The following is a 54,728-nucleotide window of genomic DNA, read 5'->3' on the forward strand; positions in this document are numbered from 1 at the left end:
GGCCGATGCCGCCGCCCCAGACCGTGGTGATGCCGTTCGAAAGCGCGGCATAGACCTGCTGCGGCGAGATGTAGTGGACGTGCGTGTCCATGCCGCCGGCGGTCAGGATCAGGTGCTCGCCCGAGATCGCGTCGGTCGAGGCGCCGGTGACGAGGCCGGGCGTGACGCCGTCCATGGTCGAGGGATTGCCGGCCTTGCCGAGGCCGACGATGCGGCCGTTGCGGATGCCGACGTCGGCCTTGACGACGCCGAGCGTCGGCTCGAGCACGGTGACGTTGGTGATGACGAGGTCGAGGCAGCCGGCTTCCTGGGTCAGCTGGTTCTCGGAACCCATGCCGTCGCGAAGCGTCTTGCCGCCGCCATACTGCAGTTCGTCGCCATAGACGGCGCGCAGATCCTGCTCGATCTGGACATAGAGGTTCGTGTTGCCGAGGCGGATCTTGTCGCCCGTGGTCGGACCGTACAGGTCAGCATATTGCTGGCGAGATATCTGGGTCATGACGCCGTACCTTTGAAATCGGGATGGGAAGAACGAACGGTCACTTCGCGGGCTTGGCTGCCTGGGGCCGCGACTTGAAGCCGAGTTCTTCGGCCTTCGCGATCGAATGGTTCTTGTTAGGCGTGTAGTCGGGCGTCGGCCCGGATCCGGTCCAGCCATCGACCAGATTGTTGAAGCCGTAGACGAAGCGCTTGCCGCCATAGGGGACCAGCGTCACTTCCTTCTCGTCGCCGGGCTCGAAGCGCACCGCCGTGTTGGCAGGGATGTCGAGGCGCTGGCCGAAGGCGGCGGCGCGGTCGAACTCGAGATAGCGGTTTACTTCGAAGAAGTGGAAATGCGACCCGATCTGCACCGGGCGGTCGCCGGTATTGCGGACGGTGAGCGTGGTGCGCGGGCGACCGACATTGATCTCGATCGAGCCGGGCGCGACGACATAGCCGCCGGGCGCCGTGGGAGCCGGCTTCGCCGCAGCGGGAGTCTTCGAAGCAGCTGAAGTCTTCGCAGCGCTCGCCGGGGCGGCGGCTGCCGCGGCCTTCGGGGCGTCGGCGGGCGTGGTTGTCGATTTCTTGGCCATGGCAACCTCCTGAAACGATGTGACGGCCTGAAGGACGATCAGACGATGGGGCTGTGCAGGCTCACGAGGCGGCTGCCATCGGTGAAGACGGCCTCGACCTGGATCATGCCGAGCATGGCGGGAACTTCGTCCATCACGTCATCGACGGTGAGGACGTGGCGGGCGCCGTCCATGACTTCCTCGACGGTCTTGCCCTCGCGCGCGCCCTCGAGCACGTAGTGGCAGAGCACAGCGACCGTCTCGGGATGATTGAGCTTCAGGCCCTTGGCCTTCCGCTTGAGAGCGACGTCCGCCATCGTGTGAATGATGAGTTTGTCAAACTCTCGCGGTGTCAAATGCATCGTCGTCTCCAAACTTGTTGCAGCAAATCTACGCTGGCCGACTTCGAACTATGCTTGCGCATAGAGTGCTTCGGGCATGTGACAATCTATTGCAGGCAGGGGAGTTCGTGGAAGATCCGGGACGACACTGTCGCTCGAGCCGTCGAATCCTTGAATGTCCCCCGATCAATCCTCGCCACCCGCTTCGCATCGAGGATCGATACGATGTATCGTCGGTTCCAACAACCCGAAAGCAGGACGGACGCGCGCAATCCCCATGCTGGCCGCATCGCCCTGTATCAAGGCCATAGGAAGCAGATTACGTCACGAGATGACGCCTTCAACCCCCGGATACCTACTATAGAGATGACTATGGCGATGGATCAACCCGTTTGGCCGATCAGTTGCCAACCGGGAGTTGCCGTGATATTTTAACTGACGGCCATAGTCTTAAGTATAGATTATAGATAGCTCGTGTCTTTTGAGAATTGAGCCCGGGAACATCCTGCGTTGCACTTGCTCGAATTAACCTCGAAGGCAGTTTCCAGCATATGCAATGCGGGTAACAAGCAAGAGTTGCAGGCGGCTATTCATGAAGCCGTTCGCTCGCTCGGTTTCGACAGCTTCAATCTGGCTTTCGAAAAGAGCGCCAAGCGCGAATTCATGACGGAACCTACCCTGACCAACTGGTCCTATGATGATCTCGTTGCCTACGAGCGCGACGGGTGGTCGGACAAGGACCCTCTGCTCGACTACGCCGCGACCGGTACCGGTCCTCTCCTTTGGCAAAGGCCCGGCTGGAAGAGCCGCAAGGAGATGGGTTATTACGAATACTTAAAATTTAACGGCATTTTTGGTGGATTGACGATCCCGCTACAGGGAGACTCGGAAAAGCTGGGCGCGCTGACGCTTCTGTCCTTTGGCGACCGCCCGCATGACCCGGATGTGCTGCACGCCGCGTCGATCATCGCCATGGTGGCCAAGTCGCGCGCGGCCGCGATCGGTTTGATGTCCGGGCAGGCCTCCGGCGGCGGCATCAAGGTCCGGTCGCTTTCGACCCTGCAGCGCGAAATCCTCAAATGGGTCGCCAACGGGAAATCCAACACCGAAATCGCTTTGATCGTCGGGCAGTCCAAGCGCTCGGTCGACTATCACGTGATCGAGATCCTGAAGAAGCTGGAGGTCGGCTCCCGCGCCCAGGCCGCGGCGATCTACGGGTCGCTCTGAGGGCGCGGCCCATGATGGGCCCTCGCCCCAACCCTCTCCCGCAGGCGGGAGAGGGAGCGCGCCTGCGCCAGTCGTCGCGGGACTGAAGGTCGATGCAGCGCGCCGCCCAGAACCCTCGCCCGCTTGCGGGAGAGGGCAGGGTGAGGGGCTTGCTTGGACTTGTGCGGCGGCGTGGCGGGCGGGTTAGCCGCCTCAGCGGGATCGGCCGATGTCAGCCGTTTCCTTCCAGGTTGAGGGAATATCCGACCTGCACCGTTTCCTTGTGCAGCGCCCCCCGAATCATGTCTGGTCCGGTCCGGCGGCGAACCGCGGACGGAAATCCCGCTTCGACGCCCGGAGATCGCCTGGCCCTGGAGTCACGGCGCCCGCCGCCTGCGCCTGGGAACTGTCGAGAACGAATCACATGATGCAATGGCTGCTCGAGCTCCTGCGCTCTCATCCCGAGATCGCCGTCTTTTTCTGCCTCTCCATCGGCTTCTATCTTGGCAAATTGTCGTTCAAGGGCGTCGAGCTCGGCGCGGTGACCGGCACGCTCCTGACCGCGCTCGTCGTCGGCCAGCTCGACATCACCCTTTCCGAAGACGTGCGGGCGGTCTTCTTCCTGCTGTTCCTGTTCGCCATCGGCTACGGCGTCGGCCCGCAGTTCGTGCAGGGGATTGCCAAGAACGGCGTGCCGCAGGCGCTGTTCTCGGTCATCGTCTGCGGGCTGTGCCTGGGCGCGGCGTGGCTGGCGGGGCGGATCGCCGGCTATGACGTCGGCTCGACCGCCGGCCTGTTCGCTGGCGCCTCGACGATCTCGTCGGCGCTCGCCCTGTCCATCGATGCGATCGACAATCTCGGCCTTGCCAGCGGCGAGGCCTCGAAGCTGGTCAACGCCGTGCCGACGGCCTTCGCGATGACCTACATTTTCGGCACCATCGGCGCGACCATGATCATCTGCGTGGTCGGGCCCAAGCTGCTCGGCATCGATCTCGTCGCGGCGTGCCGGGCCTATGAGCGCAAGATGGGCGGGCACGGCCGGGGAGCTGACGGCGCGCGGGCCTGGCACCAGCACATCGCCCGGGCCTATCGCCTCGGGGCCGGCTCGGACTGGGTCGGCAAGACCGCGGCCGACATCGAGGCGGCGCACGGCCTGGCGCAGCTCTACATCGAGCGCGTCCGGCGCGACGGCCAGATCGTCGACGCCACCTCCGACATGATGCTTCTGGTCGGCGACGTGGTGGGCGTCGCCGGCAACCGCAACGTCGTGATGCAGGTTTCGGGACCCGAGCTGACCGAGGTCGAGGATAGCGAGCTTCTGAACGTCCCGATCGAAGGCACGGAAGTCCTGATCACCAACCGCAAGGTCGACGGCAAGACACTCGCGGAGCTCGCCGCCCTGCCCAGCACGCGCGGCATCTTCCTGCGCCGGATCCGGCGCGGCGCCACCGGCGTCGACATCCCGATCCTTCCCGCCACCACGCTGCATCGCGGCGACGTCGTCACCATCCTCGGCCGGCCGCAGGACGTCTCGACGGCGATCGCGGCCTTCGGGCGCGCCGACCGCAGTCCGGAGGAGACGGATGTTGCCCTCGTCGCCGCCGCCATCGTCATCGGCGCCGTGATCGGCTCGATCGTGCTCCGCCTCGGCTCCGTGCCGGTCACGCTGTCCTCGTCGGGCGGCGTGCTGCTCGCCGGCATCGCGCTCGGCTGGCTGCGCTCCGTGCATCCGACCTTCGGGCGCATTCCGCCGGCGGCCAACTGGCTGATGAACTCGCTCGGCCTCAACATGTTCATCGCCGGCGTCGGGCTGACCTCCGGCCCGAGCTTTGTCGCCGGCGTGCAGGAACTCGGCTTCAGCCTGTTCCTCTGGGGCATGGTGGTGACGACCGTGCCGCTCATCCTGGCGCTCTATATCGGCCGCTACCTGTTCCGCTTCGACGACGCGATCCTGCTCGGATGCGTCGCCGGCGCGCGCGCCTCGACCGCCTCGCTCGGCATGCTGACGGGCCGCGCCAGGAGCCAGACCCCGGCGCTCGGCTTCACGGTCACCTGCGCCGTGTCCAACACGCTGCTCACCATCGGCGGCATCCTGATCGTCCTGCTGGCGAAGTAGCGGATGTTTCTCGCCTCTCCCTGAGGGGAGGAGGGGGCCCTTCTTGGCAATCGGCAGTCGCGGCTCTTTCACCTCTCCCTGAGGGAGAGGTCGACGCACGAAGTGCGGCGGGTGAGGGTTTACGGCCGCACCGAATGGTCTCCGTCGGTGGGGCGCTTCATCCGGATGGTTCCCTAAACCCTCACCCGGAGCTTCGCTCCGACCTCTCCCTCAGGGAGAGGTGAAGGGGGCTTCCCATCAACGGCTCTTGCCTGCCGGTCTCTACCGATACGGCAGCGTCTCGGCCGCCTGCGGCGATGTCATGGCGCCGAGGACGAAGGCGAGGTTGGCGGCGGCGATCAGCGACGCGGCATGCGCGTCGGCGCGGGCCTGGCGGGCATCGAGCAGGCCGCTGTCGGCAACGGTCGCCGCCGTCACCGTGCCGAGGCCGTTGCGATAGGCGTCGAGCGCGGCGTCGTAGGTGATGGCCGCCGCATCGGTCAGCTTCGACGCGGCCTGGTAGGAGGCGAGCGCCGAGCGCAGCGTGTTGGAGGCGACGACCATCTCGCGCACCGCCTCCTCCTGCGTCTTGTGGAAGGTGGCGCGGGCGGCGGCGGCGCGGGATTCGGCCGCCTTCAGATTGGCGGCGCGCAGCCCCGCGTCGTAGAGCGGCATGGTCGCGCCGACCAGCACGCCGGCCCCGGTCGCCTGCTGCCCGATCGTCGGCAGTCCGGCCGCGTTGAAACCGTTCGTGCCCTGGCCGGCGACGCCCGCCATGTAGACCTTCGGCAGGAAATCCGCCTCCGCCACCTTGATGCCGGCCTGACCGGCCTTCATCGCGGCGTAGCTGGCGAGCACGTCCGGCCGGCGCGACAGCGCCTGCTGCACCATCTGGTCGGTCGAGACGTCGGCCGGCGGCGGCAGGCGGCGCTTGCCGGAATTGGCGATCTTGATCTGAAGGGTCGGCGAGATGCTCATCGCCGCGAGCAGCGCCTGGTAGGCGTCCTGCTGCAGCCCGGTCGAGCTCACCTGTCGCAGTTCGGACTGCGCCACCTGCTGGCGCGCCTGCGCGACCTCGACCGTCGTGCCGAGGCCGTTCTTCTCGCGCTGCACGGCCGCCTCGAGGATGGCGCGGCTGTTGCGCAGCGACTGGCCCGCCACTTCCGTGCGGGTCTGGGCGGCGCCGTACTGGTAGTAGGCGCGGGTGACGTTGAAGATCAGCAGCTGGTGCGCGCCGTTGAAATTGACGTTCGCCGCGGTCGACAGCTGCTTGGCCGCGTCGACGACCGCCTTGCGCTGGCCGAAGTCGAAGACCAGCCATTGCAGGGCGACGGCCGAGGTCGCGCCATCGACATTGGTGGTGATGTCCTTGCGTTCGCCGAGAATGTCGACCGGCGTCGTGACCTGCTGCCTGCCGCCGATGACATTGGCGGAGAGCGTCGGCAGGAAGGTCGATTCAGCGATGCCGACCGCGAGCGCCGCCTGGCGCGCCTGTTCCCAGGCGACGCGCGTCGTCGGATTGTTGCGGGCGGCGAGGTCGATCAGCTCGGGGAGCTGGTACACCTTGCCGGCGCGGACTTCGGGCGCTGCCGGTAGCTGGGTGATTTCCGGATTGCCGCTCACCGAGAAGTCGCGCTGGGTCTGCGTCTGGCGAGACTCGGCCGGCTGGGGCAGCAGGGCGGTTCCGGTCTTGCGGCCCTGTTGCCAGGGTTCGGTCGGCGAGTCCGGCGCGAGCTGCTCGGCATAGTTGGCGCAACCGGAAAGCAGCGCGATGAGGCTGGCCGTGACGGCGAGGCGAAAGCTCGCGCGGGCGGGTCGATGCGGTCGGGTCGGGCGCGCCATCATGCCTCATGCACCAAAGCATTCTCGATTCGGGATATGCGTTCCGCAGCCGTAGCACGACTTGCGGTAGTAGCGTCCAGGGTTCTACCCGCGTCATCCGGCGCGGGGGAGGTCGCGCTGGCGATCGCCTTGGAGAGCCGCGCCAGGCGCGCCGCTTCCTCGGGATCGCCCGCTTCGGCCAGCAGCAGGCTTGCCGGAAGCTGCTCCGCCTCGGCCATGACGATTTCGTAGCGGCGAAGATCGGCGTCGCTCGGCCGCAGCGAGGCCGGTTCGTAATGGGCGACCGCAAGATGGTCGGCGGCCTGCCGGAGATCGACCGTCGCGGCGGCCGCCTCGTTGACGAGGGCGCGGCGATCGCCGCGCGGCAGGGCGGCGAGGCGCGACAGCGTCGCCAGCGCGCTCGCGAGTTCCGCGCGCGCCGACACGGTGACGCCGACCGGCCAGATCCGCGTGAAGATCAGATAGACGAGCAGGTTGCCGACCAGGATACCGACGATGCGGTCGCGGGCCGAATCCATGTCGAGGCTGGGCTCGAAGCCCTGCAGCACGGTGAGCAGGAAGGCGAGGCCGATCTGCACGCCGCCATAGGAGATCCGTTCGCTGCCGGAGGAGACCCAGGCGGCCGGCAGCAGGGCCACGAACACCAGCACCATCAGGCCGCCGACGCTGGTGATGTTCGGAATGACGAACAGAATGGCGCCGATGCCCATGGCGGCGCCGATCAGGCAACCGATGATGCGCAGCGTGAGCTTGTGCACCGTCTCGCCGGTGGTGCCGAGCGAGGCGACGAAGCAGGTGATCATCGCGGTATGGATGCCCTGCCAGTCGATGCCGGCATAGACGATGTAGGCGATCATCGCCGCGAGCGTGGTCTTCAGCGCGAAACGCTGGTGGTTCGGGTTCGTGAGCGCGTCGGCGGCGAAGAACGGCTCCTGCGCCATGACGGGCCAGGTCTGGTTGGGCTCCGCCATTTCGGCGAGCGCCGACCAAGCCTCCCGGAGCGCCGGATCGTCGGTCGCCGGCGGCATTTCGTCGGGAGCGGGGATGTCGCCTTCGCTCCGGATCGCCGCGGCGACCTTCCGGCAATGCGCGGCAAGGCGGGCGCGCTCTTCCGCCGTCACGTCGGCGGGCAGGGCTGAAACGGCGAGCATCAGCGCGTAGCTTTGCTCGATCGCATGCGCCAGCCGGTTCGAGACGCGGTTGGGCACATAGTGCAGCACGCGGGTCAAAAGCGCGCGCTGGTCGTGGTCGGTATTGCCCTCGCGCAGGAGCTCGCGCAACCGGGCGAGGCTCGCCGCGTCGTGCTTTTCCGCATGGTCCGCCGCCGCCTCGACGCGGTCGCGCCAGGTCGTCCGCAGCAGGCGCGACGGCTTCCAGCCGAGCACGAGGTTGAAGCACAGCATCAGCGCCATCGGCATCGTCACCATCTGCCAGGCGTAGAGCAGACCGCGCGTCACGGCCTCGCCGAACGGCGCGGCGCTGACCAGCGACAGCGCGAAGGTGATGACGAGCGCCATGTCCGAGCCGAGGTCGCCGAGCTTGCTGACCGAGCCGAGATAGACGAAGGCGAAGGAGGCGAGCGCCATCACCGCCAGCCGCAGGAAGGGGATCTCGATCGTCCATCGCGTCAGTAGGAAGACCAGCGCGACGAAGACCGTGACGAGGATGGTGGCGCCGATGGCGAGCGCGATGTTGGTCGAGGCGTCCTGCTTCATCAGATAGATGATCAGGTAGCAGCCGATCGCCGGTTCCGGGATCTTGTAGATCATGGCGACGGCGGCGACGAGCGCACAGAGCAGCGCGACCCGCCATGTCATGCCGAAGCGACCCTCGAAGGGCCGGAGATCGGCGATGACCTGGTGGATCCGCAGCGACATCGGGTCAGCAGCGCTCGGCGCTGTGGATGGTGGCGAGCGCCGAGGCGCCGGCGCGCATCAGGTTTTCCGGCGGGTTGTCGAGCAGGATGCGGACCGGGAAGCGCTGCGAGATGCGCACCCAGTTCAGCGTCTTCGGCACATAGGGCAGGCTGCGCGGGATCGGCAGCACTTCGCCGGAGCTGACGCCCCAGCCGATGCCGACGACCCGGCCGCGGATCGGGATCGACTGGTTCGCCATGACATAGCTGGTGGCGCAGGCGCCGACCTCGATCCGTTTCAGCTCGGTTTCGCGGAAGGCGGCGGTGACGAACCACTGCTCGGTGTCGATCAGGGTGAAGACCGACTGGCCGGTGATGACGAATTCACCGGTCGAGACGTTCAGCCCGACGACGAGGCCGTCATGCGGCGAGCGAACCTCGGTATCGGCGAGGTTGCGCTCCGCGAGCGCGAGCGCGGCCTTGCGCGCCTGCACCAGCGCGTCGGCGCCGTCGGCGGTCGAGACCAGCGCCTCGGCGGCCTCGCGCTGCGCGATCGCCTGCTTCAGGCTGATCGCGGCATCGCGCTTGGCGGTCGCGGCGTCGTCGACTTGCTGCGCCGTGACATAGCCCTTGGGACGAAGCGCCGTCAGGCGATCCAGCGTCTGCGTCGCCAGCTCGAGATTGACCTGCGCGCGCGATGCCTGCTCCACGGCGATCGCAGCGTTGGAGGTCTCGGCGCGGATCGTCCGCTCCTGCGTCGAGAGCGCGGCCTCGGCGATGCCGAGATCGGCGGTCGCCTGTTCGACCGCCAGGCGATAGGGCACCGGGTCGATGGCGAACAGCATGTCGCCGCGCTTCACCCGCTCATTGTCCTTGACCGCGATCTGGATGATGCGGCCGGGCACGGTGGAGGAGATGTTGATCAGATTGGCCTGGACGACCGCGTCTTCCGACATCGGGTTCAGTTCGCCCTCTTGCAGGTACTTCCAGCCGAGCGCCACGGCACCGCCGACAATGGCGAGACCGATGACGCCGCCGAGCGCCTTGCCGAGGATGCCGGGCTTGCCCATGGTCAGCGTCCGAAGAAGAGGAGGGAGGTGGCGAAGGCGATACCGGCGGCGAGGCTGGTATAGACCAGCAGGCGCAGCGGCAGCCTGTCGTCGATGCCCGTCAGGACGAAGACGACCCGGATGAGGACGGCGCCGAGAATGCCTGCCACGGCGCAGGCGAGCCAGGCGGGGAAATAGGCGCCGAAAAGGGGGATGGAGGGAGCGCGCGTCTCGGCGCAGCCGCCCAGCACGATCGCGGCGAGAGGCGCCAGGCGAGCGCAGGACTTGAAACTCATGAGACGCCAGCTCCCGAATTCCGAGCGCGGCGGCTCGCAATTTTCATACGGTACGATTACCGTCCCGGCTGCCGCTCTGCAACCGGCGGATGTCCTCTTTGTAAGGCTGGCTTGGAAGTCTTCTGGCGGTATGGCGGGGATCGGGGCATCCCCGACGCGCCGGACACGGCGCCTGGCGGCATTTGGCCGCAAACCGGCGTCGGCGACGCCAGCGGAGCAGGCAGGACGCGCGGGAAGGGGAGCGCCGGAGAGAGGGTCGTTTCCGGCGCCCTCGCTGTCTGGCGAAGGCGCCGGCTTTGGCCTTACTGGCTTGGTGTCTTCGCGGGCTTCTTCATCTCCGCCAGGACCTGGTCGAGATTGTAGCTCGCCGGATCCTGCATCGGCGGAAACTCCCTGTAGGTCTCGAGTTCCTTCAGCCAGAGGATCTGGCCGATCGGCAGGATGTTCCAGTCATAGATATAGGCGGTGCTGGGCGCTGCGAGCGCGCCGCCCATGCCCAGGATCGTCTTGGTGTCGTCCAGCGCGGAGATCTCGAACGGATCGCGCGCGATGTTGACGATCTGCGTCCAGCCATAGGTGACGTCGCCGGCAAGGCCGCAGGTCGGGCAGGTGCCGGCCATCGTGTAGTAGAACTTCCAGTTCTTGTAGCGGACGGCCGAAGGCTTGGGGCCGGCATAGTAGAAGAACGTGTCGCGGGCCGACTTGCCCTTGCCTTCCAGATAGTCGCGCTGGTCGACGCCATCGAGTGTCGTCTTGACGATGCCCGGATAGGCGCCGGCCTCGATCTTTTTCTTCAGGGCGTCACCCTTCGCGCCGCCGGCGATATCGACCAGGGTCGGCAGCCAGTCGAGCGAGGCGAAGGTCTCGGTCAGCACGGTTCCCGGCTTGATGTGGCCGGGCCAGCGGACGAGCATCGGCGCGCGCATGCCGCCTTCCCAGGTCGTCAGCTTGCCGCCCTTGAAGGGGGTGGTGCCGCCGTCCGGATAGGTGATGACCTCGGCGCCATTGTCGGTGGTGAAGGCGACGATCGTGTTGTCGAGCGCGCCCATCTCTTCCAGCTTCTTGAGGACGACGCCGATATTGTCGTCGAGCTGCTTCATGCCGACTTCGTTGATGCCCCAGTCCTTGCCGCCCTTCTCGCCGAGCATGGCTTCGTATTTGGGCGACAGCACCGTGGTGATGTGCATGCGAGCCGGATTGTACCAGACGAAGAACGGCTTGCCGGTCTTCTTGGGATCATTGCGGTCGAGATAGTCGACGACCTTGCCCGAGATCTCCTCGTCGACAGTCTTTGACCGTTCCAGCGTCAGCGGGCCTTCGTCGCTGCAGGTCTGGTTCGCGGACGTGCCGTCCGACGACTTGCAGGCGATGACGGGGCGGGGTGGGGTCAGGCAGATGGTGGTCGCGGGATCGACGGCGCCGGGCACCTCCGACAGGCCGGGAATCGGCGTGTTCTTGCAGGGCGGCGCGACGCCCTGATCCGTGGGGGACTTGTTGATGTCCGGGAAGCTGACGCCCTGCATGGCGTCGAGATGGTAGAGATAGCCCCAGAATTCCTGGAAGCCATGCGCGGTCGGCAGCGCGTCGGTGTGGTCGCCGAGATGGTTCTTGCCGAACTCGCCGGTGTTGTAGCCGAGATCGTGCAGGAACTTGGCCAGCGCCGGCGTGCCGGGGCGCAGATAGCTCGGGCTTCCGGGCAGTTGCGGCGGGATCATGCCGGTGCGTAGCGGATGCATCCCGGTGAAGAAGGCGTTGCGGCCCGCCGTGCAGCTTTGCTCGGCGTAATAGGTCATGAACTTAGCGCCTTCATGGCCGATGCGGTCGATGTTGGGGGTCTCACCGAGCGCCAGCCCGCCATGGTAGATGCTCGGCTGCATCCAGCCGATGTCGTCGCCCATGATGAACAGAATGTTGGGCTTCTCCTGCGCCGAAGCCATTCCGGATGATAATGCCATCGACGTGAAGAAGCAGGCGCCTGCTAAATGAATGAGTTTTTTCATTGCAGCCTCCTCGATTCCTTATCGCGATTTTGTGATTATCCGTGTATTCAGGTGATTAAAATATCTAATTATTCTGCAGGATAGTAAGATTTACTTAGTATCGAGCAAATGTATCCTAGCACGACGAGGCGAAATCTGCATCGGTGAACGGTCTGGCCTGCAGGTTGGGCTGCCGGCCGAAACAGAATGGCCCGCCGGAGGGGCGGGCCATCTGGATTGCCGGGCGCGGGCCGATGAGGCGGCGACAGCCCCTATGCCGGCAGGCTCTGGATGAACTGCCACGCCGTCCGGCCCGAGCGCGAGCCGCGCTGCATCGCCCATTCGAGCGCATGGCGCTTCAGCTCCTCCGCCGCGTGCGGCAGCTCGAAGTACTCGGCATAGCCCAGCACCATGTCGAGATAGGCGTCCTGCGCCACGACGTGGAAGCCGAGCGACAGGCCGAAGCGATCCGACAGCGACACCTTCTCCTCCACCGCCTCGCCCGGATGGATCGCCGTCGCCTGCTCGTTCTCGATCATGTCGCGCGCCAGCAGGTGCCGGCGGTTGGAGGTGGCGTAGAGCAGGACATTGTCCGGACGCCCGGCAATGCCGCCGTCGAGGATCGCCTTCAGCGACTTGTAGGCGGCATCACCGGCATCGAACGACAGGTCGTCGCTGAACAGGATGAAGCGCCGGTCGCGGGCCGCTTCCAGCAGCGCCAGCAGATCCGGCAGGCTGCCGATATCCTCGCGCTGGATCTCGACCAGTGCGACCGGAATGGCATCCGGCCGCTCGTCGTTCACGGCGGCATGGATCGCCTTGACCAGCGACGACTTGCCGGTGCCGCGCGCGCCCCAGAGAAGCGCGTTGTTGGCCGGCCGGCCCCGCGCGAAGCGCCGCGTATTCTCGAACAGCGCGTCGCGCTGCCGCTCGACGCTCTTCAAAAGGCCGATCTCGATCCGCGCGATCCGCAGAACCGGTTTCAGCTGCTTCTCCTTCGCGATCCACAGATAGCCCTCCGCGACCTGCTCTAGGCCGGACGGCCGCGCCGGCGGCGACAGCCGCTCCAGGGCCTCGGCGATGCGCAGGAGGACGTCACGGTTGGTTGGTTCGGTCATGGTCTCGTTCTTCTCAGTCAGCGATCTTTGGCAGGACGGGAGCCGCGCCCCGCAGCGGGCGGCGGAAGATTTCGGCACAGGCGACGCCGGCGAGCGCCATGCCGCCGCCGATGACGTGGTAGGCGCGCACCGGCTCGCCGAGCAGCACGATGGCGCCGAGCGCGGTCAGGACCGGCAGCAGGTTCATGAACACGGCGCAGCGGTTCGGCCCGAGAATCTGGACGCCGCGGATCCACAGGAAGGGCAGCACGACGGAGGCGAGGCCGCCGGCATAGGCGATCAGCGGCAGCGTCTCCGCGTTCAGCGACCGCATCGCCGCCGGCGTGGCGAGGAAGGCCGGGAACATGATGGCAAGCGCCGAGAGCGCCTGCATGTAGGTGGATTGCCAGCCGGCGACCGGCAGGTTCCAGCGCTTCAGCAGGACGCCGTAGAGCGCGTAGACGAGCGCGGCGAGGAACATCAAGGGATCGCCGAGATGCACGCCGTTCCGCGCCAGCGCCGCCGGATCGCCGCCGCTCACCAGATAGAGCAGGCCCGCGAACGACAGCACGCCGCCGCCGACCATGCCGATCGTCGGCGTGTCGTTCAGCATGAAGGCGCTGAGCGCCACGGTGAGCAGCGGCGTGAGCGCCGTGAACACCGCCATGTTGGTCGCCGTCGTGGTCTCCGCCGCCAGGTAGGAGAGGCTCTGGAACAGGCACATCGCCAGGAAGCCGAGGATTGCCAGCTGGCCGAGATGCGGCCAGATCACGGCGCGGTTGCGCCAGGCCGGAACGGCGACGAACGGGCTCATCAGGATGACCGCGAAGAGGAGGCGGTAGAAGGTGATCGCCTCGGGGCCGATCGTGTGGGCGGAGAGGCGCGAGACGATGACGTTGCCGGACCAGAGGACGATGGCGACGAACGGATAGAGGTAGGCTGCTTTGCTTTTCATGGTGCGTGCCGTGATGTCGGGGCTGGGCACGCAAGCCCTAGAGCTTCACGTCAGGTCCGTATCGCTCTATGCTGACCCAAGATGTAGAGTTTGGGACATGACGGACGAGATCCTCTATCGCCATCTCGACTTCCACGACACGGCGCGCGCCATGGCGGCGATGGAGGTCAACTATCCGGACGGGGCCTCGACCGGGCTGCACGCCCATCCGCGCGGCCAGCTTCTCTATGCGATCGAGGGCGTGATGATCGTCCGCTCGGCCATCGGCTCCTGGGTGGTGCCGCCGAGCCGGGCGCTATGGCTCGCGGCCGGCCTCGAGCACGAGGTCGCGATGGCAGGCAGGGTCAAGATCCGCACCGTCTTCATCGATGCGACGCGGGTGGCCGACCTGCCGGGCGAGACCTGCGTGGTGGAGGTATCGCCGCTGCTCCGCGAGCTGATCGTCGCGGCGGTGAAGATCCCGGTCGATTATCCGGAAGGCGGCCGGGACGAACGGCTGATGCGGCTTCTGGTCGACGAATTGCAGGTGTCGGACGTGCTGCCGCTGCATCTCCCCGTCCCGCGCGATCCGCGCATCCAGCGGATCTGCGAGGCGCTGATCGAGGATCCCGGCGAGAACGCCACGGCCGACCAATGGGCGCGCCGGCTCGGCGTGACGGCCAAGACGGTGCACCGCCTGTTCGCGCGGGAGACCGGCATGCGCTTTGCGCAATGGCGCCAGCAGGCCCGTCTGCTGCATGCGCTCCGCCGCATCGCCAAGGGCGAGCGGATCATCGACGCCGCCTTCGACTGCGGCTACGCCAGCCAGAGCGCCTTCACGGCGATGTTCCGCAAGCATTTTGGCGTTCCGCCCTCGGCCTTCTATCGCTGAGGGCGGTCGTCCGGGGCGGGCGCGGATCAGCGGGTCGCGGCGATATGCTCGGCGGTCCGGAAGGCGAGGGCGAGGATGGTCAGCACCGGGTTGAAGCCGCCATTCGTCGGGTGCAGCGAGCCGTCGCAGACGAAGAGATTGTCGTGCCCCCAGACCCTGCCATAGACGTCGGTCACGGACTTTGCGGGATCCGTGCCCATCCGGCAGGTGCCGGCCTGGTGGTGGCCGCCGGAGAGGCTGACGACCGGCGGGTTACCCCATGTCTTGACGGCGCCGGCCGCCTTCAGCCACTCGGTCGCGCGGTGGTGCATGTAGGTCGCCGTCTTCATGGTCTCCGGATGCACGCCGCCGGAGAGCATCGCCACCGGCACGCCCCAGCGATCGCGTACATGCGGCGCGATGCGCACTCGCGCATCCGGCGACGGGATCTCGTGCACCGGGCCGATCACACGGATCGCCCGGTTATAATTGTCGCGCATAAAATCCTTGGCGGGCTGGCCCCAGCGCGGCAGGTCGGGCGGCAGGAACTGCTTGAAGAACAGGATCGGCGGCCGCACGAAATCGTCCGCCAGCATGCCGCCGCCGATCAGGCCCGGATTGTCGTGGCTGAAGCTGGTGGTGGCGATGGTGACGCCCGGCCCTCGCGAGCTGTGCATCGGCTGGTCGAACAGGCCGTAGGCGCCGGGATAATAGTGTCCCTGCAGGTTGCGGCCGACCAGGTCGTTGGCGTTGCCGAGGCCGTCCGGCTCCTGCGCCGTGGCCGAGTTCAGCATCAGGCGCGGCGTCTCGATCGCGCCGGCGGCCAGCACGATGGTCTTGCCCCTGGCGACATGCCGCTTGCCGGTCGCATCCGCGAATTCGACGCCGGTGACCTTGCCGCGATCGTCGGTCTCGACCTTGAGCACCATCGTGCCGGTGAGCAGCGTGCAGCGGCCCGTCGCGATGGCGCGCTTGATCGTCGTGTTCTGGGTGCCGTTCTTGCCGTCGCTCGGGCAGGTGAAGCCGACGCAGGTGCCGCAGCCCATGCAGGCGAGCCTGCCGTCGCGCGGCACGCTGTTGATGGCGACGGGAACCCGCGTGACGCCGATGCCGAGCTTTTCGGCGCCGCGCCGCAGCACGGGCGTCGCCGGGGTCTCGGGCAGCGGCGGCATCGGATAGTCGCGCGCGCGGACGCCCTCGTGCCGGTTGGTGTCGCCGGACCCGGATACGCCGATCTCCCATTCGGCCCGCTCGTAATAGGGTTCGAGGTCGTCGAAGGAGAGCGGCCAGTCGACCAGCGAGGAATCCTCCGGCACGCCGTAGAGGCTTGCCATGCGGAAATCGTCGCGATGGTAACGCCACGCCTGGGCGCCATAGACCAGCGTTCCGGCGCCGACCGCGGCGGCCAGGTTGTGGTAGAGCAGCTCATGCGGCCGCACGACCTTCTCGATGCCGTCGATATCGATGACGACGCGCGGATTGCCGTCGAGGTCCGGCCCGGTGTTGTGGCCGTAGAAGGACAGGCGGTGATTGCGGAGATGGTCGCGGTGACCGCTGTCCTCGTAGTCGCGGTTCAACCCGCGTTCGAGGAGCAGCACGGTCTTGCCGCTGTCGGCGAGAACGCCGGCCGCGACACCGCCGCCGGCGCCCGCACCGACGATCACGACGTCGAAATCGAGATCGCCCGGCACCGGGGCGGGCGGCTGGCCCTCCGTCGCCGCCGGGCCGTTCGGGCCTTCCGGCAATCCATGCTCGTAGCCGACCATGCGCCAGGACGCGGCGCCCGGATTGCCGCCATTGTCGGGATCGGCATAGACGCCCTCGGCGACGAGCTCGACCAGCAGCTGGAACCAGGGTTCCCGCTCATGCCCGCGCAGGATCGCCTCCTGCGCGGCGCTTTCGAGATCCGCGAAATCCGTCGGCAGATGCCCGAGACCGGCGGCGATGGCGGTTGCCTGATCCGGGAACTCGCGAAAATGCCGGTCGAGATAGGCGGGGGCGCCCAGCTCGAGGGCTCCCCCGTCCTGGTCCGCGGGCACGATGAGGGCCACGACAGCATGCAGCAGCGCGGTATTCATTTGAACTCAACTCCGAGAGGGACTAGCGGCCGGCCAAAGAGCCGCCGATGCCGCCAATGCTGAAGTAGCGATTGAGGACGGCGAACAGGATCACGGGCGGGGCGAGCATGATGACCGCGCAGGCCATCACCGGTCCCCAGTCCGTAAGGTTCTGCTGGAAGAAGGTCTGCAGTCCGATCGGCAGCGTGAAGGCGCGGTCCGAGCGCAGGAACACGGAAGCGACGATGTAGTCGTTCCAGGAATGCAGGAAGGTGAAGAGCGACGTCGACAGGATGCCGGGCAGGGAGTTCGGCAGGATGATCCGAACGAAGCCGCCGAACACCGACGCGCCGTCGATCCAGGCCGCCTCCTCGAGGGTGACGGGCAGGCTGTCGAAATAGGCCGTCATCATCCAGCAGCCGACCGCGATCGACGAGGCGACATAGACGATCGAGACGCCGGTAAGCGTATCCGCCAGGCCGATATTCGCGAACATGATGAAGAGCGGGATGATGAAGGCGACCGCCGGCAGGCTCTGCAGCACGAAGATGAAGAGCGAGAAGGCGGAAGTGGCCCGGCCCCGGCCGCGGGACAGCACATAGCCGGCCGGCGCCGCCACCGCGACGGCGGCGACCGTCGAGACGAGGCTGACGAGGACGCTGTTCGTCAGCCAGCGCAGCACGTCGGTCTGCGTCAGCACGTACCAGAAGGTGCCGAGCGTCGGTCCGGTCTGCTGCCAGGTCACGGGGGGCCGCAGCGCCAGCCAGAAGACGACCAGGATGGGGGAGAGCAGCACCACGGTGATCACCAGCGTGACGAGCGACCGCAGCCAGGGACGAGGGGTTCCGCTGACGGGGCGGACAGGGGAGGACACACTCATTGCAGGCTCGACTTTCGGATCTGGCGCAGCAGGATGATGGAGAGCGCGATCATCACCGCGGTCATGAGGAAGGCGATCGCAATGCCGGTGCCGGGCAGGAAGTCGAGGAAGGTCGTCTTGTAGGCGAGGACGATCAGGGACGTCGTCGCATCGAGCGGCCCGCCGCGCGTCAGCAGGTAGATCGTCGGGAAATCATTGACGCAGAACACCGCCATCAGGATCCAGCTGATGTAGGTCGAGCGTGCCGTGACCGGCAGGACGATGTGGCGGAACTGCTGCCACTTACCGGCGCCGTCGATCGCGGAGGCTTCGTAGATGTTGCTCTCGACGCTCTCCAGTGCCGCGGCGCACATCATCATCATGAACGGATAGCTGATCCAGACCTTGAACACGCAGACCGTGACCATGGCGAGGGTCGGGTTGCCGAGGAACATGACATTGCCCATGCCGAGCGCGCGGGCGATGTTGGGCAGGACGCTGTCGCGCGCGGCCAGCAGCCAGTTCCAGCTCATGGCAGTCACGACGATCGGCACGATCCACGGCAAGAGCAGGAGCACCTTGAAGGCGTCCTTGCCCGGGAAATTGGGCTTCAGCTGCAGCGCCAGCGCGAAGCCGAGCGCCCAGCTGCCGAACACGCCACAGGCCGTGAAGACCAGCGTGAACCAGGTCGCCCGCCAGAAGCTCTGGCCAGTTAGCACCTCGGTGAAGTTCTCCAGGCCCACGAAGGGGCCCGGAGCGATGAGGCTGCCGCCATGCACCGATTGGATGATCGCGAAGAACAACGGATAGGCGTTCACCACGACCATCAGTATCAGCGCCGGAAGCGCCAGCCCTGTCAGGGTCAGCCGGTGGCCGAGTTGCGGAATTTGTCTACGAGCAGTGGCACTCATGCCTCGGTCTCCGGCCGGATCTTCATTACGTCTTCATGACCTTGACGAGGCCCGCCTGGAGTTCCTCGAGCAACGCCTTGGAATTCTTCTCGCCCTGCAGGATCCGCTGCAGCATGTTGATCATGGCCGAGCCGCCATCGACGGCGTTGAGCGCGCCGAACGGGTATTTGGAGCGGGCGGCGATGGTCTTGCCGATCGGCTGCCATTCATTGATCGACCGGGCGAGGTTCGGATCGTTCTGGAACAGCGGCAGGTCGGTGATGCTCTTCTTCGTCGGCAGGTCGGAACACACGCCCTGCTCCCAGAACACGTGCAGATTGTCGAGATAGTGAGCCAGGAAAGCTTCCGACGACGGCTGCGACGGCGTGGTCTTGAACATCATCAGCGGGTTGACCCAGTAGGCCGCGCCCTTGTTGCCGCTGACGCTGGTCGGCGGCGAGGCGACCACCAGGTCCGCGGCGACGTCGGCCGGCATCTTGCCGGGCAGGCCGACCTGCTCGAAGCCCATGGCGATGTGGCCGCTGGCCCAGTCCGGCACGACATTGGCGGAATAGTCGTAGCCGATCGCATAGGGATCGATGATCTCCTTGGCGACGAGCTCATGCAGGAAGTCGATCGACTCGATATTGCGATCGATGACGCAGTCCGGCGCGCCATCCTCGTTGAACAGGCCGCCGCCATTGTTGAGCATCACCGACGCGATGTTGTGGAAGCCGAAGCCGGAGGTCGCGAAGCCGACATAGCCTGCCTTCTGCAGCGCCTCGCCGGCCTTGATGTAGCTCTGCCAGTCGGTCGGAACCTCGGCGCCGACCTTTTCGAGGATCGACTTGCGATACCAGAGCACGCGCAGGTCGATCGACCACGGCACGGCGGCGAGGCCGTTCTTGGTCTGCAGCGCGTCGATCAGGCCGGGCAGGAAGTCGTCCTTGCCGTCCTTCTTCAGCTGCGCCAGCAGATCGTCGGCCGGCGCCATCTTGCCCTGCTCCATGAAGTAGAACGGCAGATAGGCCGCTCCGGAGCTGACGGCGGGCGTGGTGTTGGCGGCGCCGGCGGCGGTGAAGGTCTGGTACCAGCTCGCCCAGGGGATCGACTGATACTCGACGCCCAGCAGGCCCTCGGCCGGCTTGTAGGCGTTGGTGATGCCGCGGGCGGCATCGGTATAGCCCTGGCCGGTGCCCCAGACCATGTCCCAGAACTTGAGCTTGTCACCGGACTGGGCCCAGGACTTCTGGATGCCGAGGGTCAGCGCCGTGGCCGCCGCCGCGGTGCCGCCGAGAAAGGTTCTGCGGTTGATGGAACGCGGGGGTATCGACGATTCATTCATGCTCAATTCCTCCTTTGAGCGCGGCAGAAATTCGTCCCCTTCACTGGGGCTTCACTCAGAAATTGGGACCATCGGGTGGCCGGTGAACTCGGGGATCCCGAACGCCGGCCGCGCCGCTTTCCTCGCGATGGCGGGTTCGGCCCCGGATGGCGCGCGATGCACGGATCGGCCCTTTGCATGGGAGATCCTGGCGAGCCGGACGGCCACGCCGCGCCCGGTTCCCCGCAGGGCAGGGGTCGCGTGCAGGGGACGGATTCTATCGCGATCGGGCTCGGCCGGCTGGCGAACCGGCGCCCGGTCCGACCACGCGGACAGGTCCATCGCGCCGAACACTTCGCCGATCGGCGGCGTGTTCGGATGCGGTTGGAAGTCCGGAGTGACCTGGCGAAAGCGCATGTCGTTCCTGCCCGAGAACCGGGGCGCCCCGGAGGGGCGCGACGGCGTGGTGTTCGATCACTGCAGAACCGGTTCGTCACCGGCTTCTGCTCCTCCGCTCGACGATTTTCTCCTCAGATCGCCGAACCGTTTCGGTTGTCTAATGAGTGGGCGTCGGAGTCAAGAGTCATTTCAATCTACGGTGCCGGATTTGATCTGCATCAAGGCGCGAAAATCGTTATGAAAGTGAGGTTGCGGCGCCGAATGGCGGCGAGTATCCTCCTTCACGAAGAATTCACAGAAACGGTTCGGTAGATGGCGACCATTCGAGACGTGGCGAAGTTGGCCAGCGTGTCCATTTCGACGGTGTCGGTGGCGCTTCGGGACAGTTCCCAGGTCACCGCCGAGACGCTGAAGCGGATCACGGACGCCGCCGAGGCCGTGGGCTACACGCCCAATCCGGTGGCGCAGAGCCTGAAGGCCGGCCGATCGCGGCTGATCGGCGTGGTGATCGGCTCGATGCAGAACCCCTGGTTCGGCGATCTGATGGCCGGTATCGAGGACACCGCCCTCGAACACCATCATCTCGTCACCCTGTCGGAAACCAAGACGGATCCGCAGCGCGAGCGGGCGATCATCGATGCCCTTACCGGCCAGCGTGTCGGCGGCATCATCATCTCACCACATCTGCCGAGTGGCGAGCATTTGCAGTTCCTGGCGACGCTGAAGACGCCATTGGTCGCGATCGACCACAAGATCGAGGCGCTGAATACCGACTTCGTCGGCATCGACAATCAGCTCGCCACGTCGATGCTGACCCAGCATCTGCTCCGCCTCGGCCATCGCCGGATCGCGCACATCGCCGGAAGCAGCGGGCTTTGGACGTCCGAGCAGCGCAAGAAGGGCTTCCGTGACACGCTCGTCGCGGCGGGTGTGGAACCCGACGAATCGCTGATCGTGGACGGCCAATACAGCGGCGACGTCGCCTACGACCAGACGATGCGCCTGCTCACCCGCCCGGATCGTCCGACCGCGATCGTCGCGGCGAATAGCCTGATGGCGCTCGGGGCGCTGCAGGCCATCAACGATCTGAGCTTCAATTGCCCCGAGGACATTTCGCTCGCCACGATCGACAGCGTCCCCTGGGGCAACGTCATCCATCCACAGCTCACCGTCGTGGTGCAGCCGATTGCGGAAATCGGCCAGGCGGCAGCGAGCTTCCTGCTCGATCGCATCCAGCACCGGGGTCCCGAACCGATCCCGCCGCGCGAAAAGATCTTCGTGCCGAAATTCATCACGGGACGCAGCTGCGCGCCGCCGCCGAAGGCGTAAGGGCGCCGCGCTGGCGAGAGCTCGAAAGCCAAACCGGCCGCGTCCCTGGGAGGGAACGCGGCCGGCAGGGCGGCCTGCCGGAGAAACGGACGGCAGGCCAGGGAGCTCAGCTTGCATTCTGCGCCAGCCGGCGGATCGCCTGGTCCTGGAGGCTGCCTTCGGCCATCTCCATGAACTCGATGCGAATGCCGTCCGGATCCTTGATCCAGAACTGCCGGTTGCCGTCCTGGCCGAGGACGGGCGCCGCGTCCGGGTCCGGCAGGAGCGCCGGTCCGTCCGGCGTCTGCGTCCAGCGGCAGAGCGCGATGCCGTTCGCCTTCACGCGTTCGGCCACCGCGTCGATCCCCTCGACCTGCAGGCAGATGTGATCAATGCCGTTCGTCCCCGGCCTCGACGCCTGTTCGCCCTCCGCCTCGGGAAACACCTCGAGATACTGCGTGTCGCTGATCCGTAGATAGGCGAGCCAGAGGCGGCCGTCCTCGTGGTTCAGGCGGAACATCTCCGGGAATCCCAGCCCGTCGCGGTAGAAGGCGAGGGTTCGCGCCTCTTCCTTGACCTTGATGGCGATGTGCGCGAGGCCGACGACGCCCTGCATCAGCGGCCGCCGAACAGCTGCGCCAGGCTCTCGTAGGAGCGCTTGGCGACATATTCCCAGTCGGCCGGCTCGTCATGCTCGACCACGGCGAGCTTGGCGTTGCTCGCCTCGATGGCGGGCAGCAGGGCGACCCAGTCGATCACGCCGTCGCCATGCGCCAGCCAGCCGTCTTCCTCGACCGTCCCGAGCGGCGCCGCGTCCTTGGCGTGGATGGCGATGATGCGATCGGCGAAGCGCTTCAGCTCGGTCTCGATGTCGCCGCCGGCCTGGAACACCCAGCCGCAATCGAGCTCGAGGCGGACGAGCGGGTCGGAATGGCCGACAATCAGGTCGATGGGCCGCGATCCGTCCGCGAGCGGCTGGAATTCGAAATCGTGATTGTGCCAGGCAAAGTTCAAGCCGGCGGCGCGGGCGATCTCGGCCTCCTTCGAGAGCCGCTCGGCGAGGCGCTTCCAGCCGTCCGCTTCCGCGGGGCGATTGGCCGGGGCGAGGCCCGGGCGGACGATCGTCTTTCCGCCGAGGATCTGCGCCGCCGCGATCCATTCCTGCAGGTCGTCCGCCTCGCCGGGATCGGCGATGAAGACGCTCGGCGCGTCGAGGCCGGCCTCGTCGAGGGCGCGGCGGAAGCCCTTCGGGTCTTCCTTGTAGGCGCCGGGCCACACCTCGATATGGTCGTAGCCGATGCTCTTCAGGAACGGGAACTGGCCCGTCAGGGGAAGGGCTTTCCGCGAGGTGTAGAGCTGGTATGCGATTTCCACGTGTGGTCTCCAGGCAGATGTCGGCCGGCCCTGTCCGTCAGGGCGGCTCATCGGGGGTGATCAGGGTCGCGCGCCAGCCCATGGTTCAGGGCGGGCGTTAGAGGCTGAGGAGCTCATCTGGGAGGGGAGGCGCGTCCGCCGGCCGGCTGGCAAGCCGGAGCCATGTCGAACGCTGCCGGTCGCGGCGATGCCTTGGATGGTCAAAACCCGCATTCGCGCCACATCGCCCTCCCTTGCGATGAAACGTTTCAGTATAAAATGATATCGATGGCAGTCGAAGCTGTCAATACCGAACCGTTTCGGTAACGCGCGGATGGGAGCCGTTGGGATCGCCGCCCGGCGGGGTGCGACGCGGATCCGGGGCAGGGCGCCGCCGGGGCTGCCGTCAGGCCGAACGGGGACTGTCGCCACCGCCGCGACCCATGCGTCGGGACGATGCGTGGCGGAGGCTCAGCCCCGGTTGCCCCCGCTGCGATAAGCCTCGACCAGGGCATCGACAAAAGCGCGGATCTTGGGGCGACTGAGATGGGCCGGCGTGTGCAGGACCCATGCCTCCATGTGGCGATTGGGAACCCTTCCCCAGGCGCGCAGCCGGCCCTCCTTCAGGTCAGGCTCGATCAGCCAGGCGGGCAGCAGCGCGGCGCCCGCGCCGGAGAGCACGGCGTCATAGACGAGCATCATCGAGGAGCACCGAATCGTTTCGTGGGGGAGGACGGTAAGTGGCCCTCCTTCGTTCAACACGGTCCACGAATCCTGGCCGCCGGTCGCCGTCAGGATGACCGCGTCGACGACCTCGTTCTGTCCGGTAGGCAGGGGGATTTCCGGAGCGGCCGCCAGTTCGACGTCGGTGCGCAGGAAGCATTTGCCCACCAGGTCGGAATCGGCGGCGGGGTTGGCGCGGACGACGAGATCATAGCCCTCAGCGACCGGATCGACGAAGCGGTCGTCGACGTCGATCTCCAGCTTAACCTGCGGATATCGCTTCACGAAGGCGGTGGCGAAGGCGCCGATGCCGGACCGGGCCAGCAAAGCGGGGACGCTGACGCGCAGCGTGCCCCGGACTTCGCCGTCGCGCGCGCTGATCTCGGCGCCGGCCGAGGCGAGGTCGGCCAGAAGCGGCGCGGCCCGATCGAAGAGCCGCCTCCCGTCGTCGGTCATCCGCATCCGGCGGCCGCTGCGCTCCAGCAGCAGCGTGCCGAGGCTCGCCTCCAGCTGCCGGATGCGCCGGGACATCGTCGCCTTGGGAATGCCCGTCTCGCGGCTCGCCGCGTTGAGCCCGCCCTGCCGCGCCACCGCGACGAAGAGCCGGACCGCTTCGAGATCCATCTGTTCCATTTTCGGACCAACCTGTTCCAGATGCCCGCCTATTGCCGGCCGGAATGAAACACTAGCTGTCGTGACGGACCGGGGGAAGCCTCCCGTCCCGCATGCCAATTCATTCCGAGACCCGGCGAAGCTCGCCGCCTCTCGCCCCGAAAAAGCAAGGAACGCGCAGCAATGTCCGACATCTGGACCCCGGCCAGGATTGGCTCCATCGACATCGCGAACCGTCTGGCGATGGCGCCGATGACGCGGAGCCGGGCAGAAGCCGACGGCACGCCCGGCGCGCTCGCCGCTCAATATTACGAGCAGCGCGCCGGCCTCGGCCTGATCATCGCGGAGGGGACGCAGCCTTCCGCCGATGGCCAGGGCTATCTGACGACGCCGGGCATCTACACCGACGCCCATGTCGAGGGCTGGAAGAAGATCGCCTCGGCCATCCACGCCAAGGGATCGCGCCTGTTCATCCAGCTGATGCATGCCGGACGGACGTCGCATCCCGACAACACGCCGCATCACCGGCAGGCCGTCGCCCCCTCCGCCGTGCAGCCCGGCGGCGAGATCTTCACGCCGACCGGCATGCAGTCGATCCCGGAGCCGCGCGCGCTGACGATCGAGGAAGTCCGGCAGACGGTCGACGATTTCCGCAACGCCGCCCGCCATGCAGTCGACGCCGGCGCGGATGGTGTCGAGATCCACGGCGCCAATGGCTATCTGGTGCAGCAGTTCCTGGCGCCGAACGCCAATCTGCGCACCGACAGCTATGGCGGCAGCCTGCAGAACCGCGCCCGTTTCGCGATCGAAGTGGCCACGGCGGTCGCCGCGGAGATCGGCGCCGACCGCGTCGGCATCCGCCTCTCCCCCGGCGCGACGTTCGGCGGCTTGGACGAAGGCGCGGAGGCCCCCGACCTCTATCGCTATCTCGTCAGCGAGCTGAACAAGCTCGGGCTCGCCTATGTCCACCTCCTGCATCTCGGCAACGAGGCGCTGCTGGCGGATATCCGCTCGCTCTGGGACCAGGCGCTGATCCTCAATCGGCCCGGCCGCAAGCTCGAGGACGTCGGTTCGGACGTGAAGTCGGGCATCGCTGATCTCGAAGCCTATGGTCAGTTCGTGCTCTCGACGCCGGATTTCGTCGAGCGGCTGAAGTCCGGCGCTGCCTTGAACAAGCCCGACAATGCCAGCTTCTATGGCGGCGGCGCCCAGGGCTATGTCGACTATCCGACGCTCACCGAGGCGGTCAGCGCGTAGGGCGCCGGCGGGCCGGAGCCACAAGCGGCTCTCGCGAAGCTCGCGGGGGCCGTTCGGGCGGTCGGCGCGACCTGCCTGACATAACGCCGCATGAAACGATCCGACCCTTATGGATGACAGGCGCCGATGCTAGGCAGGCTTGTCACCGAGGGGCGGAAATCGAGTGAGCAGGGGACGACGAGGCGCGGGATCGTGGGTCGCATGGGCCGTCGTCGCCTATGCGCTCGTGATGCAATCGCTCTTCAGCGCCTATGCGCTGGGAAGCGTCTCGCCCCCCGTCCTCCGCGACGCGCTCGGCAGCATCATCTGCACCGCGAACCCGGCTGAGCCCGCCGGAGACGACACCGCCAATCCTCACAAGATGCCGGATTGCTGCACGGTCAGTTGCAGCATGTTCGCGCCCGCGCTGACGCCGCAAGGGGCACTGGCGGGCGCCTTTGTCTGGCGAGACCGCGAGAGCGCGACCTTCGTCCCTTCCCGGACACAGCTGTTCCTGCCCGCCCGCGACGGCAAGACCGGCAATCCCCGAGCGCCGCCTGCCGTCGTCTGACAGGCAGGCGCGGGCGAGGCTGCATCCTCGCCGCGCCTATGCTCGCGAATGCCCCGATCGGCACTGAACCCCTAAAGCTCCGGCGGTGAGACACGCCGCCGACACTGGCTTTTCGCCGGCGGGGTTCGCTGCGCGTCGTCCCGGCTTCCGGTCGGCGAAGACCGAGCCGTTCTCGCATCCCCCAGTCAAAGAGAAATATCATGACGGACAATCTCGACCGCCGGACGCTGCTCGCGCTCGGAACCCTTCTCGCTGCCTCGGCGGCCGCCCCGGCAAACGCGGCGGAACCGCAGGCCGGCGCCGCCCATATGCGTTCGATGATGGAGACGCCGCCGGACGCGCCGAAGGTGGCGATGCTGGTGCACCCGAAGATGGTGGCGCTCGACCTCATCGGGCCGATGACCGTGTTCAAGATCCTGCGTTTCGACGTGCAGCTCGTCTGGAAGGACAAGTCGCCCGTCTCCACCGATGTCGGCATTCCGCTCGCGGCGACGCAGAGTTTTGACGAATGCCCCGCGGATCTCGACATCCTGTTCGTGCCGGGCGGCACGCTGGGCTCGGTCGACTGCATGAACGATCCCGAGGTGCTCGCCTTCCTCGCCGATCGCGGCGCGCGGGCGAAGTGGGTGACCAGCGTCTGCACCGGGGCGCTGGTTCTCGGCGCCGCCGGCCTGCTCAAGGGCTATGACGCGACCGCGCATTGGGCCGTCGCCGATCTGCTTCCGCTCATGGGCGCGCGTCATGTCGACCAGCGCGTGGTGCGGGATCGCAACCGGATGACGGGCGGCGGCGTGACGGCGGGGATCGACTTCGCGTTGACATTGGCGGCCCTGATGAAGGGCGAGGAAGCGGCCCGGCGGGTGCAGCTGACGATCGAATATGCGCCGGAGCCGCCCTTCGCCAACGGCACGCCGCAGGAGGCGGGTCCGGAACGGCTGGCGGCGGCGCGGCAGAGCCGCAAATGGATGGACGGCCAGGCCCGCCTCGCCGCCGAAGCCGCTGCGAAGCGCCTGGGAACCTGACGCATTTCCTGGAGGTGCCACGCCGCCGCTCCGCGAAGGCGGCAAGGCGTGGCAACGTCCACAAGGAGGCGCAGGCGACAGAGGACTCGGTCGCCTGCTCGTCCCCGTCTCGCGATCCGGACCGGCGGCGGAGAATTCCCGGATTGGGCGTCGCCGTGGAAATTGCGTTCGTCAAAGCCGCAGCTCGGAATTATTCCGTCCACGACAAGATGGAGCCGAGAATCTAAGTATGGCGTAGAATAACGGGGCGGACGGGCGATGATTGCTGAATCGGATGGCGGCGCTCCGGCCCGCATCGCGCCAACCTCGTCGCGATCCCGGTGAGCGATTTCTCGCTGCGCGCCGATCTGTGGCTCTGCCATGCGGCCGCGCCGGGCGATCTCGCCGCGCCGATCCAGGCTTTCGGCGCCAGGGCGTCGGCGATCTTTCGCAAGGCCGCCCGCCATCCCGTTTCATCCGAACCCGAGGCACGACCATGAGCGATCACCACGACCACGATCACACGCACGACCACGATCACGGCCACGCGGAGCGGTGGAAGCATGACGGTGTACGCGTCATTAAGGGCGATCAGCTGGACCCGAACACGGCGCAGACGCCGGGGATGTACCGGCAGGCGGCGATCAATCACGCCCGCGTCGGCGCGCAGAAGATCTGGGCGGGAACCGTCGCCATCGAGCCGAACGCCAAGACCGGCGTGCATCACCACGGCGCGCTGGAGAGCGTGATCTTCGTCCTCCGCGGCAAGGCGCGGATGCGCTGGGGCGATCGGCTCGAATATGTCGCCGAGGCAGGGCCCGGCGACTTCATCTTCGTTCCCCCCTATGTCCCGCATCAGGAGATCAACGCCGATCCGGACAACGTGCTCGAATGCGTGCTCGTCCGCTCGGACAACGAGGCCGTCGTCGTCAACATCACGGATGTCGATCCGGTCGAGAAGCCCGAGGCGGTCTACTGGGTCGATCCCATCCATTCCCGCCCCGAATAACCGGGTCGGCGCGGCCGAAGGCCTCGCGCGATCGCCATGAACGCGATCGCCATGACGTTGAACTGAAAGAGCGACTGCATGTCCAAGACACCCCCTTCGAACCGACCGGGCTTTGCCACGCGGGCCATCCATGAGGGCTACGATCCGAAGGACGAGCAGGGGGCGCTGGTTCCGCCCGTGTTCATGACGTCGACCTATGCCTTCGACACCGTCGAGGACGGCGGCGCCGCCTTTCGCGGCGAACGCAATGCCTACATCTACGGCCGGACGAAGAACCCGACGCAGACGGTGTTGGAAAGCCGGCTGGCGAGTCTGGAGGGCGCCGAGGCGGCTGTCGCCACGGCGTCGGGGATGAGTGCGATCTCGGCGACCTTCTTCTCGCTGTTCCAGCAGGGCGACCGCATCCTCGTGCACAGCCGGCTCTACGGCAATTCGTTCGCCTTCTTCGGCCATCTGCGCGATCGCTTCGGCTTCGACATCCGCCTGATCGACATGACGGAGCCCGGCGAGCTGGAAGCCGCGGCGGCCGAGGGCGCCTTCAAGGCGGTCTATTTCGAGACGCCCGCCAACCCGATGCTGGATATCGTCGACATCGAAGCCGTTTCGGCGCTGGCGCACCGGTATGGGGCGCTCTCGATTGTCGACAACACCTTCGCGACGCCCTATCTGCAGCGCCCGCTCGAACAGGGCGCCGATCTCGTCCTGCACTCGGCCACAAAATATCTGGGCGGCCATGGCGACCTCATCGCCGGGATCGTCGCCGGCAGCGAAGCGCATGTGAAGCAGATCCGCCAGATCGGCCTCCGCGTCATGACCGGCGCGACGATGGCGCCGCTGACGGCGCATCTCATCCTGCGCGGCCTGAAGACGCTGGAGCTCCGGATGGAGCGGCATTCCTCGTCTGCCCTGACGCTGGCGGATAGGCTTTCCCGGCATCCGGCGATCGCCGAGGTGATCTATCCGGGCCTCACCACGGCGAAGGGGCACGCGATCGCCAGCCGCCAGATGTCCGGCTATGGCGGCCTCATCGGCTTCTATGTCGACGGCGATTACGACCGGGCGGCGAAGCTCTGCAATCGCCTGCAGCTGTCGACGATCGCCGTCAGCCTCGGCGACGCCGAGACGCTGGTGCAGCACCCCGCCAGCATGACGCACTCGACCTATCCGAAGGAGGAGCGCGAGAAGCTGGGATTGGCCGACAATCTGATCCGCGTCTCCGTCGGCCTGGAGACGGCGGAGGATATCGTCGCCGACTTCGACGCCGCGCTGGCCGGATTGCGCTAGGGGCAGGCGGCCTGCTCAGGCGCCCGCGCCGAACTTGGCGCGGGCTGCGGATCAGGCTTCCAGCCTGTGCCCCGCCGGCTCCGATCGCCATCCCCAGTCCCGCGCGAGATCCAGGCATTGCCGCCAGCTCTCGACCGTGACCGTGGTGGAAACGCTGCGCAGCGACGCCGCCGCGGCCGCATGGGCGAGGCGGACGCAGTCTTCCAGCGGCCAGGCCTCGTGCAGGCCGTAGAGCATGCCGGCGGCGAAGGCGTCGCCCGCGCCATTGGCGCCGACGACAAGCTCCGGCGGGATGGCGACGGACGGCTTGATCAGTCGCTGGCCGTCGCGGCTGACCGCGATGGCGACGGCGGGGCAGTGAACGACGACAACCGACATCGCGCCATTTTCCAGCACCGCTCGCGCCGCCCGCTCGCAGGCGGCGATGTCGGTCACCCCGTGCTGGACGGTCGCCATGCCGGCCAGTGCGCCGATCTCATGATCGTTGACGATGATGAAATCGAGATGCGGCAGGCAGGGCAGGGTGAGCGCGAGCAGTCGTTCCCGCTCGATGCTTGCGAGCTCCAGATTGGTCTGGAGCCCGGCCGCGCGCGCCTTTTTCAGCACGGTCACCCAGCCGCTTTCGTCGCTGCCATGGGGAGCGTCGAGCTGGCGGTGCACGCCGGGAAGGCCGAGATGCAGGAAACGCGCGCGGGTCGCGGAGAAGTCGAACTGCTCGGGCGTCAGTAGCGTCGCCGCGCCGACGCTGTAGACATGCGTGCGGCGGTGGGTGATCCGCGAGACATAGGCATCGCAGAACTGCGTGCCCATGGCGTCGGTCACCGTCAGCTGCTCCGTGCCGATGTCGAATTCTTCCGCGAGCGAGACGAGGTAGTGCCCCGCCTCGTCGCTCCCGACCACGCCGATCGTGTCGATCGGCATAGCCGGGTCCAGGCGCTTGATGTCGATCGCCAGGTTGCAGGCCGAGCCGCCGCCATGGCGCTCCTCGCCGACGATCTCGGCCATGCCGTCTTCCTCGGGCCAGTGCGTCACGACCCGATTGTAGTCGACGCACCAGGTGCCCCCGGTCACGATACCCCGGCGATGTTCGGACATGGTTCCTAGCCTGCCTTGAGGGGCTTTTCCGTGATCTCGCTGTCGGTCGCGAGGTCGCGCAACGGGGTGATGCCGCTCTTCTGCAGGCTGCCGTGATAGGCCTTGACCGCCTCGATCGGCTGCAGCGCGCCATCCGTGACCGCGCGCATGAAAGTGATCATCGCCAGCGGGTCTTCGGCGAGGTTGATCTTGCGGCCGAACAGGGCGACCCGGGCGCCGTAGCGTTCCGCTTGCGAGAGCAGCTCGAAGCAGTCGCGCGTGGTGCCCGCGCCGCCACCGAGAATGCCGACGACGATGCTGCTATCGTAGGAAGCCAGCTCTTCCAACGCCTTCGGGCCGTTATAGGCGATCTTCAGGAAGCGCGGCCGGTCGGCCTTCATCACGCCGGCGAGGCAGCGCATGATGCAGTCGTTGATGTAGTGCGGCAGGATCTCGGGATCGACGCCGCTGGCGACGTTCGGGTTGAACACCTCGAGGAAGTACTTGAAGTTGTTGCGGGCGGCGTCGTCGCGGAAGTCGGTGAAGGCCTCCAGCGCCGCCATGTCGTGCTCGAGGTCGTTGTTGAAGGTGATCGAATAGAGGCCGAGATCGGTGCCGGTGATGGGCGCGCCGGGGGCGGGATCGATCGAGCCGGTGGTGACGCGCGGCAGCGAGGCGGTGCGGAAGGCGCGCGAGGGGTGCTTGACGTAGCTGGCGCCGCGGCCGACCCAGACGTCCGTCGTGTCGTTGGCGCGGATGGCGGGCTTGATCGCGCTGCCGCGGTAGACGCCCATGTCGATCAGCGTTTCCATGTTGGACGCCGACGTCAGCATGACGTCGACGATGTCCTGCTCGACCACGGCGCGGATGTTTTCGAGGAATTCCGCCCTGGTGTAGTGGCGGGTCCAGCTGCCGTCCTTCTCGCGCTTCGGCCCGCAGGAAGTGATGCTGGGGCCCATGTCGCCGTCCTTGGCGTCGGCAAGGATGAAGTCGCTGCGGCTGTAGTTGCCGGAGCGGATGCGCTCCAGCTTCTGGTCAAGGCGGAACATGGAAGTCTCCCGGTTCGGATGGAGGCGCGACGCGCCCGGCGAAATGGACGAGTGGAGGGTTCACGTGAAACGGAGTGCCGGTTCACGCGGTGAGGGTGGGATGGAACGAGGTGTTCGCCCGGCGTCGCCGGGATCGGTGAACTAGAGTTCGACCGCTCCGGTCATGATCGCGACGACATCGGCCATGGAGTGGGTCTTGGGACTGACCACTCCCGCCCGCCGGCCGAGCCGCATGATGTGGATCCGGTCGGCCAGCTCGAAGACGTTCGGCATGTTGTGGCTGATCAGCACGACCGGCAGGCCGCGATCGCGGATCGTCTTGATCAGCTCCAGCACCTGGCCGGTCTCGCGCACGCCGAGCGCCGCCGTCGGTTCGTCCATGATGACGAGCTTGCGGGCAAAGACGGCGGCGCGGGCGACGGCGACGCCCTGCCGCTGGCCGCCCGAGAGCGTTTCGACGGGGCTGTTGATCGAGGGTAGCCGGAACTTGAGCTCCGCCATGCTGCGCTCCGCCTCGGCGCGCATGCCGGGCTTGTCGAGGCGGCGGAAGAGGGTGCCCATGATTCCCGCGCGGCGGCGCTCGCGGCCGAGGAACAGATTGCTGGCGATGTCGAGCGCCGGCGCGACGGCGAGGTCCTGGTAGACCGTCTCGATGCCGCGCTGCCGGGCGTCGAGGGGGCCCTTGAAGTGCACCGGCTGGCCGTCGAGCAGGATTTCGCCGCTGTCGGGACGCACGGCGCCGGTCAGCGCCTTGATCAGCGTCGACTTGCCGGCGCCGTTGTCGCCGACGACGGCGAGGATCTCGCCGGCGCGCAGCTCGAAATCGACGCCGTCGAGCGCGACCAGATGGCCGTAGTGTTTGGTGATGTTGCGCGCTTCGAGGACGACTTCGCCTCGGGTGGCGTCACGGGTGGCTGGAGCGAGCGACATCAGCGCCTCCTGCGGGACATCTGGTCGAGCGCGACCGCGACGATGACGAGGACGCCGGTGACGAGATCCTGCCAGAGCGGATCGATGCCGGCGAGGGTGAGGCCGTTGCGCAGCACGCCGACGATCAGCGCGCCGATCAGCGTGCCGACCAGGCCGCCGCGCCCGCCGAACAGGCTCGTGCCGCCGATCACCACCGCGGTGATCGAATCGAGATTGGCGGTCTGCAGCGAATTGGGGTCGGCGTTCGGGATGCGCCCCAGCGCCAGCCAGGCACCGATGCCATAGAGCAGGCCGGCGAGCACATAGACCGAGAGCAGATGACGGCGCACCGGGATGCCGACGAGGCGGGCGGCTTCCGGATTGTTGCCGATGGCATAGACGTGCCGGCCCCACTTCGTCTCGTTCAGGAGATACCAGACGACGGCGTAGAGGAGCAGCATGATCATCACGCCATAGGTGATGACGAAGCCGAACGGCTTGACGCTGTTGCCGGTCCAGCCGAGGAACGCGTCGCGGACCGGGAAGGCGCCGCCGGCTGAGATCAGCCTGAGCGCGGCGGTCAGGATGCCGAGAATGCCGAGCGTGACGATGAAGGGCGGCAGCTTCAGGCCGCTGATCAGCCCGCCCGCCGCGGCGCCGGCCGCGGTGCAGACGAGCACGGCGAAGGCCATGGAGAGGACGGGATCATAGCCGTTTGCTACCAGCTTGCCGGCGATGATCGTGCCCAGCACGGCGATGGCGCCGACGGCGAGATCGATGCCGGCCGTCAGGATGATCAGCGTCTGGCCGATCGCCAGCGTGCCGATGATCACCGTCTGCTGCAGGATGATCGAGAGGTTCTGGCTGGCGAGAAAGCGTGGATTGGTCAGCGCGAAGATGGTGCCGAAGACGAGCAGCACCAGGAGCGGGCCCACGGAGGGCGTGCCGACGATGCGCGCCATCAGCCCGGCGCGCGGCGTGGCCGCGGTCGCGGAAGAAGCAGTCATCTGAACCTCAAGCCTGACGGGTAAGCAAACCTTGGGATCTCCCGGCCGGGCCTGGCCGTCCGTCCGCCGCGCGAGGCGGCATCCGCCGGAGGCCCGGCCGGGAGATCAGAGCGCTTTCAAGCGAAATGGATTCCGGTTCGCGAAGAAAACGCGGCCAAACAAGGCATTGGAGCGGCCCGGCGGTTCCAGGGAAACGCCGAGCCGCTCGAAGTCGTCAGTCGCCCCAGCAGTTCTCGAGGCCCCAGGCGGTGTCCTTGGACTCGATCCCGTCCACCGGCTTGTCGGTGATCAGGAAGGAGCCGGTATCGACGAAGCCGCTCGGCTTCTTGCCGGAGGCGGCGTATTCGGCGACGGCGTCGACGCCCATGGCCGCCATCTTGTAGGGGAACTGCATGACGGTGGCGGCAATCTTGCCGTCCTTGACGTCGCGCACGCCGGCGCAGCCGCCGTCGATCGAGGTCAGCATCACCGCATCTTCCTTGCCGAAAGATTTCAGCGCGGCGAAGGCGCCGGCTGCGGCCGGCTCGTTGATCGTGTAGACGGCGTTGATGTCGCCATTCTTGGAGAGCAGATTCTCCATGCCGACCTGGCCCTTGTCCTGCGCGCCATTGGTGATGGCGGCGCCGGCGATCGAGGGATCGCCCTCGGCGATGCCGAAGCCCTTCAGGTAGCCGTCATGGCGGAACGTGTCGACGGTGCCGCCCGGCGTGCCGTCGAGCATGGCGACGACGGCCTTCTTGTCGCCCATCGCCTTGCGGGCATAGGCGCCCTGCTGCACGCCGGCCTGGAAGTTGTCGGTGGCGAACGTCGCATCGACGGCGTCGGCCGGATCGGTGGCGGTGTCGAGCGCGATCACCAGAACGCCGGCGTCGCGCGCCTTCTTGATGATGTTGAGCATGCCGGAGGAATTGTTCGGCGTGACCAGGATGCCCTTGGCGCCGGCGCTGATCAGATCCTCGATCGCGGCGACCTGGCCCTCATTGTCGCCGTCGAACTTGCCGGCGCGGGCGATCAGCTTGACGTTCTTGGCCTTGGCCTGCTCCTCGGCGGCCTGGCGCATCTTGACGAAGAACGGGTTCACCTCGGTCTTGGTGACGAGGCCGACGATGACCTCCTCGGCCGAGGCGGCCTGCATGGCGGCGCCGCTGAGCGCGAGGCCGAAGATCGTGACCTTCAGTCCGGCCTTGAGCGCGGACAAAGGCGACGTGCGATGACGATTGGAATTCATGCAATCCTCCCAGATTTGCGTTGAACCGGAGCTTTTCGCTTCTCGTTCCCGGCCTTTCTCCTCAAAGGCTGACGGGGATTAATTCATCCATTTTGGATAAAGTCAAACACGCGTTGTCGTCTTTTGTATATTTCTGATCTTAATTAATTAGCGGCCGGAGGGCTCGCCGGACCGCGTCGCCGCGAGGCGGCCGAGGTCGTGCATCGCCTCATGCAGCACCGGATCGGCGCTGAGGTTTTGGTAGTGCCGATAGAGCGCGCGATGGGCCGTCGCGTTCGCCGCGCGGGGCTCATAGGTCTTGAAATCGCGCGCGCCGAACCGCGCCGCGCCCTCCTGGAAGCTCCCGACGATTCCAGCCGCGACTGCGCCATGGATCGCCGCGCCGACGGCGGTTGGATGGTCGATCTCCGGCACCTCGATCGTGCGTTCGAGGATGTCGGCGAGGATCGCCACCAGCTCCGGATTGTTGCGCGCCAGGCCGCTGGTCATCAGGATCCGCTCGATCGCGAAGCCGGCGGCCTCGAACCGGTCGACGACGTTGCGCGCGCCGTGGCAGAGCGCCTCCATCAGCGCCCGGTAGATGTCGACGGCGGTCGTCTCCATCGAGAGGCCGAGCAGCAGCCCGGTGAGCTCGGAATCGGCGAACGGCACGCGGTTGCCGTTCCACCAGTCGAGGGCGAGGAGGGAATTGGCGGCCGGGGCGAGCGCCGCCGCCTCGCGATTGTAGGCTGCAAAACTCTCCGCCTCGCTGGCGCCGCGCGGAAACGTTTTCACGAACCAGCTCAACGTATCGCCGAAGCTCGCCTGGCCGGCCTCGTAGCACCACAATCCGCGCACCGCGCCGTCTTTCGCCACGCCCTCGATGCCTGAGGGCAGGGGACGGAAATCGTCGCTGAGCAGGAGATAGGCGGCCGAGGTTCCGAGCGCGCCGACGAGGCAGCCGGTGGAGACCGCCTGGATCGCCGGCAGCACGACATGGGAATCGATCGTCGCGACGCTGACGACCGCCGGCCCTTCGATGCCGGTCTTCTGGCGCCAACCCCCGGTCAGCGCGCCGGCAGCGGCGCCGGCCGCGAGCGGCGGCGCCAGTTTCGGCGCAAGCCCCGCCACCACGCCGGAGGGATAGCCGGCCTCGGTGGAATACTGCGCCTTGTAGGCGGCGAAGCCGAGGCCGCGCGCCTCGACGCCGGTCAGTTGCCAGACGAGCCAGTCGCCGCCCTCGATGAAGCGACCCGTCTCGGCCCAGATCGCCGGCGCCTCGGCCTCGATCTGCGCCGCCTTGGCGAGCAGCCATTCGCCGGAGAGCTTGCCGCCGAAATTGGCCAGGAAATCGCCGCCCGCCCGGTTGATGGCGTCGGCATAGGGCTGCGCCGCGCGATGCTTCCAGAGCTTCACATAGGCATGCGGATCGCCGGGATGGATCTCCGACAGCGGCGTCCCCGCTTCCGTCGCCGGCAGGGGCGAACTCGCGGTGAAGCCGGCGCCGATGGAGAGGATCTGCCGCCCGCCGCCGAGCACGGTCAGGATATCCGCCGCCGCCTCGAGATAATCCGCCGCGACCTGCAGGGCAAAGCCGCGTGGCAGCGGCGTGCTGTCCGGCAGCGTCCGCGTCAGGATCCCGTGGCGATAGGCGTGGACATGGCTTTCGACCTGCTGTCCGCTGGCGGCGTCGATCAACACGCCACGCGCCGATTCCGAGCCGTAGTCGAGCCCGATGAGATAGGCGCGCGTCATCGGCCCACCCTGCCTGTCCGGATGAGCGGGCGCGGCTTCCACTCGTTCCTCGGGACCCTATCCTGCAACATCGGGCTGGCACTTTCGCTGGCGATTGGCGGTCGACGCCGCATCTTCGATCCGGCTCTCCGATCTCCACTTAGATAAGATGTTTTCTTTAAATCGGTCAATAATGTAAATTATTGAACATAAGTGCTGTGTACGGCTTCGGTTTCCGCTTCATCTCTTTCGCGTTTGCCGGTAAAGCTCTGCTGGAAACAGGAGCTTGGAATGCTGAAGGACGCGACGTCATCGGATCTGTCCGCGCTGGCCAATGCGGGAGAAATCCTGTCGCTGGTCGCCTCGCGCGCGGCGACGTCGCGTTCGGATCTGCTCGCCGCCTCCGGGCTCTCCCGCGTCACAGTCACGCAGCGGCTGGGCGCGCTGCTCGCCGCCGGCCTGGTGCGCGAAACCTCCCGGACGCTGCCGAGCGGCGGCCGGCCGACCCGCGTCCTCGCCGTCAACGAAACGGCCGCGTTCCTGCTGGTCGCGAATATCGGCGAGACGCATATCCACCTCGCCGCGATGGATCTGACGCCGGCCGTCATCCTCCAGAGCACGATCCCGTTCAGCGTCGCCGACGGCCCCGCCGCAACCCTCGGGCGGATGGCGGCCGAGCTGGACCGGCTGTCGCAGGAGGCGAAGGCGAGCCATGGCGTCCTGCTCGGCGTCGGGCTGAGCCTGCCGACGCCGGTCGATTTCAAGCGCGGGCGGGTCGTCGGCCCCTCGGTCCTGTCGGGCTGGGACGAGTACGACATCATCGCGCGCCTGCAGGGGGCACTGGGCGTTCCCGTCTATGTCGAGAACGACGTGAACCTGATGACGCTCTACGAGTACCGACACAATTTTCCCGGTGTCGACGACATGCTGTTCATCAAGGCGGGCACCGGCATCGGCAGCGGCTTCATCGCCAGCGGCAGGGTGTTTCGCGGCGCGCAGGGGGCGGCGGGCGACATTGGCCACATACAGTTCCTTTCCGACGACGCGCCGCTCTGCCGCTGCGGCAAGTTCGGCTGCGTCGAGGCGCGGGCGGCCGGCTGGGCGATCGCCCGCGACCTGTCGCGGCTCGGCTTTCCGGCCGAGAACGCCCGCGACGTCATCCGGCTGGTCGAGAGCCAGACGCCGGAGGCGATCATGCTGCTGCGCAAGGCCGGGCGGACGATCGGCGAGGTCGCCTCGGATGTCGTCAGCATCATCAATCCGAGCCTGATCGTCGTCGGCGGGACGCTGGCGCGCGGCGGCGAGATCCTGCTCTCTGGCATTCGCGAGCTGATCTACCAGCGCTGCCTGCCGCTCGCCACGCGTGATCTCCGCATCGTCCTGGCCGAGCCGGATGCCGACAGCGCGCTGTTCGGCGCCGCCCATCTGATCCTCGACGACGTCTTCAGCCGCGCCAAGATCGGCGAGCTGATCGCCCGGTTCCGGGGCGCCGCCTTGCGGGCATGATCGCGCGCCGTCTGGTGATGGCGGGTCGCCCACGCTAGTATCCTTCGGAAACCTGGCATCAAGGACGCACTTCGGTGCGTCACCTCCGGAGGCAACTTAAAAATGGCGAAGAACCAGGACCTCGAGTCCATGCGCCTGCTGCTCGACCTGCTTTCCGACAAGTGGACGGTGCTGATCCTCACCGCGATCTGCACCGACGGCGGCAGGCAGCGCTTCAACGCGATCCGCCGGGCCGTGCCGGCGATCTCGCAGAAGAGCCTCGCGACCTGTCTCAAGCGCCTCGAGATGAACGGGCTGGTCGAGCGGCACGTCATGACGACGGGCGAGCTCGCCGTCGAATATCGCGTCACGCCGCTGGGCTATACGCTGGAGCAACCCGTCGGCGCGCTGCTGGCCTGGTCGGCGGACTACCAGCCGGCGGTCCGGGCGGCGCAGGAAGCCTATCGCCTGCGCGTGGCCGAGGTGGCGTGAGCCGACGGGCTGATTTTCCGGGACAGGAACCCGATCCGCCAACGCCCGGCGCCGCTCGAAGTCACCTTCGGGTGACCTGGTGCGGATAAGGTGCGTAATTTACACGTGGTATACATCTGATACTTATCTCGCCCCCTTGGCGGGTCGCTCGACCTGCCGGATCCAGAAGGAGCGAGATCATGACGGACACGACGCGAGATATTTCCGAGACGACGGGCGGCGACTATGGCCCTCGGGCGATCCAGCTCGGCTCCGTTCGCGTGACCGCCCTGCATGACGGCCATTTCGATCTGCCCGCCTCCTTCATCGCGTCGGAGGATCCCGCCGCCTCGAGCGAGGCCACCTTCCATCTCGACATCAACGCCTTCCTCGTCCAGACGGCCACTCAGAACATTCTCGTCGACACGGGCGGCGGCGCCAAGCTCGGGCCGACCCTCAATAAGCTCGTGTCGAGCCTCGGCGCCGCCGGCCTGACCCCGGCGGATATCGACGCGGTGTTGTGCACCCACATCCATCCGGACCACACCAACGGGCTGATCGACATCGACAACGCGCCGATCTTCCCGAAGGCGCAGGTCTTCGTGCATCAGAACGAGCTGGATTACTGGCTGAGCGACGAGCAGCGCGAACGGGCGCCGACCGATTTCCGCAATGTCTATGACTGGGCGCGCGAGGCCTTTGCTGCCTATTCGGGACGGATCGAGCCCTTCCAGCAGGGCCCGGTCGTGCCCGGCATCGAAGCGATCCCGCTTTTCGGCCATACGCCCGGCCATAACGGCTTCCAGATCGACGGCGGCGGCAAGGAGCAGCTGATCATCTGGGGCGACGCCGTCCACGATATCGAGCGGCAGACCCGCAATCCCGACATCTCGGCGCAGGCCGACGTCGATCCGGACCGGGCGCGCGCGGCCCGGCGCTTCATCTTCGATCGGGCTGCCGCCGACGATGTTCTCATCACCGGCATGCACATCACCTTCCCCGGCTTCGGCCGCATCCGCAAAGACGGCACCGGCTTCGAGTATTCGGCCGAGGCGTAAGGCTTTGATCAAAGGGATGGGGAGGGCGATCCTGGCTCTCCCCATTGCGCCCGCCGGCGTTTTGCGAGCCCGCTCTGCGCATTACGCAGAGTTACACCTATAGCTCGTCAGTGCAGAGGCAGTTTTCATTTTCTTGGATGTCCGGACTTCCTGCTTTAAGTGTGGTTATTTGTTCTTGGCGTTGCTATCATCGTGAATCTGGGTGCAATTGACCATTTGTACGGGGGATTCTATGCCTGAAATCGAATGGAACTCCGGGTATTGGGGCGGTTGGTACAATTGGGAAAGCAGGGGCGAGGAGTGGTCCGAAATATGGGGCGGCAGCGAGCCTCAATGGTTCGGATCTCTCTATCCGCGCCTGCATCGTCTGTTGCCGGCGCAAAGCGTCCTTGAGATTGCCCCCGGCTTCGGTCGTTGGACGAAGTTCCTATTGCCCCTGAGCCGCGAGTACGTCGGCATCGATCTGTCTCCCGTCTGCATCAAGAGTTGCCAGGAGATTTTCGCCGAGGCCAAGCATGCTCGCTTTTATCAGAATGATGGAATGACGTTGGGCCAGGTGCCTGACGAAGCTTTCGATCTGGTCTTCACCTTCGATTCTTTGGTTCATGCCGATACTGAGGTCTTGGACAGCTACGTCCCGCAAATCCTGCGAAAACTGTCGCCTCGAGGCGTTGCATTCGTTCACCATTCAAATGCTGGCGCCCTGCAGCCGTTCGAGCCGCAGCATGCGAGGAGCAAGACGGTATCCGCTGAGACGGTTGCGGCTGCGGTTAAGTCGCATGGCGGAAAGATCATCTGCCAGGAGGTCGTCAATTGGGGCTGCGCCGACCCAATAGACTGTTTCACGACCTTCTGTCGGCGGGAACGGCAAACGCCTGAGCCAGCCGTTTTCACGAATCCGCGCTTCATGGAAGAGGCGGAAATCATCCGTAGCACCCAGGCTCCCTACAGCTTGATCTAAGCTGAAGCCCAAGTCGTGAAACGGGCCATGACTTGCGCCCGAAGATCGCAGTCAGCGAACCAGTGGGGCGTGGGGCACAACATCGCCAGCAACCAGCCGCTTGTTCGCGCGCCGTTGCGCCACTGTCCTCGGAGCCGGGTCTATTCGGATCAGGCGAGCGCCACCTTTGAAATTCCGGCGGCCGTTCCCGGGCCACGCAGATGCGCCAGGCTGCCTAGAAGCCTAATCATATCAATAGCATGTGAGGTAAATGGCGGAGGGAGCGGGATTCGAACCCGCGATACGGTTTCCCGTATACACACTTTCCAGGCGTGCGCCTTCAACCACTCGGCCACCCCTCCGTACCAGCGCGCTCGGCGCCTGTCCTACGAGCGGGAAGCGGCGGGCGCTTCGATGCTTAGCAAGACAGGCGGTGCGGTATCACGTGCTGCAGGCGGCTGCAAGGCTTGCGACGAAAACAAGCGGGGATGGCCGGAAATCCGCCTCCGCTTTCTGGCGCTGGCTCATCAATCATTGCCGAAATCGCCCGCGAACATTATCTGTGGCTTGTCGCTTTCCGGATGGGAACCGCCCGCCGCGCGACGAGGGACCTTGCGATGTTCACGCTCTTCGTCCGCCTTCTCGGCCTGTTTGCCCTCGCCGGGGCGGTCGTCGGGCTGGTGATCGACGGAACCAAGTCGATCGCCGCCTCGTCGCTGGTCGTGACGCCGCTCGGCCAGGCCTGGTTCACCTTCGATCCCGACAGTTTGACGGCGCTGCAGACGGCCATCGCCACCCATATCGAGACCTATGTCGGTCCGTGGGTCTGGTCCCCCGTCATCCAGTTCCTGCTGACGCTGCCGACCTGGTTCGTGCTCGGCGCGCTCGGCGCGTTTCTGCTTCTGACCGGTCGCCGCAGGCGCTACCGGTCCGTCATTGCCTGACCCTCATACCTCAAGACAAGGAGACGACCCATGAATCTCCTCGACATCCTATCGCGCAAGACCCGGATGCCCGGGCCGGGCGAGGCCTTGCCCGGCCGCGCGCAGCCGATCACCGAACCGGGCGCGCATTTCGTCAATGGCCATCCGATCGCCGGACCCTATCCGCAGGGGATCGAGACGGCTTTGTTCGGCCTCGGTTGCTTCTGGGGGGCGGAGCGCAAGTTCTGGCAGGCGAAGGGCGTCTGGGCCACCGCCGTCGGCTATGCCGCCGGGGTGACGCCGAACCCGACCTATCGCGAGGTCTGCACCGGCATGACCGGCCACAACGAGGTGGTGCTCGTCGCTTATGATCCGGCCGTTATCTCCTATGACGAGCTGCTCGCGATCTTCTTCGAGAGCCATGATCCGACCCAGGGCATGCGCCAGGGCAATGACGTCGGCACGCAGTATCGTTCTGGCATCTACGTCGCCAACGCGTCGGAGCGCCAACGGGCCGAGGCGGCGCGCGACGCTTATCAGCGCGCGCTTTCGGCCGAGGGGCTCGGGAATATCACGACCGAGATCCTTGATCGGCCGCCCTTCTACTTCGCCGAGGAAGAGCACCAGCAATATCTGGCCAAGAATCCGGACGGTTATTGCGGCCTCGGCGGCACGGGCGTCTCCTGCCCAATCGGGACGGGAGTGGCCGCCCAGTGAGCGACGTGCTTTCGGAGACCGATGATTTCGACAGCACAGCCAGCGACGCGGTGATCGCGTCGCTGGCCGAACACGGGTTTGCCGTCGTCGATCGCTTGTTCGACCCGGCATTGATACAGGCGCTCGCAGGCGAGCTCGGGGGCCTGGAAAGCGCCGGCGCCATGGCGTCGGCGGGCGTCGGCCGCGCCACCGGGCTCAGGCGCGACGGCGACATAAGGCGGGCGGCGATCCGCTGGTTCGATGGCGGCACCGAGGCCGAGCGGCGCTTCCTGGCGGTGGCGGAACAGCTGCGGATCGCCATCAACCGGCGGCTCTTCCTCGGCCTGTTCGATTTCGAGTGCAACTTCATCGCCTATCCGACCGGCGGCTTCTACAACAGGCATCTGGACAGCCTCGCCGGCACCAGGAACCGCGTCGTCTCGCTGGTCGCCTATCTCGACGAGGGTTGGCAGGCGGACTATGGCGGCGCGCTCCGGCTCTGGTCGGGACCCGAGGATGACGGCGCGCCGGCGGCCGAAATCGTGCCGCAGGCGGGGCGCGTCGTGCTGATGATGTCGGAGGAGATCCCGCACGAAGTGCTGCCGTCGCACCGGCCGCGCCATGCCATCGCCGGCTGGTGGCGGGTCAACGCCTCCTCCGGACAGCGCCTCGACACTTCACGCTGAGACCTTCGCGCGGCGCACGGGCGTCGCGCGTCCCCACGGACCCTCCGCCCGTCCGGGCGAAGATCCTTCCTGCCCCTCCCGATGGAATGAACGATGTCCTCCGCACTCTTCACGCCCATTTCCCTGGGCGAATTCACCATTCCGAACCGCATCGCCATCGCGCCGATGTGCATGTATTCGGCCGATGACGGCTCGGCGACCGACTGGCATATCCAGCACTGGATGTCGCTCGCCATGTCGGGCGCCGGCATGATCACTTTCGAGGCGACCGGCGTGGAGCGGCGCGGCCGCATCTCGCTCGGCTGCCTCGGGCTCTATTCCGATGCCAACGAGGCGGCGATGGCGCGGGCGCTCGGCCCGGCGCGCCGTGTCGCGGCGCCCGGCGCCGTCTTCGGCGTCCAGCTCGGCCATGCCGGCCGCAAGGCGTCGACGCAGCTGCCCTGGCTCGGCGGCGGGCCGCTGACGCCCGAGCAGGACGCCTGGCAGACGGTCGCGCCCTCGGCGGTCCCCTTCGCCCCGGGCTGGCCGACGCCCGACGCGCTCGACGAGGCGGGCATCGAGCGGATCGTCGCCGCCTTCGTCCAGGCGGCGGAGCGGGCGGCGCGCATCGGCCTCGATTTCGTCGAGCTGCACGGCGCGCACGGCTATCTCCTGAACGAATTCCTGTCGCCCGTCTCGAACCGGCGCACCGATCGTTGGGGCGGCAGCCTCGAAAACCGCATGCGGCTGATCCTGACGATCGCGCGCGCCGTGCGGGCCGTGCTGCCGGAGCGGATGTTCGTCGGCGCGCGGCTCTCGGTGACCGACTGGGTCGAGGGCGGCTTCTCGGTCGAGGAGGCGATCGCCGTCTCGGCGGCGCTGAAGGCCGAGGGCGTCGTCTATATCTGCGCCTCGAGCGGCGGCAACGCCTATGACCAGCAGATCCCGGTCGGGCCGCTCTATCAGGTCGATTTCGCCGAGGCGGTCCGCAAGGGCGCCGGCATTCCGACGCGGGCGGTCGGGCTGATCACCACGCCGGCCGAGGCCGAGGGGGTTCTGCGCGAGGGCAGGGCGGACATGGTGGCGCTGGCGCGCGCCATTCTCGCCGATCCGCGCTGGCCCTGGCGCGCCGCCTACGAGCTCGGCGAGGAAGCCTATGCGCCGCCGCAATATGTCCGCAGCCTGACGACGGTGAAGCACTGGGTCGTCGACGAAGACGACTAGCAGCGTTCGCTGCCCGCCATGAAAAAGGGGCGCTCCGGTCTTCCGGGGCGCCCCTTTTTGCTGTTCGCTTCAGTGCAGCGTGCCGGTTACCGGCAGGTCGGTCGGGTTCTCGACATCAGCTCCCTGGCCGCCATCATAGGACATCGCCGCCGCCGGTTCCGGTTCCGGCGTGATGCCGGGCGGCGTGCCGATCAGCACCTGGCGGCAGGCGGCCGGCAGGTCGGCCAGCATCATCGGCCGCGGCTTGACGGTCGGCTTGGTCGGCTGCGTCGGCTTGGTCGGCTTCGGCGGCTGCAGCCAGGCATCGAGCTCGGGGCCGCAGCCGTCGCCGGGCGGCGGCGCCTTCTGCGGAACGCAGCTCGCCATGCCGGGCGGGCAATCGAGCCGGACGTGGAAGTGGTAGGTGTGGCCCCACCATGGCCGCACCTTGTTGAGCCAGGCGCGGTCGGGCCCCGCGCCCTCGCAGAGCGCCTTCTTGATCGCCGGGTTGACGAAGATGCGGGCGACGCGCGGGTCGAGCGCGGCGCGGCGGATCAGCTTCTGCTGGCCCATGGTCCAGACGGAGCGGTCGATCTTGCGCTCCTTCTCGTTGACCATCGAGGTGGCCGCCATCTTCTCCCGCTCGTCGCGCGACAGCGTCCGGCTCGGCATCGGCGTCAGCCAGAGATCGACGTCGAGGCCGATCTGGTGGCTGGCGTGTCCCGTGCGGGCCGGGCCGCCGCGCGGCTGGCCCATGTCGCCGACCAAGAGCCCCGGCCAGCCGTCCTTGGCCTTGGCGTCATGGGCGAGCTTCTCGGTGAAGGCGATCAGTTCCGGCGTGCCCCAGTTGCGGTTGCGCGACAGGCGCATCGCCTGCCACTGCGGACCGTTCACCGGCAGCGCCACGGCGCCGGCGAGGCAGCCCTTGGCGTAGGAGCCGATGGCGCGCGCCTCGAGCGGGATCGGTGTCTTGACGTCGCCGAACAGGACCTTGGCCGGCGTTGTGTCGACATTGTCGGCCGAGGCCGGGGCCATCGCGGCGAGCGGCAGCCAGATGGATAGCGCCAGCGCGCGGATCGGCTTTTTCAGCATGATGACACCTTCACGTTCAGCGCTCCCCTCGTCGCAGTATCGGCGATCTTGATTGACGATTTATCAACCATCCCGGCCGACCGGCGCGGCGTGCGATTTGGACGAATTTTCCAGAATGCCGGGCTCGTCGGCGAGCTGCGGAAATGGATTGTCGAAAGGGCGGTAATTGTTGGATGATTGCACTCAATCCCGACCAGATTCCGCAATTGACCCGTCATGCGGCCATGCGATACTCGGCGCCGATCTCGTCTCGGAGCGGCGCGCTCCGTACGCAACTTGTTGAAGGAACACGGAAAATGGCACTCAATCTTGGGGACGTCGTTCCCGACTTCACCGCTGACACCACGGAAGGCAAGATTTCGTTCCACGAATGGCTCGGCGACAGCTGGGGCGTACTGTTCTCGCATCCGAAGAACTTCACGCCGGTCTGCACCACCGAGCTCGGCGCCGTCGCCAGGCTGAAGCCCGAATTCGACAAGCGCGGCGTCAAGGTGCTGGGCCTGTCGGTCGACAAGCTTACCAATCACGACCAGTGGATCAGCGACATCCGCGACACGACCGGCGCGACGCTGAACTTCCCGCTCATCGCCGACGAGGACAAGAGCGTCTCGAATTTGTACGGCATGATCCATCCCAACGCCTCCGATACGACGACGGTCCGCTCGGTCTTCGTCATCGGCCCCGACAAGAAGCTGAAGCTGACGCTGACCTATCCCGCCTCGACCGGGCGGAATTTTGACGAAATCATCCGCGTCATCGACAGCCTGCAGCTGACGGCCAAGTTCTCGGTCGCGACGCCGGTCGATTGGAAGCAGGGCGAGGACGTCATCATCGTCCCGTCCGTTTCCGACGAGGCGGCGAAGGAGAAGTTCCCGGGCGGCTGGAAGACGCTGAAGCCCTATCTGCGCTTCGTGCCGCAGCCGGCCGCCAGCAAGACGAGCTGATCGTCGCTGGCCAGCATGTCTTTGAGAGGCGTCGGCATCGGCCGGCGCCTTTCTTTTTGGGTCTTTTGGGTCTTTCTTTGGGGGCAGGGCCGTGCCCGCGCGTCAGGCGATGGCCAGGATCTCCGCGTCCTGGCTGCCGATCGTGAACTCGTCGCCCACGTGGCGGCCGAGCACGGCCTGCGCCAGCGGCGAAACATGCGAGACGGTTCCCTGGTTGGGATCGGCCTCGTCCTCGCCGACGATCCGGTAGGTCTGCCGCCGCCCGTCCTCGCGCAGAATCGTCACCGTCGAGCCGAACTGGGCCGTCTCGCTGTCGTCGGAAGGCGCTACCGGCATGGCGCTGAGCCGGCGCTGCTGCCAATAGCGCAGATCGCGGGCAAGCGCCGGGATCGCCATCGTGTCTTCGGCGTCCCGCGCGGCGGCGAGGGCTTCGTCGAGACGCGCGAGCTCCGCCTCGATGGCGGCGAGCCCTTCCCGGGTGACGAGGTTCGGATGCGGCGAGACGGGCCGTTCCGGCAAGCCGTCATCCCCATGGTCCGCGTCGTCTTCCTTCACGAAGGCCCTGCTCATGCCGGGATGGTAGGACCGTCCCGGCGCGCCGTCCACCGGGAACGTCCCCGCCGTCGGCTGGCCCGGGGCCCGCTCTCATGAAAATGGCCGCTCCGAGGGCGATCGGAACGGCCATATCGAATTGGATCGAGCGGCAAGCGCCGGATCAATCGTCCATCTTCAGCGCAGCGATGAAGGCTTCCTGCGGGATGTCGACCTTGCCGAACTGCCGCATCTTGCGCTTGCCTTCCTTCTGCTTGTCCAGAAGCTTGCGCTTACGCGTGATGTCGCCGCCATAGCACTTCGCCGTCACGTCCTTGCGCATGGCGCGCACGGTCTCGCGGGCGATGATCTTGCCGCCGATCGCGGCCTGGATCGGAATGACGAACAGGTGCTGCGGGATCAGGTCCTTCAGCTTCTCGCACATGGCGCGGCCGCGCCGCTCCGCCTGGGTGCGGTGAACCAGCATGGAGAGCGCGTCGACCGGCTCGCCATTGACGAGGATCTGCAGCTTGACCAGGTCGCCGGGGCGGTGGTCGGTCAGGTGATAGTCGAACGAGGCATAGCCCTTCGAGATCGACTTCAGCCGGTCGTAGAAGTCGAACACCACCTCGTTGAGCGGCAGGTCGTAGGTGACCATGGCGCGGGTGCCGACATAGGAGAGGTCGGACTGGACGCCGCGCCGCTCCTGGCAGAGCTTCAGGATCGCGCCGAGATATTCGTCCGGCGTCAGGATCGTGGCGCGGATCCAGGGCTCGGCGATCTCCTCGATCTTCATCACGTCCGGCATGTCGGCCGGATTGTGCAGGTCGATCTCGCTGCCGTCGGTCATCTGGATCTTGTAGATGACCGAGGGCGCGGTCGCGATCAGGTCGAGGTTGAACTCGCGCTCCAGCCGCTCCTGGATGATTTCCAGATGCAGCAGGCCGAGGAAACCGCAGCGGAAGCCGAAGCCGAGCGCCGCCGAGGATTCCATCTCGAACGAGAACGACGCGTCATTGAGGCGGAGACGGCCCATGGCGGCGCGCAGCTCCTCGAAATCCGCGGCGTCGACCGGGAACAGGCCGCAGAACACCACCGGCTGCGCCGGCTTGAAGCCCGGCAGCGCCTCGGCCGTCGGCTTCTTGTCGTCGGTGATCGTATCGCCGACGCGGGTATCCGCGACTTCCTTGATCGAGGCGGTCAGGAAGCCGATCTCGCCAGGGCCGAGGCTGTCGACGGGCACCAGCTTCGGCGTGAAATAGCCGACGCGCTCGACGTCATAGACGGCGTCGGCGCCCATCATGCGGATGCGCATGCCCTTCTTGAGGTGGCCGTCGATGACGCGGATCAGCACGATGACGCCGAGATAGGAATCGTACCAGCTGTCGACGAGCATCGCCTTCAGCGGCGCTTCGGCGTCGCCCTTCGGCGGCGGCAGGCGGGTGACGATCGCTTCCAGCACGTCGGGAATGCCGATGCCGGTCTTGGCCGAGATGAGCACGGCGTCGGAGGCGTCGATGCCGATCACTTCCTCGATCTGCGCCTTGATGCGGTCGGGCTCGGCCGCCGGCAGGTCGATCTTGTTCAGGATCGGCAGGATCTCGAGGTCGTTGTCGATCGCCTGGTAGACGTTCGCCAGCGTCTGCGCCTCGACGCCCTGCGATGCGTCGACGACGAGCAGCGCGCCTTCGCAGGCGGCGAGCGACCGCGACACCTCATAGGCGAAGTCGACGTGGCCGGGCGTGTCCATCAGGTTCAGGATGTAGGTCTTGCCATCCTTGGCCTTGTAGTCGAGCCGGACGGTCTGCGCCTTGATGGTGATGCCGCGCTCGCGCTCGATGTCCATCGAGTCGAGCACCTGCTCCTTCATCTCGCGATCGGACAGGCCGCCGGTCGCCTGGATCAATCGGTCGGCAAGCGTCGACTTGCCGTGATCGATATGGGCGACGATGGAGAAATTGCGGATGTTGTCTTGCGCCGAGGTGCTCATGGCGCGCTCAATAGCATCAAGGATGTTGGCCGCAAAGCGCTGAAACGTGCCTTTTCAACGCCGGTCGGCATGAAGAACGCCGAGCGCGCTCGCGCGGACGACGATTCGGTCGGCGAGTTCCGCCACCAGGGGGCGCGAAAGCGCGTCGGACGCGCCGGCGACAAGGGCCGAATCCCGCCAGATCGGCGGCATGTCGATCGGCGCCAGGTCGACGAGTTCTCCGCGTGCGAGCTCGTCGGCGATCCCCGCCTCCAGCAGATGGCCGATCGCGTCACCGCTGGCGATCAGCGCGCGCCCCGAGCCGAACAGCACCTCCGACGCCGTCCGGGCCCGATGGCGGAGCGACGTGACGGCGTCGGGCGTCACCTGCCACCAGTAGAACGAAAGAAAATGCGGCGCGACGGCGAAGACGCGGTCGAGCGTCGGCGCCAGCCCGATCTCGCGGGCGAGCGCAGGCGCTGCGGCGAGCACCGCCTTCTCGCGGATGATCGCGATCGGCTCCAGCGTCTCCAGCAGCGGATCGAAATTCGGCCAGCCCATGATGGCGAGATCGATGCGGCGGTCGTGCAGCCATTCGGCGATGTCGCGGTGCCGGCCCTCCTGAAACAGCAGCTCGACACGGGGATGGGCGCGCATGAAATCGAGCACGGGCGGCGTCGCCAGCGGATCGACGAGGCTGCGCAACGAGGCGAGCGCGATGCGGCCGCGGTCGACATTGCGCAGCGCATCCTCGCTTTCGAGCAGGGTGGCGAGAACGCGACGGGCATAGGGCAGGAAGGTCGCGCCGCGCTCGGTCAGCTCGACTTTTCGCCCGCGCGTGAACAACGTCCCGCCGACATGGCTCTCCAGCGTGCGGATGCGGGTCGATATCGTCGCCTGGGTCACGTTCATCCGGGCGGCCGCCTTGGTGAAGCTGCCGTCGCGCACGATCCGGTCAAAACTGCGAAGCTGATCGATATCCATAAAGAATGTTTATGTTCAATTTCAATTTTTGCTATCGACTGAGTTTATCATTGACAAACTCGATCCAGAAGCCTGTTTTTGGCGCGGAACCCATGGAGACGTGATGGCTTCGGTCCTTCGAAAGCTGGATGCCGCCGAGGCGCGCGCGGCGATCCCGGCGCTTGCCGACATGATCGTCGACGCCGTCGCGAACGGGGCTTCGGTCAATTTCCTGGCCGGCCTCACGCAGGCCGACGCCGCCATCTTCTGGCAGGGGCAGATGGACGGGATCGAGGCCGGCGGCCGCGTGCTCGTCGTCGCGGAGCTGGACGGCCGCATCGTCGGGACGGTCGTCGTCACCCATGCGCCGCAGCCGAACGCCCCGCACCGCGCCGAGATCGGCAAGATGCTGGTCCATTCGAGCGCCCGACGGCGCGGCATCGGCCGGCAGTTGCTGGCGGCGGCCGAGGCCGTCGCGCGCGAGGCCGGCAAGACGCTGCTGCATCTCGATACCCAGACCGGTTCGGCCGGCGAGGCGCTCTACCGCGCCACCGGCTGGACCGAGATGGGTGTGATGCCCGATCATGCCCTCACGCCGGACCGCCGGCTGGCCGCCACCACCTTCTTCTACAAAGCAATCTGATCGGCTCGACCATGACCCTGATCCGCCCGGCCACCGAGGCCGATATTCCCGCCATTCTCGCGATCTACAACGATGCCGTGCTGCACACGAATGCGATCTGGAACGACGATGTCGTCGATCTCGACAATCGCCTCGCCTGGTTCGCGGCGCGGCAGGCGCAGGGCTATCCGGTGCTGTTGGCGGTCGACGACGAGACGGTGCTCGGCTATGCGAGCTATGGCGATTTCCGCGCCTTCCAAGGCTATCGCTTCACCATCGAGAATTCGATCTACGTCGCCAGTGACGCGCGCGGCAAGGGCGCGGGCACGGCGCTGCTCGGCGCGCTGGTCGAGCATGCGGCGGCGAACGGCAAGCACGTCATGGTCGCCGGCATCGAGGCGGGCAACAGCGTGTCGATCCGCCTGCACGAGCGGCACGGCTTCGTCGAGACGGCGCGCATGCCGCAGCTCGGCTTCAAGTTCGGCCGCTATCTCGATCTCGTCTTCATGCAGAAGACGCTGGACGAGCGAACGCTCTAGCTATTTGTCTGGTCGCGTTTTCTTCACGCGAACCGGTATCCGCTTCGCTCGAAAACGCTCTACGTCGCCAGTGCCCGGGCCCGCATGGCAAGCGCCGCGCCGTCGGCGACCGCCGCATAGGCGACGGCCTTCTTGCGGAAGGCGATGAAGGCCGGGTGGACCTCCTTGGCCATCGGGCTTGCGTCGCCGATCTCGGTCAGCACATCGGCCGAGGTCTTGGCGAGCGCCGCGATCACCGGCTCGGGGAAGCTCTTCACCGCGGTGCCGCGCTCGATCAGCATAGGCAGGGCGAGGATGTTGTTGGCGGTGAAATCGGCGGAGGTCTCGATCGCCGCGGCCTGCGCCGCCGTGCGGACGACAGTCTGGAGGTCGTTGGGCAGCGTCTCGAAGGCGGCCTTGTTGACGGTCAGCTCCAGGCTGGTCGCCAGTTCATGGAAGGCCGGCATGTAGCAGAAGGGCGCGGCGCGCGGCAGGTTGAGGGCGAGATCGTTCCACGGCCCGGCCCATTCGGCGGCATCGATCGTGCCGGATTCGAGCGCGGCGGCGATGTCGTCCTGCGGCAGCAGCACCGGATTGGCGCCGAGCCGCTTCAACACTTCCGCGCCGAGCCCGGTGATGCGGATGGCGAGGCCCTTGAAGTCTTCCGGCTTCTGGATCTCGCGCTTGAACCAGCCCGCCGCCTGCGGCCCGGTCGAGCCGGCATAGAAGGGCAGCACGCCGAACGGCTCGTAGGCGCGTTCCCAAAGCGCCTGGCCGCCGGCGGCGCCGAGCCAGGCGGCATGCTCATTGACCGTCAAGCCGAACGGCACGCCGGAGAAATAATGGAAGGCCGGATCCTTCGCCGCCCAGAAGAAGGGCGAGCCATGGCCCATCTCCGCCTTCCCGTTCGAGACGGCATCGAACACCTGGCTGGGGGCCACCAGTTCGCCGGCAGCGAAAAGCTGCACCGTCAGGCGTCCGTCCGATAGCGTGGCGATCCGCTCCACCAGCCGCTGCGCGCTGATGCCGACGCCGGGCGTGTCCTTGGGCCAGACAGTGGCCATCTTCCAGACGAGGCGGTCGGCGGCGCGCGCGACCGACGGTGTGGCGAGCGACGACATGACGAGGCTCGAGCCGAGGCCGGCAACCCCGACTCCGAACAACTGCCGCCTATCGATCTTCGTCCGTTCCCGCACCATGCGATCCTCTCGAGAAAATCCGACTACAGCCTAGCAGCGCTGAACGGTGGCTGAACACCTATCTGGCGAGCGTGAACAGAATACTCCATCCCTTGACGGGGCCAGCGGGAATGGCCAGTTTCAGCGCCGTGGATACCGTCAGGCGTTTCGTCGCCCTTCTTGTCGTGGTTGCAAGCCTGGTGCTGATGCCGGGCGGATGGACCGCTGCCCAGGCCATGCCGGACCATGGCGGGGTGAGCGGATGTCCGCATTCCGTCCTGCAGGATCCCGGCGGCACGCCCGCGCACAAGCCCCTCGGCCTGCCGACGATGCCGCAATGCTGTTACGCCCTGCCGACCTTCGCCCTCGTCGGCGTGGCCGGCCAGTCGATGCCGGTCCTCGCCGGTGACGCGTTTCGTCCGCTCTCGGATGCCATGCCGACGCCGCTCGCGATCGGCCCCGACGTGCCGCCGCCGCGCGCCTGATCGTTCGCGCATTTCCATCGCGCCGGCGCCCGCGGGCCGTCGCCGGCGATCAATCTGGCCCGTCTCCATCACAGAGAAACGATCATGAAATCCTTTCTGACGATCGCGGCCGTCGCCGCCACCTTCGCCCTCTCCCCGCTCGCGGCCTCGGCCGAGGAGGCCATGGACCATAGCAAGATGGACCACGGCAAGATGCACCATGGCGCCATGGCCGAGGAAAAGGCTGACGACACCGCGTCGACCAAGGCGTTCCGCGCGGCCGACAAGGCCATGATGGAGGGCATGGCGATCGACTATTCGGGCAATGCCGATGTCGATTTCATTCGCGCCATGATTCCGCATCATGAGGGTGCCGTCGCCATGGCCGAGATCGAACTCCAGTTCGGCAAGGACCCGGAGGCGAGGAAGCTCGCGGAGGCCATCATCAAGGCCCAGAACGAAGAGATCGCCTTCATGAAGGACTGGCTCGCCAAGAACGACAGCAAGAAGAGCGACTAGCTTTCCGCAGCTGTAATGGCTCACGGCCGCCGCGATGGCGGCCGTGATGCTTTCGGACGACTGTCTGCCGGTCACGATATTTGACCCGAAACGTGACGGGAGATTGACAGTTTCATCGTGCAGATGTTCCCTCACGCTGCGAGAGCAGGCGCGGATGCCCATGCCGCCTCGCCGGATCCGTTGCCGCCAGGCGGCATCGAAGGGAGATCGGCACTATGAAGATGCAAGCGAAGCTTCTCTGGGGTGGCGCGATCGTGGCGCTCGGCCTGTTCGCCGCGGCCTTGCCCGCATCGGCCGCTCCGTCAGCCGCCCAGCAGTCCTGCAGTGACGACTGGGCCAAGCTGAAGGACGCCGGCAAGGTCCCGGCCGGCCAGACCTGGCCGAAATTCTGGAGCCAGTGCGCCAAGGACTACGCCACCGAGCATCCGGACGCCGCCGCGGCGCCGGCTGCAAAGTCGGCCGCTCCGGCCGCGAAGGCGGATACCGACACCAAGCCTGCGAAGACAGCCAAGCCGAAGGCTGATGCCGCCGCCGCGCCGGCTGCCGAGCCGGCCGCCAAGACGGCGGGCAAGTCGCCGGCAATGGCCGCCTGCAGTGACGAATGGGCCAAGATGAAGGATGCCGGCAAGGTTCCGGCCGGCCAGACCTGGCCGAAGTTCTGGAGCCAGTGCTCCAAGGACTATGCCGCCGCCAATCCGGCCGACGACCTCGCCCCGGCGAAGGGCGCCAAGGGCAAGGCAGCCGCTGGCGCGGTCGAGGCGGACGAGGGGATCGCGTTGCCCGATCCGGAATCCGCCGCCAAGATCAACACGGCCGCAACCACAGTCGGCAAGCGTCCGCTGACGCCCGGCCAGCAGGCCGCGATCGTCCGCATCCGCGCCTGCGGCGCCGAGTGGCAGGAGCGCAAGGCCGCCGGCAAGCTGCCGGAAGGCGCGAAGTGGCCGCAATACTGGAGCGACTGCAACAAGCGGCTGAAGGCAAAGGGCCAGTAGCCGGTCTGTCGCCCGATTTCCGACGGACGGCATTCCGCTTTCTGAAGGAGAACCACCATGGGCATTCTTGACGGCCTCCTCGGCAACGTGCTGAGCGCGTTGAAGGGGCAGGGCAGTTCCCCCGAAGCGCTTGGCGAGACCCTGAACAAGGCGCTCGCCAACACGCAGTTCGGCAGTCTCGACGGCGTTCTCAGCCAGCTGCAGAGTTCGGGCCTCGGGACGCAGGTCGCTTCCTGGCTCGGACAGGGCGACAACCTGCCGATCAGCGCCGACGAGCTTCGCTCGGCGCTGGGCAACGAGCAGCTGCAGAAGCTGGGCACCCAGCTCGGCATTCCGATGGACCAGGTCGGCGAGCTGCTGGCCAAGGTGTTGCCGCCCACGGTCGACAAACTGAGCCCGGACGGCATGCTGAAGCCGCCGATCGGGCCGACGCCCGGCTGAGCCGGGCGATCGGCATGCAGGATCGACATGGCCGGGGCTCCCTCCGGCCATGCCCGTTTTGGGGCCGAGTCCGGGCCGTGCGCACCGGCTCTAGCGACATGGGACTGGAGATCGCAGGCGCGAGAGGTGCGCGCGGGGCCGCGACCTGATAGGACGTGGCGAAACGCCCCCTTACCAGACGAGCTCGCCGTGACAGTCGAAACCAGCCCCGCCGATCAGCTCCTGACGATCCGCGATTTTCTTCGCTACGCCATCAGCCGTTTCAACCAGGCCGGTCTCGCCTTCGGTCACGGCGCCTCGACCGCCTTCGACGACGCCGCCTTCCTGGTGCTCGAAGGCCTGAAGCTGCCGATCGACACGCTCGAGCCCTTCCTCGACGCGCGGCTGCTGCCGGAAGAGCGCCAGCGCCTCGCCGACCTGATCGAGGCCCGCGTCACCACGCGCAAGCCGACGCCCTATCTGCTCAACCGCGCCTATATCCAGGGCGTGCCGTTCTTCGTCGACGAGCGCGTGATCGTGCCGCGCTCCTTCATCGGCGAGCTCATCCATTCGGAGTTCTTCGGCGGCGACGAGTTCACGCTGATCGAGGATCTGTCGTCGATCGAGACCGTGCTCGATCTCTGCACCGGCTCGGCTTCGCTGGCGATCCTCGCCGCCGGAGTGTTCGGGAATGCCGAGATCGACGCCGTCGACCTGTCGCCGGACGCGCTCGAAGTCGCCAAGATCAACGTCGCCGAGCATGGCCTCGGCAACCGGATCGAGCTCTACGAGGGCGATTTGTTCGCCCCGCTCGGCGACAAGCGCTATGACCTGATCCTGACCAACCCGCCC

The 54,728-nt window shown here is 66.7% G+C and carries 55 protein-coding genes and 1 tRNA gene (2 of these 56 only partly in view); 26 read left to right on the forward strand and 30 right to left on the reverse strand.

Features of this window, described 5'->3' with window-relative positions:
- The 3 genes in view from AC6HZP_RS02890 to AC6HZP_RS02900 are tightly spaced (at most 40 nt apart) and all read right to left on the reverse strand, a layout consistent with a single transcriptional unit that may run on beyond the window.
- A protein-coding gene (locus tag AC6HZP_RS02890; RefSeq protein ID WP_201402146.1) for an urease subunit alpha crosses the window boundary here: on the reverse strand, positions 1-499 show its 5' portion. It extends 1,223 nt beyond the left edge of the window; 499 of the gene's 1,722 nt are visible here — the first part of the coding sequence; its start codon is at positions 497-499; its stop codon lies off the left edge, out of view.
- Between the two features lie 40 nt (positions 500-539).
- Positions 540-1,073, reverse strand: coding sequence for an urease subunit beta (locus tag AC6HZP_RS02895; protein WP_497525318.1), 534 nt, complete (start codon positions 1,071-1,073; stop codon positions 540-542).
- 38 nt (positions 1,074-1,111) lie between these two features.
- Positions 1,112-1,414 (reverse strand): urease subunit gamma, encoded by a 303-nt coding sequence (locus AC6HZP_RS02900; protein ID WP_201402148.1) that lies wholly within the window; start codon positions 1,412-1,414, stop codon positions 1,112-1,114.
- Positions 1,415-1,903: 489 nt separating this feature from the next.
- On the opposite strand from AC6HZP_RS02900, the gene AC6HZP_RS02905 reads away from it, so the two are divergent.
- Positions 1,904-2,620 (forward strand): autoinducer binding domain-containing protein, encoded by a 717-nt coding sequence (locus tag AC6HZP_RS02905; protein ID WP_497525319.1) that lies wholly within the window; start codon positions 1,904-1,906, stop codon positions 2,618-2,620.
- A gap of 403 nt (positions 2,621-3,023) precedes the next feature.
- Positions 3,024-4,715, forward strand: coding sequence for an aspartate-alanine antiporter (gene aspT / locus AC6HZP_RS02910; protein ID WP_497525320.1), 1,692 nt, complete (start codon positions 3,024-3,026; stop codon positions 4,713-4,715).
- Positions 4,716-4,976: 261 nt separating this feature from the next.
- Here aspT and AC6HZP_RS02915 read toward each other — a convergent pair whose 3' ends face one another.
- The 7 genes from AC6HZP_RS02915 to AC6HZP_RS02945 all read right to left on the reverse strand — a co-directional run bounded on the left by AC6HZP_RS02915 (position 4,977) and on the right by AC6HZP_RS02945 (position 13,767).
- Positions 4,977-6,539, reverse strand: a complete 1,563-nt coding sequence (locus AC6HZP_RS02915) for a TolC family protein (RefSeq protein ID WP_497525321.1) — start codon at positions 6,537-6,539, stop codon at positions 4,977-4,979.
- Positions 6,536-8,413 carry an FUSC family protein gene (locus tag AC6HZP_RS02920; RefSeq protein WP_497525322.1) on the reverse strand — a complete coding sequence of 626 codons (1,878 nt, stop codon included), beginning with the start codon at positions 8,411-8,413 and terminating at the stop codon, positions 6,536-6,538. Before AC6HZP_RS02920 ends, AC6HZP_RS02915 begins: the two co-directional genes overlap by 4 nt.
- Before the next feature lie 4 nt (positions 8,414-8,417).
- Positions 8,418-9,461 (reverse strand): multidrug transporter subunit MdtN, encoded by a 1,044-nt coding sequence (gene mdtN, locus AC6HZP_RS02925; protein ID WP_497525323.1) that lies wholly within the window; start codon positions 9,459-9,461, stop codon positions 8,418-8,420.
- 2 nt (positions 9,462-9,463) lie between these two features.
- Positions 9,464-9,736 (reverse strand): YtcA family lipoprotein, encoded by a 273-nt coding sequence (locus AC6HZP_RS02930; RefSeq protein ID WP_497525324.1) that lies wholly within the window; start codon positions 9,734-9,736, stop codon positions 9,464-9,466.
- Between the two features lie 302 nt (positions 9,737-10,038).
- Positions 10,039-11,673: an arylsulfatase gene (locus AC6HZP_RS02935; protein ID WP_497525325.1), complete on the reverse strand. Its 1,635-nt coding sequence runs from the start codon at positions 11,671-11,673 to the stop codon at positions 10,039-10,041.
- A gap of 314 nt (positions 11,674-11,987) precedes the next feature.
- Entirely contained in the window at positions 11,988-12,833 is an 846-nt protein-coding gene (locus AC6HZP_RS02940; protein WP_497525326.1) for an ATP-binding protein, read from the reverse strand.
- Positions 12,834-12,846: 13 nt separating this feature from the next.
- A complete protein-coding gene (locus AC6HZP_RS02945) occupies positions 12,847-13,767 on the reverse strand; it encodes a DMT family transporter (protein WP_497525327.1) in 921 nt (306 codons plus the stop codon).
- A 97-nt stretch (positions 13,768-13,864) separates the two neighbouring features.
- On the opposite strand from AC6HZP_RS02945, the gene AC6HZP_RS02950 reads away from it, so the two are divergent.
- Positions 13,865-14,638, forward strand: coding sequence for an AraC family transcriptional regulator (locus AC6HZP_RS02950; RefSeq protein ID WP_497525328.1), 774 nt, complete (start codon positions 13,865-13,867; stop codon positions 14,636-14,638).
- Between the two features lie 26 nt (positions 14,639-14,664).
- Here the strand turns inward: AC6HZP_RS02950 and AC6HZP_RS02955 are convergent, their stop codons facing one another.
- The 5 genes from AC6HZP_RS02955 to AC6HZP_RS02975 are packed head-to-tail and all read right to left on the reverse strand — an operon-like array spanning position 14,665 to position 20,164.
- Positions 14,665-16,695: a GMC family oxidoreductase gene (locus AC6HZP_RS02955; RefSeq protein ID WP_497525329.1), complete on the reverse strand. Its 2,031-nt coding sequence runs from the start codon at positions 16,693-16,695 to the stop codon at positions 14,665-14,667.
- A 22-nt stretch (positions 16,696-16,717) separates the two neighbouring features.
- Complete coding sequence (locus tag AC6HZP_RS02960; RefSeq protein WP_497525330.1) at positions 16,718-17,554, reverse strand: carbohydrate ABC transporter permease; 837 nt, start codon at positions 17,552-17,554, stop codon at positions 16,718-16,720.
- A complete protein-coding gene (locus tag AC6HZP_RS02965; protein ID WP_497525331.1) occupies positions 17,551-18,444 on the reverse strand; it encodes a carbohydrate ABC transporter permease in 894 nt (297 codons plus the stop codon). Before AC6HZP_RS02965 ends, AC6HZP_RS02960 begins: the two co-directional genes overlap by 4 nt.
- Before the next feature lie 25 nt (positions 18,445-18,469).
- The gene (locus AC6HZP_RS02970) at positions 18,470-19,768 is read right to left on the reverse strand and encodes an ABC transporter substrate-binding protein (protein WP_201404285.1); all 1,299 of its coding nucleotides are present in this window, start codon (positions 19,766-19,768) and stop codon (positions 18,470-18,472) included.
- A 51-nt stretch (positions 19,769-19,819) separates the two neighbouring features.
- Positions 19,820-20,164, reverse strand: a complete 345-nt coding sequence (locus AC6HZP_RS02975) for a hypothetical protein (protein WP_497525332.1) — start codon at positions 20,162-20,164, stop codon at positions 19,820-19,822.
- A 294-nt stretch (positions 20,165-20,458) separates the two neighbouring features.
- On the opposite strand from AC6HZP_RS02975, the gene AC6HZP_RS02980 reads away from it, so the two are divergent.
- Positions 20,459-21,475: a LacI family DNA-binding transcriptional regulator gene (locus tag AC6HZP_RS02980; protein WP_497525333.1), complete on the forward strand. Its 1,017-nt coding sequence runs from the start codon at positions 20,459-20,461 to the stop codon at positions 21,473-21,475.
- Between the two features lie 106 nt (positions 21,476-21,581).
- Here the strand turns inward: AC6HZP_RS02980 and AC6HZP_RS02985 are convergent, their stop codons facing one another.
- The 3 genes from AC6HZP_RS02985 to AC6HZP_RS02995 all read right to left on the reverse strand — a co-directional run bounded on the left by AC6HZP_RS02985 (position 21,582) and on the right by AC6HZP_RS02995 (position 24,163).
- Positions 21,582-22,070 (reverse strand): VOC family protein, encoded by a 489-nt coding sequence (locus AC6HZP_RS02985; protein WP_497525334.1) that lies wholly within the window; start codon positions 22,068-22,070, stop codon positions 21,582-21,584.
- On the reverse strand, positions 22,070-22,828 hold the full coding sequence (locus tag AC6HZP_RS02990) for a sugar phosphate isomerase/epimerase family protein (RefSeq protein ID WP_244669759.1): 759 nt from the start codon (positions 22,826-22,828) through the stop codon (positions 22,070-22,072). Before AC6HZP_RS02990 ends, AC6HZP_RS02985 begins: the two co-directional genes overlap by 1 nt.
- Before the next feature lie 450 nt (positions 22,829-23,278).
- Positions 23,279-24,163 (reverse strand): LysR family transcriptional regulator, encoded by an 885-nt coding sequence (locus AC6HZP_RS02995; protein WP_497525335.1) that lies wholly within the window; start codon positions 24,161-24,163, stop codon positions 23,279-23,281.
- Positions 24,164-24,325: 162 nt separating this feature from the next.
- Here AC6HZP_RS02995 and AC6HZP_RS03000 point away from each other — a divergent pair, with 162 nt between their 5' ends.
- The 6 genes from AC6HZP_RS03000 (at position 24,326) to AC6HZP_RS03025 (ending at position 29,243) form a co-directional block, all read left to right on the forward strand.
- Positions 24,326-25,399 carry an alkene reductase gene (locus tag AC6HZP_RS03000; RefSeq protein ID WP_497525336.1) on the forward strand — a complete coding sequence of 358 codons (1,074 nt, stop codon included), beginning with the start codon at positions 24,326-24,328 and terminating at the stop codon, positions 25,397-25,399.
- A gap of 229 nt (positions 25,400-25,628) precedes the next feature.
- Positions 25,629-25,949 (forward strand): hypothetical protein, encoded by a 321-nt coding sequence (locus AC6HZP_RS03005; protein WP_497525337.1) that lies wholly within the window; start codon positions 25,629-25,631, stop codon positions 25,947-25,949.
- Between the two features lie 200 nt (positions 25,950-26,149).
- Complete coding sequence (locus AC6HZP_RS03010) at positions 26,150-26,971, forward strand: DJ-1/PfpI family protein (RefSeq protein WP_497525338.1); 822 nt, start codon at positions 26,150-26,152, stop codon at positions 26,969-26,971.
- Positions 26,972-27,291: 320 nt separating this feature from the next.
- Positions 27,292-27,450: a hypothetical protein gene (locus tag AC6HZP_RS03015; protein WP_497525339.1), complete on the forward strand. Its 159-nt coding sequence runs from the start codon at positions 27,292-27,294 to the stop codon at positions 27,448-27,450.
- Entirely contained in the window at positions 27,447-27,959 is a 513-nt protein-coding gene (locus AC6HZP_RS03020) for a cupin domain-containing protein (RefSeq protein WP_497525340.1), read from the forward strand. Before AC6HZP_RS03015 ends, AC6HZP_RS03020 begins: the two co-directional genes overlap by 4 nt.
- Positions 27,960-28,037: 78 nt before the next feature.
- The gene (locus AC6HZP_RS03025) at positions 28,038-29,243 is read left to right on the forward strand and encodes a trans-sulfuration enzyme family protein (protein ID WP_497525341.1); all 1,206 of its coding nucleotides are present in this window, start codon (positions 28,038-28,040) and stop codon (positions 29,241-29,243) included.
- Positions 29,244-29,294: 51 nt separating this feature from the next.
- Here AC6HZP_RS03025 and AC6HZP_RS03030 read toward each other — a convergent pair whose 3' ends face one another.
- The 6 genes from AC6HZP_RS03030 to AC6HZP_RS03055 all read right to left on the reverse strand — a co-directional run bounded on the left by AC6HZP_RS03030 (position 29,295) and on the right by AC6HZP_RS03055 (position 36,244).
- Entirely contained in the window at positions 29,295-30,338 is a 1,044-nt protein-coding gene (locus AC6HZP_RS03030; RefSeq protein WP_497525342.1) for a carbohydrate kinase family protein, read from the reverse strand.
- 5 nt (positions 30,339-30,343) lie between these two features.
- A complete protein-coding gene (locus AC6HZP_RS03035) occupies positions 30,344-31,366 on the reverse strand; it encodes a beta/alpha barrel domain-containing protein (protein ID WP_497525343.1) in 1,023 nt (340 codons plus the stop codon).
- Between the two features lie 141 nt (positions 31,367-31,507).
- Positions 31,508-32,296: an ATP-binding cassette domain-containing protein gene (locus tag AC6HZP_RS03040; protein ID WP_497525344.1), complete on the reverse strand. Its 789-nt coding sequence runs from the start codon at positions 32,294-32,296 to the stop codon at positions 31,508-31,510.
- On the reverse strand, positions 32,296-33,282 hold the full coding sequence (locus tag AC6HZP_RS03045; protein ID WP_201402176.1) for an ABC transporter permease: 987 nt from the start codon (positions 33,280-33,282) through the stop codon (positions 32,296-32,298). Before AC6HZP_RS03045 ends, AC6HZP_RS03040 begins: the two co-directional genes overlap by 1 nt.
- Before the next feature lie 214 nt (positions 33,283-33,496).
- Entirely contained in the window at positions 33,497-34,510 is a 1,014-nt protein-coding gene (locus AC6HZP_RS03050) for a substrate-binding domain-containing protein (protein ID WP_497525345.1), read from the reverse strand.
- A 147-nt stretch (positions 34,511-34,657) separates the two neighbouring features.
- Entirely contained in the window at positions 34,658-36,244 is a 1,587-nt protein-coding gene (locus AC6HZP_RS03055) for an FGGY-family carbohydrate kinase (RefSeq protein ID WP_497525346.1), read from the reverse strand.
- A 270-nt stretch (positions 36,245-36,514) separates the two neighbouring features.
- On the opposite strand from AC6HZP_RS03055, the gene AC6HZP_RS03060 reads away from it, so the two are divergent.
- The 4 genes from AC6HZP_RS03060 to AC6HZP_RS03075 all read left to right on the forward strand — a co-directional run bounded on the left by AC6HZP_RS03060 (position 36,515) and on the right by AC6HZP_RS03075 (position 40,198).
- Positions 36,515-37,729 (forward strand): ROK family protein, encoded by a 1,215-nt coding sequence (locus tag AC6HZP_RS03060; protein ID WP_497525347.1) that lies wholly within the window; start codon positions 36,515-36,517, stop codon positions 37,727-37,729.
- Between the two features lie 102 nt (positions 37,730-37,831).
- Positions 37,832-38,200, forward strand: coding sequence for a winged helix-turn-helix transcriptional regulator (locus tag AC6HZP_RS03065; RefSeq protein WP_497525348.1), 369 nt, complete (start codon positions 37,832-37,834; stop codon positions 38,198-38,200).
- A gap of 179 nt (positions 38,201-38,379) precedes the next feature.
- Complete coding sequence (locus AC6HZP_RS03070; RefSeq protein WP_497525349.1) at positions 38,380-39,237, forward strand: MBL fold metallo-hydrolase; 858 nt, start codon at positions 38,380-38,382, stop codon at positions 39,235-39,237.
- Between the two features lie 232 nt (positions 39,238-39,469).
- Positions 39,470-40,198, forward strand: a complete 729-nt coding sequence (locus AC6HZP_RS03075) for a class I SAM-dependent methyltransferase (protein WP_497525350.1) — start codon at positions 39,470-39,472, stop codon at positions 40,196-40,198.
- A 251-nt stretch (positions 40,199-40,449) separates the two neighbouring features.
- On the opposite strand, the gene AC6HZP_RS03080 is transcribed toward AC6HZP_RS03075, so the two are convergent.
- Positions 40,450-40,539 (reverse strand) — tRNA-Ser (locus tag AC6HZP_RS03080).
- Between the two features lie 255 nt (positions 40,540-40,794).
- Between AC6HZP_RS03080 and AC6HZP_RS03085 the strand changes: the two genes are divergently transcribed.
- The 4 genes from AC6HZP_RS03085 (at position 40,795) to AC6HZP_RS03100 (ending at position 43,685) form a co-directional block, all read left to right on the forward strand.
- Positions 40,795-41,121: a hypothetical protein gene (locus AC6HZP_RS03085; protein ID WP_497525351.1), complete on the forward strand. Its 327-nt coding sequence runs from the start codon at positions 40,795-40,797 to the stop codon at positions 41,119-41,121.
- Between the two features lie 30 nt (positions 41,122-41,151).
- Positions 41,152-41,817: a peptide-methionine (S)-S-oxide reductase MsrA gene (gene msrA / locus AC6HZP_RS03090; protein WP_497525352.1), complete on the forward strand. Its 666-nt coding sequence runs from the start codon at positions 41,152-41,154 to the stop codon at positions 41,815-41,817.
- A complete protein-coding gene (locus AC6HZP_RS03095; RefSeq protein WP_497525353.1) occupies positions 41,814-42,482 on the forward strand; it encodes a 2OG-Fe(II) oxygenase in 669 nt (222 codons plus the stop codon). The genes msrA and AC6HZP_RS03095 overlap by 4 nt, the downstream gene beginning before the upstream one ends.
- A 93-nt stretch (positions 42,483-42,575) precedes the next feature.
- Complete coding sequence (locus AC6HZP_RS03100) at positions 42,576-43,685, forward strand: NADH:flavin oxidoreductase/NADH oxidase (protein ID WP_497525354.1); 1,110 nt, start codon at positions 42,576-42,578, stop codon at positions 43,683-43,685.
- A 69-nt stretch (positions 43,686-43,754) separates the two neighbouring features.
- Here the strand turns inward: AC6HZP_RS03100 and mepA are convergent, their stop codons facing one another.
- Complete coding sequence (gene mepA, locus AC6HZP_RS03105; RefSeq protein WP_497525355.1) at positions 43,755-44,756, reverse strand: penicillin-insensitive murein endopeptidase; 1,002 nt, start codon at positions 44,754-44,756, stop codon at positions 43,755-43,757.
- 296 nt (positions 44,757-45,052) lie between these two features.
- Here mepA and AC6HZP_RS03110 point away from each other — a divergent pair, with 296 nt between their 5' ends.
- The gene (locus AC6HZP_RS03110; protein WP_201402187.1) at positions 45,053-45,700 is read left to right on the forward strand and encodes a peroxiredoxin; all 648 of its coding nucleotides are present in this window, start codon (positions 45,053-45,055) and stop codon (positions 45,698-45,700) included.
- Between the two features lie 102 nt (positions 45,701-45,802).
- On the opposite strand, the gene greA is transcribed toward AC6HZP_RS03110, so the two are convergent.
- The 3 genes from greA to AC6HZP_RS03125 all read right to left on the reverse strand — a co-directional run bounded on the left by greA (position 45,803) and on the right by AC6HZP_RS03125 (position 49,184).
- The gene (greA, locus tag AC6HZP_RS03115) at positions 45,803-46,270 is read right to left on the reverse strand and encodes a transcription elongation factor GreA (RefSeq protein WP_497525356.1); all 468 of its coding nucleotides are present in this window, start codon (positions 46,268-46,270) and stop codon (positions 45,803-45,805) included.
- 145 nt (positions 46,271-46,415) lie between these two features.
- Positions 46,416-48,221 (reverse strand): translation elongation factor 4, encoded by a 1,806-nt coding sequence (gene lepA / locus AC6HZP_RS03120; RefSeq protein ID WP_201402188.1) that lies wholly within the window; start codon positions 48,219-48,221, stop codon positions 46,416-46,418.
- 54 nt (positions 48,222-48,275) lie between these two features.
- Positions 48,276-49,184, reverse strand: a complete 909-nt coding sequence (locus tag AC6HZP_RS03125) for a LysR family transcriptional regulator (protein ID WP_497525357.1) — start codon at positions 49,182-49,184, stop codon at positions 48,276-48,278.
- A 103-nt stretch (positions 49,185-49,287) separates the two neighbouring features.
- Between AC6HZP_RS03125 and AC6HZP_RS03130 the strand changes: the two genes are divergently transcribed.
- Both AC6HZP_RS03130 and AC6HZP_RS03135 read left to right on the forward strand, forming a co-directional pair.
- Entirely contained in the window at positions 49,288-49,806 is a 519-nt protein-coding gene (locus AC6HZP_RS03130; protein ID WP_497525358.1) for a GNAT family N-acetyltransferase, read from the forward strand.
- Positions 49,807-49,817: 11 nt separating this feature from the next.
- Positions 49,818-50,324: a GNAT family N-acetyltransferase gene (locus AC6HZP_RS03135; protein WP_497525359.1), complete on the forward strand. Its 507-nt coding sequence runs from the start codon at positions 49,818-49,820 to the stop codon at positions 50,322-50,324.
- A gap of 59 nt (positions 50,325-50,383) precedes the next feature.
- Here AC6HZP_RS03135 and AC6HZP_RS03140 read toward each other — a convergent pair whose 3' ends face one another.
- On the reverse strand, positions 50,384-51,424 hold the full coding sequence (locus AC6HZP_RS03140; protein ID WP_497525360.1) for a TRAP transporter substrate-binding protein: 1,041 nt from the start codon (positions 51,422-51,424) through the stop codon (positions 50,384-50,386).
- A gap of 188 nt (positions 51,425-51,612) precedes the next feature.
- On the opposite strand from AC6HZP_RS03140, the gene AC6HZP_RS03145 reads away from it, so the two are divergent.
- From AC6HZP_RS03145 to prmB, 5 genes are all read left to right on the forward strand, one after another.
- On the forward strand, positions 51,613-51,966 hold the full coding sequence (locus AC6HZP_RS03145; RefSeq protein ID WP_497525361.1) for a hypothetical protein: 354 nt from the start codon (positions 51,613-51,615) through the stop codon (positions 51,964-51,966).
- A gap of 84 nt (positions 51,967-52,050) precedes the next feature.
- Complete coding sequence (gene copM / locus AC6HZP_RS03150; RefSeq protein WP_497525362.1) at positions 52,051-52,464, forward strand: CopM family metallochaperone; 414 nt, start codon at positions 52,051-52,053, stop codon at positions 52,462-52,464.
- Between the two features lie 215 nt (positions 52,465-52,679).
- Positions 52,680-53,456: a hypothetical protein gene (locus AC6HZP_RS03155; protein WP_497525363.1), complete on the forward strand. Its 777-nt coding sequence runs from the start codon at positions 52,680-52,682 to the stop codon at positions 53,454-53,456.
- Positions 53,457-53,513: 57 nt separating this feature from the next.
- Positions 53,514-53,897: a YidB family protein gene (locus AC6HZP_RS03160; protein WP_201402195.1), complete on the forward strand. Its 384-nt coding sequence runs from the start codon at positions 53,514-53,516 to the stop codon at positions 53,895-53,897.
- Positions 53,898-54,086: 189 nt separating this feature from the next.
- Positions 54,087-54,728: the 5' portion of a 50S ribosomal protein L3 N(5)-glutamine methyltransferase gene (gene prmB, locus AC6HZP_RS03165; RefSeq protein ID WP_201402196.1), read on the forward strand. 348 nt of this gene lie beyond the right edge of the window; the window shows 642 of its 990 coding nt (coding positions 1-642); the start codon lies at positions 54,087-54,089; its stop codon lies beyond the right edge, outside the window.

The organism is Kaistia sp. SLG-1, assembly GCF_059699055.1.

What these genes read in the sequence shown, in the direction of transcription:
- msrA (WP_497525352.1), top strand. Translation starts at nt 41,152, where the DNA reads ATGAATCTCCTCGACATCCTATCGCGCAAGACCCGGATGCCCGGGCCG.
- AC6HZP_RS03035 (WP_497525343.1), bottom strand. Translation starts at nt 31,366, where the DNA reads ATGTTCCGCCTTGACCAGAAGCTGGAGCGCATCCGCTCCGGCAACTAC.
- AC6HZP_RS03005 (WP_497525337.1), top strand. Translation starts at nt 25,629, where the DNA reads ATGCAATCGCTCTTCAGCGCCTATGCGCTGGGAAGCGTCTCGCCCCCC.
- AC6HZP_RS03070 (WP_497525349.1), top strand. Translation starts at nt 38,380, where the DNA reads ATGACGGACACGACGCGAGATATTTCCGAGACGACGGGCGGCGACTAT.
- AC6HZP_RS02965 (WP_497525331.1), bottom strand. Translation starts at nt 18,444, where the DNA reads ATGAGTGCCACTGCTCGTAGACAAATTCCGCAACTCGGCCACCGGCTG.
- AC6HZP_RS03145 (WP_497525361.1), top strand. Translation starts at nt 51,613, where the DNA reads ATGGCCAGTTTCAGCGCCGTGGATACCGTCAGGCGTTTCGTCGCCCTT.
- mepA (WP_497525355.1), bottom strand. Translation starts at nt 44,756, where the DNA reads ATGCTGAAAAAGCCGATCCGCGCGCTGGCGCTATCCATCTGGCTGCCG.
- AC6HZP_RS03100 (WP_497525354.1), top strand. Translation starts at nt 42,576, where the DNA reads ATGTCCTCCGCACTCTTCACGCCCATTTCCCTGGGCGAATTCACCATT.
- AC6HZP_RS02920 (WP_497525322.1), bottom strand. Translation starts at nt 8,413, where the DNA reads ATGTCGCTGCGGATCCACCAGGTCATCGCCGATCTCCGGCCCTTCGAG.
- AC6HZP_RS02900 (WP_201402148.1), bottom strand. Translation starts at nt 1,414, where the DNA reads ATGCATTTGACACCGCGAGAGTTTGACAAACTCATCATTCACACGATG.
- AC6HZP_RS03045 (WP_201402176.1), bottom strand. Translation starts at nt 33,282, where the DNA reads ATGACTGCTTCTTCCGCGACCGCGGCCACGCCGCGCGCCGGGCTGATG.
- aspT (WP_497525320.1), top strand. Translation starts at nt 3,024, where the DNA reads ATGATGCAATGGCTGCTCGAGCTCCTGCGCTCTCATCCCGAGATCGCC.
- AC6HZP_RS02955 (WP_497525329.1), bottom strand. Translation starts at nt 16,695, where the DNA reads ATGAATACCGCGCTGCTGCATGCTGTCGTGGCCCTCATCGTGCCCGCG.
- AC6HZP_RS02895 (WP_497525318.1), bottom strand. Translation starts at nt 1,073, where the DNA reads ATGGCCAAGAAATCGACAACCACGCCCGCCGACGCCCCGAAGGCCGCG.
- AC6HZP_RS03130 (WP_497525358.1), top strand. Translation starts at nt 49,288, where the DNA reads ATGGCTTCGGTCCTTCGAAAGCTGGATGCCGCCGAGGCGCGCGCGGCG.
- AC6HZP_RS03075 (WP_497525350.1), top strand. Translation starts at nt 39,470, where the DNA reads ATGCCTGAAATCGAATGGAACTCCGGGTATTGGGGCGGTTGGTACAAT.
- lepA (WP_201402188.1), bottom strand. Translation starts at nt 48,221, where the DNA reads ATGAGCACCTCGGCGCAAGACAACATCCGCAATTTCTCCATCGTCGCC.
- AC6HZP_RS03025 (WP_497525341.1), top strand. Translation starts at nt 28,038, where the DNA reads ATGTCCAAGACACCCCCTTCGAACCGACCGGGCTTTGCCACGCGGGCC.
- AC6HZP_RS03155 (WP_497525363.1), top strand. Translation starts at nt 52,680, where the DNA reads ATGAAGATGCAAGCGAAGCTTCTCTGGGGTGGCGCGATCGTGGCGCTC.
- AC6HZP_RS02935 (WP_497525325.1), bottom strand. Translation starts at nt 11,673, where the DNA reads ATGGCTTCGGCGCAGGAGAAGCCCAACATTCTGTTCATCATGGGCGAC.
- AC6HZP_RS02915 (WP_497525321.1), bottom strand. Translation starts at nt 6,539, where the DNA reads ATGATGGCGCGCCCGACCCGACCGCATCGACCCGCCCGCGCGAGCTTT.
- AC6HZP_RS03010 (WP_497525338.1), top strand. Translation starts at nt 26,150, where the DNA reads ATGACGGACAATCTCGACCGCCGGACGCTGCTCGCGCTCGGAACCCTT.
- AC6HZP_RS03055 (WP_497525346.1), bottom strand. Translation starts at nt 36,244, where the DNA reads ATGACGCGCGCCTATCTCATCGGGCTCGACTACGGCTCGGAATCGGCG.
- AC6HZP_RS02940 (WP_497525326.1), bottom strand. Translation starts at nt 12,833, where the DNA reads ATGACCGAACCAACCAACCGTGACGTCCTCCTGCGCATCGCCGAGGCC.
- AC6HZP_RS02975 (WP_497525332.1), bottom strand. Translation starts at nt 20,164, where the DNA reads ATGCGCTTTCGCCAGGTCACTCCGGACTTCCAACCGCATCCGAACACG.
- AC6HZP_RS02945 (WP_497525327.1), bottom strand. Translation starts at nt 13,767, where the DNA reads ATGAAAAGCAAAGCAGCCTACCTCTATCCGTTCGTCGCCATCGTCCTC.
- AC6HZP_RS03020 (WP_497525340.1), top strand. Translation starts at nt 27,447, where the DNA reads ATGAGCGATCACCACGACCACGATCACACGCACGACCACGATCACGGC.
- AC6HZP_RS03140 (WP_497525360.1), bottom strand. Translation starts at nt 51,424, where the DNA reads ATGTCGTCGCTCGCCACACCGTCGGTCGCGCGCGCCGCCGACCGCCTC.
- AC6HZP_RS02930 (WP_497525324.1), bottom strand. Translation starts at nt 9,736, where the DNA reads ATGAGTTTCAAGTCCTGCGCTCGCCTGGCGCCTCTCGCCGCGATCGTG.
- AC6HZP_RS02970 (WP_201404285.1), bottom strand. Translation starts at nt 19,768, where the DNA reads ATGAATGAATCGTCGATACCCCCGCGTTCCATCAACCGCAGAACCTTT.
- AC6HZP_RS03000 (WP_497525336.1), top strand. Translation starts at nt 24,326, where the DNA reads ATGTCCGACATCTGGACCCCGGCCAGGATTGGCTCCATCGACATCGCG.
- AC6HZP_RS02960 (WP_497525330.1), bottom strand. Translation starts at nt 17,554, where the DNA reads ATGAGTGTGTCCTCCCCTGTCCGCCCCGTCAGCGGAACCCCTCGTCCC.
- AC6HZP_RS03065 (WP_497525348.1), top strand. Translation starts at nt 37,832, where the DNA reads ATGGCGAAGAACCAGGACCTCGAGTCCATGCGCCTGCTGCTCGACCTG.
- AC6HZP_RS03085 (WP_497525351.1), top strand. Translation starts at nt 40,795, where the DNA reads ATGTTCACGCTCTTCGTCCGCCTTCTCGGCCTGTTTGCCCTCGCCGGG.
- AC6HZP_RS03030 (WP_497525342.1), bottom strand. Translation starts at nt 30,338, where the DNA reads ATGTCCGAACATCGCCGGGGTATCGTGACCGGGGGCACCTGGTGCGTC.
- AC6HZP_RS02950 (WP_497525328.1), top strand. Translation starts at nt 13,865, where the DNA reads ATGACGGACGAGATCCTCTATCGCCATCTCGACTTCCACGACACGGCG.
- AC6HZP_RS03060 (WP_497525347.1), top strand. Translation starts at nt 36,515, where the DNA reads ATGCTGAAGGACGCGACGTCATCGGATCTGTCCGCGCTGGCCAATGCG.
- AC6HZP_RS03050 (WP_497525345.1), bottom strand. Translation starts at nt 34,510, where the DNA reads ATGAATTCCAATCGTCATCGCACGTCGCCTTTGTCCGCGCTCAAGGCC.
- AC6HZP_RS02985 (WP_497525334.1), bottom strand. Translation starts at nt 22,070, where the DNA reads ATGCAGGGCGTCGTCGGCCTCGCGCACATCGCCATCAAGGTCAAGGAA.
- mdtN (WP_497525323.1), bottom strand. Translation starts at nt 9,461, where the DNA reads ATGGGCAAGCCCGGCATCCTCGGCAAGGCGCTCGGCGGCGTCATCGGT.
- greA (WP_497525356.1), bottom strand. Translation starts at nt 46,270, where the DNA reads ATGAGCAGGGCCTTCGTGAAGGAAGACGACGCGGACCATGGGGATGAC.
- AC6HZP_RS03135 (WP_497525359.1), top strand. Translation starts at nt 49,818, where the DNA reads ATGACCCTGATCCGCCCGGCCACCGAGGCCGATATTCCCGCCATTCTC.
- AC6HZP_RS02995 (WP_497525335.1), bottom strand. Translation starts at nt 24,163, where the DNA reads ATGGAACAGATGGATCTCGAAGCGGTCCGGCTCTTCGTCGCGGTGGCG.
- AC6HZP_RS03040 (WP_497525344.1), bottom strand. Translation starts at nt 32,296, where the DNA reads ATGTCGCTCGCTCCAGCCACCCGTGACGCCACCCGAGGCGAAGTCGTC.
- AC6HZP_RS03125 (WP_497525357.1), bottom strand. Translation starts at nt 49,184, where the DNA reads ATGGATATCGATCAGCTTCGCAGTTTTGACCGGATCGTGCGCGACGGC.
- AC6HZP_RS02980 (WP_497525333.1), top strand. Translation starts at nt 20,459, where the DNA reads ATGGCGACCATTCGAGACGTGGCGAAGTTGGCCAGCGTGTCCATTTCG.
- AC6HZP_RS03110 (WP_201402187.1), top strand. Translation starts at nt 45,053, where the DNA reads ATGGCACTCAATCTTGGGGACGTCGTTCCCGACTTCACCGCTGACACC.
- AC6HZP_RS03160 (WP_201402195.1), top strand. Translation starts at nt 53,514, where the DNA reads ATGGGCATTCTTGACGGCCTCCTCGGCAACGTGCTGAGCGCGTTGAAG.
- copM (WP_497525362.1), top strand. Translation starts at nt 52,051, where the DNA reads ATGAAATCCTTTCTGACGATCGCGGCCGTCGCCGCCACCTTCGCCCTC.